Here is a 55,726-nt window from a genome sequence, read left to right as displayed (position 1 = left end):
TCGCCTATCTCCAGATGCTCGGCACGCTGGTCGACTTCTCGATCTACGACTCCAAGGCAGACCTGAGGTGAGGAGGCTGGCATGAACGAGACCTATACGTCCCTGGCCGCCTTCGCCCAGACCTGGGGGCTGCTCTACTTCGTGATCCTGTTTGGCATCGTGCTCGCCTACGCCCTGTGGCCGAAGAACCGCAAGCGTTTCGAGGATGCCGCGAACATCCCGTTCCGGGAGGATTGATCCATGACCGATACTCACAACAAGGAAGTCGATGCGCTGTCAGGCGTGGAGACGACCGGCCACGAATGGGATGGCCTGAAGGAACTGAACAACCCGCTGCCGAAGTGGTGGCTCTACGTCTTCTATGCCACCATCGTGTGGGCCATCGGCTACTGGATCGTCTATCCGTCCTGGCCACTGCTGACCACCTACACGGCCGGTGTCCTCGGTAACAGCCAGCGCGCCGACGCGCTGGCCGCGCTGGAGGCCGGCATGGCGGAACGCGCGCAGATCGGCTCGGCGCTCGTCGATGCCTCGCTGGACGACATCCGCTCGACCCAGGGCATGCTGGACTTCGCCATGGCCAACGGTCGGGCGGCCTTCGGCGACAACTGCGCGCCCTGCCACGGCTCCGGCGCGACCGGCTCGCTCGGCTACCCGAACCTGCAGGACGACGCCTGGATCTGGGGCGGCACGCTGGACGACATCCACACCACGCTGAAATACGGCATCCGTTCGGGGCACGATGAAGCCCGCATCGGCGACATGCCGGCCTTCGGCCGCGACGGTCTGCTCGACAAGGACGAGATCGATCAGGTCGCGAGCTATGTCGCCGCCCAGGCCGGCCTGGAGCCGGAGGCGGGCGTCGATCTGGCCGCTGGCGAGACGGTCTACCTCGACAACTGTGCATCCTGCCACGGCGAGGACCTTAAGGGCATGCGCGAGGTCGGTGCGCCCGACCTGACCGCGGCGAACTACCTGTATGGAAAGTCCGTGGCCGCGATCAAGGCGCAGGTCAACGCGCCGCGCAACGGCGTCATGCCGGCCTGGGAAGGCCGTCTTGACCCGGCGACGATCAAGTCGCTGGCCGTCTATGTCCACGCCTTCGGCGGCGGCGAGTGATCGCTGCGGGACAGGATGTCGCGGGTTGATCCGTCGCAAGGCCGAAGCCTTCGAGCAGGGCTAGACTTGCAACCATACTGAAAAAAGGGCCGGCCGAGCGCCGGCCCTGATCATCACGAAGATCCGTAGGGGCCGGATCGCGCTTTGAGAAGGACGGAATCGATGCGCGTCGAGCCAGATGCCGCAGTGGGCAGCGGCCAGCCGGACGAATGGTTCGCCTCTGCCAAGAAGATCTATCCCATGGCCACCCATGGGACGTTCCGAAGGATCAAGTGGGCCCTTCTGTTCATCACCCTCGGCATCTACTACCTGTTGCCCTTCGTGCGCTGGGACCGGGGGCCGGAGGCGCCCGACCAGGCGGTCCTGATCGACCTCGCCGGCCGCCGCGCCTATTTCTTCTTCATCGAGATCTGGCCGCAGGAGGTCTACTACCTCACCGGCCTGCTGATCGTTGCGGCGATGGCCCTGTTCCTGATGAACGCTGTCGCCGGCCGCATCTGGTGCGGCTACCTCTGTCCGCAGACCGTGTGGACCGACCTGTTCCTGTGGGTCGAGCGCAAGGTCGAGGGCGACCGGCGCGAGCGCATCGCGTTCGACAAGGCGCCGTGGACCGCCAAGAAGGTCGCCAGGCGCGCGACCAAGCATTTCCTGTGGCTGATGATCGCCTGGTGGACCGGCGGCGCATGGGTTCTGTATTTCGCCGACGCGCCGACCATCGTCTACGAACTCGCCACCTTCCAGGCGCCGGTGAGTGCCTATGTCTGGATCGGCATCCTGACCGCCACGACCTATCTTCTGGCCGGCTTCATGCGAGAGCAGGTGTGCATCTACATGTGCCCCTGGCCGCGCATCCAGGCTGCGCTGACCGACGAGAAGGCGCTCAACGTTACCTATCGCTGGGACCGCGGCGAGCCGCGCGGGTCGCTCAAACACAACAGGGAACTGGAAGCCAAGGGCCTGCCGGCCGGCGACTGCATCGACTGCAACCAGTGCTATTTCGTCTGTCCGACCGGCGTCGACATCCGCAAGGGGATGCAGCTCGACTGCATCCAGTGCGGCCTGTGCATCGACGCCTGCGACAACATCATGACCAAGATCGGCAAGCCGACGGGTCTGATCGGCTACGACACCGACGAGAATATTGAGCGCCGCGTCGCCGGCAAGGAACCGGTCTACGAGATCGTCCGCCCGCGTACGGTGATCTACGCGGCGATCATCGCCCTGGTCGGTGCCCTTATGCTCTATGCGTTGCTCAGCCGCGATTTCGCCGGCATCAGCGTGCTGCATGACCGCAATCCGATCTTCGTCACCCAGAGCGACGGCAGCGTCCGCAACGGCTATACCGTGCGCCTGATGAACAAGCGCAACCATGCCCGCAGCTTCGTGTTGAACGTTGAGGGAATGCCGGGCGGGTCGCGGATCGAGGCGGTCGGCATCGATCAGTATGTCGACGGCCGCCCGTTCATCGAGGTTGGGCCCGACCAGACCCGGGAGTTGCGCGTTCTCGTCCATTCGCCGGCGGGTACGAAGATGCCGCCGTCGACGCCGGTGACCTTCCGGCTGACGGAATCGGTCATGGGCGAGGTCGTCACCACAAAAGACTACTTCAAGGCACCATAGGAGGGACCATGTCGACGATCGGAAATGCCGGCCCGATTCGGGACGCGGACAGCAGCGGCGGCAAGCCGATGACCGGACGCACGGTGCTGCTGTGGCTGGTCGGCTTCTTCGGGGTCATCTTCGCCGCCAACGCGGTGTTCCTGTGGGTCGCGCTCGGGTCGTTCCCGGGCGTCGTGGTCGAGAGTTCCTACACGGCGGGACAGCTCTACAACCAGGAAATCGCGGCCGCACGGGAACAGGCGGCGCGGGGCTGGGCGGTCGAGGCCGGTCTCGACCGGTCGGCCGGCGGCACGGCGCGCATCGTCGTGCGTGCCCGCGACGGCGCGGGGCTGCCGGTTACCGGCGTTGCCTTCACCGCCCGTCTCAACCATCCGACCCGCCAGGGCGCCGACCATCTCATCCTGCTCCAGGAGGAGGAGACCGGCCGCTTCGTCGGTCACACGGAGGCGTCGCTTGACGCCGGCAACTGGAATCTCATCCTCGAGGCGGAGGGCGGCGAGGGCAGGGTGTTCCGGTCGGAGAACAGGTTGTTCCTGAAAGAATAGGAGTTGCGCGCATGACGGTTCACATGCGCGACTGGGAATCCTTCGTGACGCCGGCCGAGGACGGGTCGGTCCGTATGGATCTTGCGGTCGAGGGGATCACCTGCGCGGCGTGCATGAGCGAGATCGAGCGCGGCCTGGCCAGGCTTCCCGGCATCGCCCATGCCCGGGTAAACCTGACCAGCCAGCGGCTTGCGGTCGCCTGGCGGGCCGAGGAAACCGGAGCAGAGGACATCGTCGCGGCGCTGGACCGCATGGGTTACCGCGCCCATCCCTTCGATCCAGCCGCCCAGAAGGAGCGTCAGGACCGGGACGGCCGCGAGTTGTTGCGCGCCATGGCGGTGGCAGGCTTTGCCGGCATGAACATCATGCTGCTGTCGATTTCGGTCTGGTCCGGCAACGTCACCGACATCACTCCCGAAACGCGCGACCTGTTCCACTGGGTGTCGGCGATCATTGCCTTGCCCACGGTCGCCTATTCCGGGCGGCCGTTCCTGCGCAGCGCGCTTGCAGCCCTCGGCGCCGGGCGGCTGAACATGGACGTGCCGATCGTCATCGGCGTCACCCTCGCCGTCGGTCTGTCCTTCGTGCAGACCATGCAGAGCCAGCATCACGCCTATTTCGAATCGGCGGTGATGTTGCTGTTCTTCCTCCTGGTCGGGCGCTATCTCGACCACAACATGCGACGCAGGACGCGGTCGCTGGCCGAGAACATCGCCGCCCTGAAGGCGGAGGTCGCGGCCCGCATCGGGGCGGACGGAGCGGTGCGCGAGGTGCCCCTGTCGAAGATCGAGCCCGGCGACCTGGTGCTCGTCACCGCCGGCGAGCGCATCCCGGTCGACGGCATCGTCGAATTCGGCCGCTCGGAGATCGACCAGAGTCTGGTCACCGGAGAAACCGCCCTGCAGCCCGTCGGCGCCGGCGAGCGCGTCTATGCCGGCACGCTCAACGCCGACGGCGTCCTGAAGGTGCGCGTGTCCGCGGCGTCGGGTGCCACCCTGCTCGACGAGGTCAACCGGCTGCTCGAGGCGGCCGCGCAGGCCAAGTCGACCTACGTCCGCCTCGCCGACAAGGCGGCAGCCCAGTATTCGCCGCTGGTCCATGGTGCTGCGGCTCTGACCTTCCTCGGCTGGATCCTGGCCGGGCTCGACTGGCAGCCCGCCCTGGTGATCGCCATCTCCGTGCTGATCATCACCTGTCCCTGCGCCCTCGGTCTCGCCATTCCGGCCGTCCAGGTCGTCGCCTCTGGCCAGCTGTTCCGCTCCAGCGTGCTGATCAACTCCGGCGATGCCATCGAGCGGCTCGCCGCTGCCGATACGATCGTCTTTGACAAGACCGGCACGCTGACCCTTGCCGAGCCGCAATTGATCGAACCGGCCGTGCCGATGGACGCGGTGCTTGATCTGGCCGGCCGTCTTGCGCTGTCGAGCAAGCATCCGCTGGCTCTCGCTCTGGCCCGTGCGGTTGGGGCCGACCGCCCGCTCGACGGTGTCGTCGAGACGACCGGCGCCGGCGTCGAGGCTGTCCACGAGGGCTTGCTCGTGCGCCTTGGCAGTCCCGCCTTCTGCGGCGTCGACGAGGCCGCCGTCGCGGAGGCCCTCGCACGCCATCCCGATGCCTCGCTGCTCGCGCTCAGGATCGGCGAGGCGGCGCCGCGGCTGCTGCCGATGCGCCAGTCGCTGCGGCCCGACGCGGCGGCGACCGTCGCGGCGTTGCGCGCCCGCGGCTACCGGATCGAGATCCTGTCCGGTGACCGGGCCGGCGCCGTCGACACGGCCGCGCGCGCGCTCGGCATCGCCGACTGGCGCGCCGGCCTGACGCCGGCCGACAAGATCGCGCGGCTGGAGGAGCTCAAGGCCGATGGCCGCTGCGTGCTGATGGTCGGCGACGGCCTCAACGACGCTCCGGCGCTTGCCGGCGCCCATGTCTCGCTGTCGCCGGTGACCGCCGTCCATCTCAGCCAGGCCGCGGCCGACGCCGTCTTTCTCGGCGACCGGCTTGCACCCGTGGCAGAGGCGCTCGCCATCGCGCGCAAGGCAAAGACCGCCATGATGCAGAACCTGTGGATCTCGGTGATCTACAATTTCATCGCCGTTCCGATCGCCGTTGCCGGCTACGTCACGCCGCTGATTGCGGCGCTGGCCATGTCGGGGTCGTCGATTATCGTCACGGCCAACGCGCTGCGGCTGCGGCTCGGCGCCGGGAAATAGGAGCCGTCGCCGTGGATGTCCTGCTGTACCTGATCCCGATCGCGCTGTTTCTCGGCCTGCTCGGCCTAGTCGCCTTCCTGTGGTCGCTGAAGAGCGGCCAGTACGACGACCTGGAGGGCGCCAAGTGGCGCATCCTGCAGGACGACGACCTTCCCGACCAGCCCGACCGCGGTTCCGGCAGGGAGGAGGAGGACGGCGAGGAGCGCCGCTGACAGGCCGGCGGAGCGTCGGCGGCGGTCGTCAGCCGACCACGGTGGTGAGGATCATGCTGCCGGCAACGACCAGCAGCGCCAGGCCCGAGACGAGCAGGACGTTCTCGCGCAGCGGGGCGCCGGCGATCTCGGACGCAGCTGCCCTGAGCGCGCCGTGCGCGTCCCCGGCCTTGCCGTCGTCGGCTTCTCGCTCCGCCCGCATCGTCCCCTCCGATCCCTGAATGTCCTGCGCGGCCGGCTGTGTGCCGTCCGCTTGTGCTGTTTGCGACAGATAGGCGCCAAGTTTGAAGGGCCCGTTAAGGCGTTGTCCCGCAAACCGTTAATCGGCTGCAACCTTGCCGGAGGGTGACAAGTAGGCTCGTGCATTTAGCTCAAATCCGACTTGCGCGGTTCCCGGCCACTAACGCTCTTTTCAGATTTTCCGGGTTAGGCTGTGCGTCACGAACGGAGGTCGCCGGTGAGCCTGGATCTTGCCTCGCTGACATTTCTGCTGGTTGAGGACAGCGCCTACATGCGGACCATCCTGCGCACCATGCTGCAGGGCTTCGGCGCGCGCCGGATCGTGGAGGCAGAGGACGGCGCCTCCGGCCTGGAGGCGATGGACCGCGCCAATCCGGACATCTTGATCCTCGACTGGGTGATGCCGATCCTCGACGGCGCCGACATGGTGCGCATGATCCGCACGCCGAACAACCCGTTCGCCTACATTCCGATCATCATGGTCACCGGCCACACCGAACGCAGCCGCATCATCGAGGCGCGCCGGCTCGGCGTGCACGAACTGCTGTCGAAGCCGATCTCCGCCAAGGCGCTCTACCAGCGTGTCTCCAGCGTGATCCTGCACCCGCGCGATTTCGTCAAGACCTCAAGCTATTTCGGTCCCGCGCCGCGCGAGATCCGCAACCGCCAGAAGATCTGGCAGGGCGGAGCGACCCGCCCGCCGGAGCGCGAGGAGGCGGCTGAGCAAGGCCAGACGCTGTCGATCGGCTGAGGGCCCCTCCGCCGCTTGCACCGTCCGCTCAGGCGGCGACCGCTGCCGGGGTCGCGGCCGTGCGGTGTTCCAGCATTCGGGCGAACTCGCCGAGCAGGTCGAGATCCACGACGAAATGGTCGAGCAGGACCTGTACCAGCTGGTCGACGGGCAGGTCCGTGTAGCCCTCCACCGCGTCGAAGAAGTCGTCGAGCCTGTCCAGGCGCCGCCGGAGATCGGTCATCGCTGAACTCCTGTTCTGCCGATGCGTCATGCTCGGCCGAACAGGGTTAATTTTCCCTAAAACCGCGCGCTCAGCGGACGGCCTTGACGCCTTCGAGGACGAGGGTTGCGGCGATGTCGGCGTAGTCCTCGCGCGAGATGGGTCCGTCGGGCCGGAACCACATGTAGACCCAGTTGAGCATGCCGAGCAGGCTCATGGTGACCGGGCGCAGCAGCGGGCGGTCGCGGTTGAGGTCGGGGTTGACGGCGAGGAGGGCGTCGGAATAGCGGCGCACGATGCGCCGCTCGATGGCCTTGATCGCCTCTGCCTTGTCGGCGGGCAGGGCGGGCACGCCGGCGAGCTGGACCTTGTGCTTGTCGTTGGCGTCGCGATAGGCCTCGAGCGTTCGGCGCACCAGGGCGCGCAGGCGCTGGTCGGGGGCGAGGTCGGGCGCGTCGGCCTCTGCGATCGCCTCGTCGAGCTCCGACAGGTGGGCGTGGATGATGTCGAAGACCAGGGCTTCCTTGCTGGCGTAATAGTGGTAGAGCAGCGCCTTGGACACGCCGCAGGCGCGCGCGACCTCCGACATGGCGGCGCGGTCGATGCCCTTTGCGGCGAACAGCGCCGCCGAGCGGTTGAGGATGGCGTTGCGTTTGTCGTCGTAGTCGGCAGCGCGGGTGCGGGCCATGGCGAGCCTTCGTCCTTGGGGCGGGTGGCGGTCCCGTCGGGGCCGGGCGGAGAGGATCCCCCCGCCGGCCCGGGCATCGGCGTCGGCCCCGCTGCGATCCGGGGGGCGGGCCGGGCATGGCCTTGGGGAACGCCCGCGAATCGGGCGGATGAACGGCAAGTATAGGCGGCGCGCGCGCTCAGACCACTCGCGCGGCAGGCCACTCGCGCGGCAGACCACTCGCGCGGCAGGCCAGGCGCGCGCCAGCTGGCGCTCAGTCGCCGAGCGCGGCCAGGCTGGCGCGCACGCCGTCGCGGCGCAGGCTGAGGTAGGCCGCCTCGACGGGGCTGCGGAACGCCGCATCTCCGGCGATGTCCGGCGCGAAGACGCTGTCGAGCTTCAGCATCGCCGCGACATGGGCGCTGCCGTCCGCCGTCGTCGCGGCGATGGCGCGGATCGGCTCGGCGAGCGGGTCGCTTAGCGGCAGCTCTGCGCCGGTCTCGTCGTGGCCGCGGCAATAGGCCATCCAGGCGGCGATGCCGAGGGCGAGTCGCGGCCAGGGCGTGCCCTGGCGCAGGTGGTGGCGCACCGAGGCGAGCATGCGCTGGGGCAGCTTCTGGCTGCCGTCGGTGGCGATCTGGCGCGTGCGGTGCTTCAGTCGGCTGTTGGCGAAGCGCTTCAGCAGGGCGGCGGCATAGGCCTCCAGATCGATGCCGTCCGGCATCGACAGGGTCGGCGCCTGCTCCTTCAGCATCAGGCCTCGCGCGGCGGCGCGGAAGGCCGGGTCGGCGACGCAGTCGGCGATCGTCTCGACGCCGGCGAGCGCGCCGAGATAGGCGAGGAACGAGTGGCTGCCGTTGAGCATCCTGAGCTTCATGTCCTCGAAAGGGCGCACGTCGGCGACGAACTCGGCGCCGGCCAGCGCGAAGTCCGGCCGTCCGGCGACGAAATGATCCTCGATCACCCATTGCCGGAACGGCTCGCAGACGATGCCGGTCGCGTCGTCGGCGCCGATGGCGCGCAGCAGCGCTTGCGCGTCGGCATCGAGCGCCGGCACGATCCGGTCGACCATGGTGCAGGGGAAGGTGACGTGGGCGTCGATCCACTCGGCCAGGGCGGGATCGCGGCGCCGTGCGTAGTCCGTGACGACGGCCCGGCAGACAGTGCCGTTGTCCGGCAGGTTGTCGCACGAAAGCACGGTCACGCCACCGAGCCCGGCCGCCCGGCGTCGGCGCAGGCCCTCGACCAGCACGCCGATCGTCGTCGCCGGGACCTCCGGCGTCGCGAGGTCCTGGCGGATGCCGGCGTGCTCGGCGTCGAGCCGGCCGGCACGCGAGCAGTAGCCCTTCTCGGTGACCGTCAGCGAGACGATGGCCAGCGCCGGATGCTCGAAATGGCCGAGCAGCGCGTCGATGCCGTCGCGCGCCGGGTGGCGGGTGCCGACCAGGGCCTGGATCATGCGCGCCTCGATGCCCTCGTCGTCCGCGGCCGCGACCGTATAGACGCGGCCGGCGGCGTCGAGCGCGTCGAGGTCGTCGGCGCCCGACTGCAGGCGCACGGCGACCATGCCCCAGTCGCCGCCTGCGGCGTCCAGCGTCTCGTCCAGGTAGGCGGCGAGAAAGGCGCGCGCGAAGGCGCCGAAGCCGATGTGCAGGACGCGCGGCTGCAGCGCCGAGCGGTCGTAGCCGGGCGTGGTCGTGGTCAGCGGGGGAAGGTCGGGTCGGGCCATGCGCGGTCTCAGGCGGGTCGGTACGCAACGGTTGCGCCGGAAGCCGCCGGCCGGCCGTTGACGGTCAGCGGGCGGCGCTCGCCGGCGGGCAGCGTCACGACGACGCTGTCAAAGCAAGGTCGGTAGCAGCCTTCCAGCCGCCAGTCCAGCGCCAGCGCATCCGCATCGCTTCGAAGCGAGAAACGGGTCAGGCAGTGGCGGCTTTCGAGTGCGTCGGCGCTGATGCCGTCGTCGGCGTATTCGAGCGCGTCGACCTCGGCCCGGCCGGATGCGGGATAGACGGCGAGCGTGCGTCGGCTGTCGCGGGCCGCATCGGCGCGGCTCAGTCCGTCGGCCAGCGGCAACACCGTCCCGGCGCGCACGAACAGCGGCATGGAGGCGAGCGTCACCGGCACCGTCATGTCCTGCCCGCCGGCGTGCCAGGTCCCAGTCCAGAAGTCCCACCAGCCGGTGGCGTTGTCGGGCAGGTAGACGCGCCGCACCCTCGCCCCCGGCTCGACCACGCTGGCGACCAGCAGGTCGCGGCCGATGAGAAAATCGTCGGTTTCGGCGAAGCAGCGCGGGTCGTGCTCGTGGTCGAGGAAGGTCGGCCGCAGCATCGGCTCCGCCTCGGCCACGGCCCGGTACAGCGTCGTGTAGAGATAGGGCAGCAGCCGGTAGCGCAGCGTGATCGCCGCGCGCACCAGCGGGGTTGCCTCGGGATACATCCACGGCTCGTTGACCGTGCCGTCGTCGTTCCAGGAATGGATCGTGAAGCGGGGATGAAAGATGCCGTTCTGCACCCAGCGCACGAACAGTTCCGGATCGGGTCGCGGCCCGGCGAAACCGCCGACGTCGTGGCCGATGTTGTAGAGGCCCGACAGCGACATGCCGAGGCCCATGCGGATGTTGTAGCGTAGGGTCTCCCAGGAAGTGCGGTTGTCGCCCGACCAGGTCTGCGCGTAGCGCTGCAGGCCCGGCGCGCCGGAGCGCGAGATCAGGTAGGGGCGCCTGTCCGGCGCGTGCGCGACCTGCGCCTCGTGGCTGGCGCGCGTCATCAGCACCGGCATCAGCGGCCGGATCAGGCCGATCTCGGTTTCCTCGCCGAAGCCGTGGCAGCGCGCGCTGCCGTCCCAGACCTCGAACTCGTTGTTGTCGTTCCAGGTCGAGCCGATGCCGTGCGCGAGCAGCTTGCCGGCGATGTTGTCCTGCCACCAGCGGATCGTGTCCGGATTGGTGAAGTCGAGGTTGGACCCCTCATCGTCCCAGAACGGCGAGCGGGCCGGCGCCGCCTCCTCGCTATCGCGGACGAACAGGCCGCGCTCGGCCGCTTCGCCGTACATCGGATGGTCCTGCAGCAGGCAGGGCTTGATGTTGGCGGCCAGATGGATGCCGGCCTCGGCGAAGATCCGCGCCATGGCCGATGGGTCCGGCACCTTGTCGCGGTTCCAGGTGAACACGTAGCGCTTGGCGCCGATGGACGAATAGCCGGAGGACAGCTGGAAGCTGTCGCAGGGAATGTCGTGCTCGGCGACGAGGCGCACGAAGCCCTCCAGCTGCGCCTGCGCGTCGGGCGCGTCCGTGTAGTGCATGGTCGAGCCGGAATAGCCGAGGCTCCACAGTGGCGGAAAGGCGGTGCCGCCGGTCAGCCGGACATGGCTCCTGACCACGTCGCGCAGCGACGGCGCCCAGCTCATGTAATAGTCGAGATCGCCGTCTTGCGCCCGGTAGGCGCGGTAGGGTTTGTGGTAGTTGTCGAGTTCGTTGCCGAGGTCGAACCAGCAGCCGGCGAGGTTGTCGTAGAACAGCCCGTAGCTGCCGGCGTCCGCGGTCCGCGTTGCCGTGAACGGGATGTGCTTGTAGAGCGGGTCGGTGCTGCGCGCGTCGTAGCCCATGGCGTCGAGGTTGCGCATTTCGAACCGTCGGCCCGAGCGCTCCAGCTCGCCGGCCTTCTCGCCGAGGCCATAGACGCGCTCGCCCGGCTGGCGCAGCAGGAAATGCGCATGCGCGTGATCCTTGACCCCGAGCATGTAGGCGCCGGTCGGACGGTCCTGCGCGAAGGCGCGCCAGCTGCCGTCCTCCTGCCGCGCCTGCCAGGTCAGCGTCAGCGGCGTTGTGACGGTCAGGCGCAGGCAGGCGGTGGTCAGCACCAGGCCGTCGCCGGTCTCCTCGACGGCGAAGGGCGGGCAGGCAAAGCCGGCGAGATCGAGCCGGCTGCGCCCCTGCCAGGGCACGTCCGTCGGCGCGCTGCCGCTCTGCGGCGCGACCGTCCAGGTGCGGTCGAGACGGAAGGCACCGTCCTTGCGCAGCAGCACCCGGATCAGGGCGTCGTCGAGGACGAACAGGGTCAGCAGGTGGCGGCCGTCGACACGCAGGTCGAGACCGGTCTCGAAGCGGTGTTCGAGGCGAAGGCTTTTCAGGGGTTTCATCGCAGTGTCCCGTTGCGGGTCGGTCAGTAGCCGAGGACGAGGCGCGGCAGCGTCAGGCTGAGCGCCGGGATGTAGGTGACGGCGAGGAGCAGCACGACCAGGACCGCGTAGAAGGGCAACAGCGGCCTGAGCACGTTGCCGATCGACACCTTGGCCACCGAGCAGCCGACAAACAGCGCCGAGCCGACCGGTGGTGTGCAGATGCCGATGGAGAGGTTGAAGGTCATCATCACGCCGAAGTGGACCGGATCCATGCCGAGGTCCTGCACGACGGGCAGGAAGATCGGCGTGAAGATCAGCAGCGCCGGCGTCATGTCCATGAAGGTGCCGACGACCAGCAGCGCGATGTTGATCACCAGGAACAGCACCAGCGGATTGTCCGAGACCGCCAGCAGCGCGTCGGAGATGGTGTAGGGGATGTCGGCGAAGGCCATGACCTTGGACATGGCGATGGAGCAGCCGATCATCAGCAGCACGATCGAGGTCGTCACCGCCGATTCCAGGATGATCGCCGGCAGGTCCTTCAGACCGATCTCGCGGTACCACACCAGCGCCAGGAACAGCGTGTAGACGACCGCCACCGCCGAGGCCTCGGTCGCGGTGAACACGCCGCCGATGATGCCGCCCATGACGACGACGATCAGGCCGAGCGGCAGCAGCGCGTCGGCGGTCTTGTGCACGACCTCGCGCCACGACGGCCGCGGCGACACCGGATAGCCGCGCTTCCTGGCGATGACCCCCGCGATGGCCATGATGCCGAGGCCCATCAGAAGGCCGGGGATGTAGCCGGCGACGAACAGGGCCGCGATCGACGTGCCGTTGGTGATCAGCGAATAGACGATGAAGGTGGTCGAGGGCGGGATGAGCAGCCCGGTCGGGCAGGAGGAGATGTTGACGGCGGCCGAATAGGCCGGGTCGTAGCCTTCCTTCTTCTGCATCGGCGCCATGACGCCGCCGACCGCGGCCGCGGAGGCGACCGCCGACCCCGAGATCGAGCCGAACATCATGTTGGCGAGCACGTTGCAGTGGGCGAGCGAGCCGGGCAGGCGGCCGCCGAGCACCTTGGCGAACTCGATCAGGCGCAGCGCGATGCCGCCGCGGTTCATGATGTTGCCGGCCAGGATGAAGAACGGGATGGCGAGCAGCGTGAAGCTGTCCAGTCCCGACGCCATCTGCTGCGCGGTGATGTAGACCGACTGGTCGAAGGTCATGAACAGCATGAAGGTCAGCACGGCGGCAATGCCGATGGCGAAGGCGATCGGCACGCCGATCACCATCAGCAGGCCGAAGACGCCGAACAGCGTGAGCGCGCTTTGCAGTTCCATGGTCGCGCTCCTCAGTCCTGTCTCGCGCCGGCCGGCGCCGGGGCGTCGGGGTCGGCGTTCGGATCCTCGCCCCTGGCAAGGAGGGCGATGTCGTGCAGGCAGTAGTAGAGGATCATGGCGCCGGAGAAGGGGATGGCGCCGTAGATGTATCCCATCGGCAGGCGCAGGGCCGGCGACACTTGGCCGGTCGCCAGCGTCTTGAGCACCAGCTGGCCGCCGCCGTAGACCATCACCACCGCGCCGAAGCCGGCGATCAGCACCAGCGTCGCCGCCGATAGCATCCGGGCGGTCGTGCCGCTGACCATCAGCGGCAGCACGTCGATGGCCAGGTGCCGGCGCTGGCCGAGGGTGTAGGCGGCGCCGATCAGGCCGACCCACATGAATAGGAAGCGCGCCATCTCGTCCGTCACCGTGCTCGGCGTGCCGAGGATGTAGCGCGACACCACCTGCCAGACGACGCAGGCGACCAGGACCGCGAAGGCGAGGGCGATGACCGCTCCCAGCAGCCGGTCGATACGGGCTTTCAGTCCATGCATGGCCTGGTCCTCCCTGCGGCTATGCCTGCCGGCGTTCGGGGCCGGTCATTGTGTCATCCGCAGCCGGAAACGTCTCCGTCCGCGGTGCGTCGGGTCTGCCCGCGCCGCCTCCGGCCCGCGTCCCTTTCTAGCACTTTCCCCGCACCAGTCCGGCAGCGCCCCGGCAGGAAGGTCGGATGCAGTCCGGACGGACTCCGGACTGACTCCGGTCATGGGTAGGACGGAAGTCGCAGGCGTTCAGCTTCCTCACATTGCCGATTTCCGCAAATTGGTCAACCAATTTTCAAAACTGGTTGACATATTGGCGGGATTGGCCAAGTCTTTCTCCTGGTTCCGACTGAAATTGATCGGCCAATCTGCCGTTCCGGCGCTTCGCAGCCGCTACGCGGCAGCAACCAGACGATCCGGCCGCCGGATCGATCATCCCAGGGAGGTATTCGAAATGCGCATGTCCACTCGCGCTGCCGCCATCGCCGGTGCTGCTCTGCTCGCCTTCGCGGCGTCAGCCGAAGCCAAGACGCTGAAGCTGAACCACAACAATCCGGAGGATCACCCGCTCCATAAGTCCATGGAATTCATGGCGGATCGGGTCAGGGAGCTGACCGGCGGCGACCTCAAGATCCGCGTCTACGCCAATGCGCAGCTCGGCTCCCAGCGCGAATCCATGGAGCTGATGCAGAACGGCTCGCTCGACATGGCCCGCTCCAACGCCAGCGAACTGGAGGCCTTCGAGGAGTCCTATTCGGCCCTCAACCTGCCGTTCATCTTCGCCAACGACGATCACTACTACCAGGTGCTCAGCGGCGAGATCGGCGACGACATCCTCAACGCCTCCCGCGACAAGGGCTTCCTCGGTCTCGCTTATTATGTCGAAGGTGCGCGCTCGTTCTACGCCAACAAGGAAATCCACTCCCCCGCGGATCTGAAGGGCATGAAAATCCGTGTCCAGCCAAGCCCTTCGGCGATCCGCATGGTCGAGCTCCTGGGCGCCAACCCGACGCCGATCGCCTGGGGCGAGCTCTACAGCGCGCTGCAGCAGGGCGTCGTGGACGGGGCGGAAAACAACCCGCTGGCACTGACCACCGCCCGCCATGGCGAGGTCTCAAAAGTCTATTCCAACAACGAGCACACCATGATCCCGTCGGTCGTGATGATCTCGACCCAGACCTGGGACGGTCTGCCGGAAGTCCAACAGAAGGCGCTCAAGCAGGCCGCCCGCGAATCGATGGATTTCCACCGCGACAACTGGAACCAGCAGGTCGCCGAAGGCATCGAACTGGCCAAGAAGGAACTCGGCGTCAAGTTCATTGAGGTCGAGAAGGGGCCCTTCGTCGAGGCAGTTCTGCCGATGCACGAGGAAGCTGCCGCCAAGTCCGAGCGCGTCGCCGATCTGATCAATCGGATCAAGGCTTTGGCCCAGTAATCCGTGTCGCGGTCCGGGATGTTCCGCCCCGGACCGCGACCCGACCGCAGCCGATCCCCGGAGATCCGTCTTGCTCGAACGTTCGACCCTCGCGGAGAATGCGCTCCAGGCCCTGCATGACGAGGACTACGACGTCCCCTTCAACACGCAGAGCCTCAACCATTCGACCATGATCTTCACCGGCGGTCGTCCCGCACGTAGCCTGGCCGGAGAGTGGAACTTCTGCGTCGACCTCCTCGACACGGGCCTGCGCCAGAAATGGTTCGCGATGCGGCCCGAGCCGGCCGAGGAACGGGTCGAGCCGTGGGACTACGACCCCTATCAGGGCGAAACCGTGCCGGTGCCGTCGTGCTGGCAGATGCTGAAGGAGAAATGGTATTTCTTCGAAGGCAGCGCCTGGTATACCCGTGCCCTCGACATGGAGGAAATCGCTGCCGATCGGCGCTATTTCCTGCGCGTCGGCGCCGCACAGTACGACTGCAAGGTGTTTCTCAACGGCGTCTTTCTCGGCAATCACTACGGCGGTTCGACGCCGTTCTGTGCGGAGCTGACCGGTCACCTCGAGCCGGGCCGCAACTGGCTGATGCTGGTCGTGAACAACACCCGCACCCTCGACCGGGTGCCGATGCGCAACACCGACTGGTTCAATTACGGCGGCATCTACCGCGAGGTCGAGCTGTTCGAGACGCCGGCGACGGTGATCCGCGACCTGTTCGTGCACCTGGTGCCGGACGGCAGCTATGCCCGTATCCGCGCCGAGGTGGCGGTCGACGGCGACGCCCGGGACGCCGTCCTGCGCCTGCCGGCTCTCGGCGTCGAGGCTGTCGTGCCGCTCGATGCCGACGGCCGTGGCGAGATCGTCATCGACGCGCAGCCCGACTTGTGGTCGCCGGAAACGCCCGTTCTCCATGACGTCGAACTGACGGCGGGCGGCGATCGCGTTGCCGATCGGGTCGGCTTCCGCCAGATAGAGCGGGTCGGCGACGAGATCCGCCTCAACGGCCGACCGCTGTTCCTGCGCGGCATTTCTGTTCATGAGGACGACCGCAAGGCCGGCAAGGTGACCGACGAGGCGGACCTTCGCCGGCGGTTTGCCCACGCGCGCGACCTGAACTGCAACTATCTGCGCCTTGCGCACTATCCTCACCACGAACTGGCCGCGAAACTCGCCGACGAACTTGGCTTTCTGCTGTGGGAGGAGATCCCGGTCTACTGGGCAATCGCCTTTGACAACCCGGCCACCTACCGGGATGCAGAGAACCAGCTGTGCGAGCTGATAAAGCGCGACCGCAACCGCGCCAGCGTCATCATCTGGTCGGTTGGCAACGAGAACCCGGATACGGACGCGCGGCTGTCGTTCATGCGCCGCCTGGTGGAGACGGCCAAGCGCCTCGACCCGACGCGGCTGACCTCGGCGGCGTGCCTCATCAACCACGCGCGCAACCGGATCGAAGATCGGCTGGCCGAGCATATCGACGTCATCGGCATCAACGAATATTACGGCTGGTACGAGGAGAATTTCGAGGATCTGGCCGAGATCGGCCGCAACTCGGATCCGGGCAAGCCGGTGGTGATCTCGGAAACCGGCGCCGACGGGGCGATCGGCGACGGCGGGCCGCGCCGAGGCCTGTTCAGCGAGGACTACATGACCAAGGTTTACGAGCGCCAGATCGAAACGCTGCGGCCGTTATCCTATGTCAAAGGCATGTCGCCGTGGATTCTCTACGATTTCCGGGTCGAGCGCCGCCAGAACGTGTTTCAGGGCGGCTTCAACCGAAAGGGGCTGATCGCCGCCGACAAGGCAACGAAAAAGACCGCCTTCGCTGTGCTGGCCAACTACTATGCCGAACGGCGGGACAGCGAAGGCGGCGGAGGGACCCAGACATGATCGAGGCAGGCGGCAAGCGCCGCTACGAGGAGGTTGCCGAAGCCCTCAAGCGGGATATGGTCGAGCACGGCTACCGCGTCGGCGACAGGCTGAAGACCGAACGGCAGATCTCGGAGGAGATGGGCGTCAGCCGCTCGCTCGTGCGCGAGGCCGTGATCATGCTCGAGATCGAAGGTTACGTCGACGTGCGCAAGGGCTCGGGCATCTATGTCTCCCGCTTGCCGTCCGGCGAGACTGCCGCACCGCGCGGCGATATCGGTCCGTTCGAACTGCTTCAGGCCCGCCAGTTGCTGGAAAGCAGCATCGCGGCGTTTGCTGCGACCATGGTCACCAAGTCCGACATCCTGCGTATGCGCGAGGCGCTGGAGATGGAGCGCAAGGCGATCGAGGAGGGGTCGGACGACTATTCCGGCGACGAACTGTTTCATCACCTGATCGCCGAGGCGACGCAGAACAGCGTGCTGGTCGACATGACCGACGAACTGTGGCGCAAGCGCGAGGAGAGCCCGATGTGGGCCCGCCTGCACAGCCGCATCTTCGATGCCGGTTATCGCGGCAAATGGCTCGACGATCACAAGGTCATCCTCAACGCCCTGCAATGCCGAGATCCTCGGGCCGCCCGCCAGGCCATGTGGCAGCACCTGGAAAACGTGCGGCAGACGCTGCTCGAACTCTCCGACGTGGATGATCCGGCCTTCGACGGCTACCTGTTCGACAGCGGTCCGGTCGCCGCCGTGGGAAGCTGAGCGCCAGCGGATCCACACGCATTTCCTCAACGAGGCAGGACAAGACATGCAGCAGACATGGCGCTGGTTCGGGCCGGCCGATCCGGTTTCGCTCGCCGACATCCGACAGGCCGGAGCGACCGGGGTCGTCACCGCCTTGCACGACCTCCCCAACGGAACCGTCTGGCCGATGGAGGCCATCGCGGCGCGCAAGGTCGAAATCGAAGCGGCCGGCCTGACCTGGTCGGTGGTCGAGAGCATCCCGGTGCACGAGGATATCAAGACCGGCGCGCCGGGGTGGGAACGCCATGCTCGGGCCTGGGCGGAGACGGTGCGCAACCTCGCCGCCTGCGGCATCACCCGCGTCTGCTACAATTTCATGCCGGTGATCGATTGGACCCGGACGGAGCTTGCCTACGAGCTTGCGGACGGCGCGCGGTGCCTGCGCTTCGATCATGTCCGCTACGCGGCCTTCGACCTGTTTGTCCTCGGCCGCGCCGGAGCCGGGGCCGACCATTCGCCGGAGACGGTCGCCGCCGCGCGGGTCGCATTCGAGGCGATGACGCCGACCGACATCGAAGCGCTGACGAAGACCATCATCGCGGGGCTGCCGGGCTCGGAGGAAAGCTATTCACTGGAGGGCTTCCGCCAGCGCCTTTCCGCCTATGAAGACCTTGATGCGCAGGCCCTGCGCCGCAACCTTGCAGCGTTCCTGACCATCGTCGTGCCGGTGGCGGAGGCTGCGGGAGCGCTTCTCGCGATCCATCCCGACGATCCGCCGCGGTCCCTGTTCGGCCTACCGCGCATCGTTTCGACGATCGACGACATGGCAGCGATCGCGGCGATGGTCGACAGTCCGGCCAACGGCTTCACCCTATGCACGGGGTCCTACGGCGTGCGTGCCGACAACGACATCGTTGCCATGATCGAGCGGTTCGGCGACCGGATCCACTTCCTGCATCTGCGGACGACGAAGCGGGAGGCCGACGGATTGAGCTTCCATGAGGCGGCCCATCTCGATGGCGATGTCGACATGGTCGCGGTGATCCGGGCGATCCATGCGCTGGAACGCCGACGCGGCTGCCTGCTGCCGATGCGTCCGGACCACGGTCACCAGATCCTCGACGACCTGCGCAAGTCTTCGACGCCCGGCTATCCGGCGATCGGCCGTCTGCGCGGACTCGCCGAATTGCGCGGGGTCGAACGGGCGGTGCAGGCTCTGACCTGACGCTGGACCGGCAAGCCGGGATCCGACCAGCATTCCCCCTCGCGTGACCTGACCGGCGCAGCCTGCCGGCAGCTTGCCTTGCCCTGCCTGAGGCCTGACGCCTGCATGCCGTGGGGTCGATCTCTGCTGGCCGCCTGGGCGCGACCTTTCCCCGTGTTTTTGTGATCGACCAAAAAGACCGACTTCGGTCCCGGTCTGTCATCGCCCTGTAAAACGGTGCCGCTACATCTGCGCCGGTCATTGCACAGCTGTGCAAAAACGAGTGGAATGGACGGACCAGTGTTTTTGAGCCTGACCGGGATCGACGTCGGCTATGGCCGCACCAGCGTTCTAAAGGGGATCGATCTGGCGATCGACAAGGGCGAGTTCGTCGCCCTCCTCGGCTCGTCCGGCTGCGGCAAGACGACCCTGCTGCGCACCATCGCCGGATTCGTCCGTCCGACCTGCGGCATGGTCGCCGTGGCCGGGCGCGACGTCACGCACGCCGCGCCCGACAAGCGCGGCATGGCCCTGGTGTTCCAGTCCTATGCGCTCTGGCCGCACATGACCGTTGAGCGCAACATCGGCTATGGCTTGAAGCTCAAGGGCTTGCCGCGGACCGAGGTCGTCCGCCGGGTGCGCGAGATGGAAGACCTGCTGGGATTGTCCGGCCTGTCGCAGCGCAAGCCGGACAACCTGTCCGGCGGCCAGCGCCAGCGCGTCGCCCTCGGTCGAGCGCTTGCCGTCAATCCGGAGATTCTGCTGCTCGACGAGCCTCTGTCGAATCTCGATGCCCGGATCCGCCTGAGCGTGCGCCACGAGATCCGTGCGCTGCAACAACGCCTCGGGATCACGGCCGTGCACGTCACCCATGACCGCGAGGAGGCCATGGTCATGGCCGACCGCATCGTCATTCTGGACGGTGGCCGGATCGTGCAGCAGGGCGCTCCCCAGGAGATTTTCAATCGGCCTGCGACGGCCTTCGTCGCCGCCTTCATGGGCGCGGAGAACGAGGTCCGCCTGACCGGTCGGATCGAGGGCGACGACTGGATCTGCGAGTCGGCCGCCCATTGCGGTGCGGCGCGCATGCGGCTGGGTGGTCGCCGGATCGGCGGCGGAACCGTCGCGGCGCGGTTTCGCGCCGAGGCGGCGCAACTTCTTGCTGCCGCCGATGCCCCGGAACCTGCCGACGACACGCTCGACCTGATCGGAACGGTCGCCAGCGTCAGCTATCCGGGCGGACACTGGCGTCATGCGGTGTGCGTCGCGGACGGCGAGGTCCAGGTCGACGCGCCGATCGCCCTTGCGCCCGGAACGCCTGTGCGCGTGCGCGTGCCTGGTCCCGCGGCCTTCCTGTTCGATACGGCGCCCGGCGGTCCCGCCGTGTCGCCCCGGAATTTCGGTCCGGCCACGCAGGCCGGTCCGAAAGCGTCAGGAGACTGACACCCCTCTGCTCCAACCGAGGATCAGACCCAGCGTCCGGAAACTCGGGCCAACCCCTGGAGACTATGATGAAAAAGACTGCCTTTGCCGCATTCGCGCTCGCCCTGGCCTCGGTGCCGGCGACCGCAGCCGAGCTGACGGTCATCACGGCCGGCGATCAGAACATGGTCGACTACGTCAACGAGTATCTCGGCCCGCTGTTCGAGGAACTGCATCCGGGAACTAAGGTCCGGGCTGTGGGCACCGGCCCGGGCGATGCCGGCTCGCAGAAGATCCTCGAGCGCTTCGAGGCGCAGGCCAAGGCCGGCGTCCAGACCTGGGACACCGACGTCGCCGTCGTGCACGAGAAGTTCGCCGGCCCGATGGTCAAGGAGGGCTACCTCGCCAACTATCGCGGCAGCATCGAGACCGGCGCCCTGGTCACCCGCGCCAACGCCAGGATGGCGCTCGGCACCGAGGTCGATGGCTACGTCATGCCGATGTTCAACTCGCAGACGGCGATCGCCTACAATCCGGCGCTCGTCCCCAACCCGCCCAGGAGCTACGAGGACCTGCGTGCCTGGGCGGCCGCCAATCCCAAACAGTTCGGCTACAACGGCATCAAGGGCGGCGCGTCCGGCGTCAGCTTCGTCATGGGCTGGATCTACGCCTTTGGCGACGGCGATGCCGACAAGCTGATGAACGGCCCGTTCGAGGAAGCGGAGACCAAGAAGTGGGACGCCGCCCTCGCCAGCCTGAAGGACTTCACCGCCAACGCCACGCTGACTCCGGGCAACGCCGGCACGCTCGACATGCTCGCCCGCGGCGAGATCGCCATGGGTCCGGTCTGGGTCGACATGTTCTACAGCTGGAAAGCGAACGGCCAGCTGCCGCCGGAACTGAAGCTGATACTGCCGGCCCCCGGCATGCCCGGACAGCCGATGCACTACGTCATCCCCGCCAAGGCGCCCAACAAGGAGCTGGCGGAGGCGTTCGTCGCTCTGGCAACGAGCCCGAAGGTCCAGGCCAAGGGCATCGTCGAGAAGTTCAACTGGTATCCGGGCATCGATGCCGCGCATGTCCAGGCCGAACTCGACCCGGCGACCTGGGACAAGCTGTTCGTCGAGATCACCCCGGAGGATCTGGCCACCAAGGGCAAGCCGTTCCCGGTCGCGCCCTACAACAGCGCCATCCTGGAAGCCTATGAGCGCACGGTGAACTGAGTCGCCGCATCCACGCCGCCGGCCCCGCCCCGATCCGGGACGGGGCCGGCTCGTCCGTCTCCCGCCAGTGCAGTCGCCCGTCATGACCCAGCGTCTGTTTGCCCTTGCCCTCGTCCTGCCGGCCCTTGCCGTGATCGTGATGCTGTTCATCCTGCCGCTGATGGCTTCGGTGGTCGGCGCCTTCGAGACCACTCAGGGCCATTCGCTGGCAAATTTCGGCAAGGCCTTCGAACTCTATTGGGGCGACGCGCTCTACACGGTCTTCATCGTCTCCCTGTCGACCGTCCTGATCGGCCTCGCCGCCATCGCCGTTGCCGGCTATCTGACCCTCGGCGAGAACCCGCGTGCAGTCGCGATCCTGCGCTGGCTCTACCGCTGGCCGCTGTTCGTGCCGTTCATCGTCGTCGGCCAGATCATGCGGACCTTCCTCGCCAAGAACGGCCTGATGAACAACGCCCTGGCCGCCGCGGGCGTGCTCGACCCGCTGCATGCCGTTAGCTTCCTCGACTGGCGCGGCATCGTCATTTCCTTCGTCTGGAAGCAGACGCCCTTCGTCGCTCTGCTCCTGGCTGGCGCCATGGCGTCGGTCGACCGGGGCACGCTCGAGGCCGCGCGTAACCTCGGCGCCTCGCGCCTGCGCATCCTGGCCGAGATCCTGGTTCCGCAGGTCGGCAAGACGCTGATGGTCGCCCTGGTGCTCAGCTTCGTGACCATGATGTCGGTGCTCTCCGTACCGCTGATGGTCAGCGCCCAGTCGCCGACCATGCTCACGGCCGACATCGCCTTCCGCATCAACGCCTATCGCGACTACGGCGTCGCCAACGCACTCGGCCTCATCTCGCTGGCGATCACTTCTTGCGTCGCCTGGCTCTACCTGCGCCACAGCCTGAAGGAGCACGCCTGATGGACAAGGTCCTGCCGTTGCCGCGCCTTTCGCCGCATGTTGCGGATAAGCTTTGGTGGCTGCCGCGCGGCATCCTGCTCGGCCTGCTCGCGTTTGCAATCTTCGGTCCGCTGACCAACCTGCTGCTTTGGACCGTGGCAGAGAAGTGGTACTTCCCCCACACCCTGCCGCTCGAATACGGCTTCGGTTCCTGGCAGCGGGTGTTCTCGCCGCGCGGCAACGCGGTGGACTCGCTGACCAACTCGGTCGTCATCGCCGCGCTCACCGTCTGCGTCGCCCTGGCATTGGCGATTCCGGCCGGCTATGCGCTCGCCCGTCTCAGGCTGCCGCTGCGCGGGCTGATCCTGCTCGCCTTCCTGATTCCGCAGGCGTTTCCAAACCTGCCGGTCTACGTCAACGTTGCCCGCGCCTTCTACGAACTGGGCCTCAACGGAACGGTGCCCGGCGTCGTCCTGGTGCATGTCACCCACGGACTGGTCTATGCCGTGTGGATCGCGACGGCCGCCTTCTCGGCAGTCGACGCCGAACTCGAACAGGCGGCCCGCTCCATGGGCGCCGGGCCGTTCCGGGCCTTCTTCGACATTACGCTGCCGCTGGCCATGCCCGGACTGATGGCCAGTGCCATCTTCGTCTTCCTGGAAAGTCTCGACGAGTTCACGGCGAGCTATTTCGTCGGCGCGCCCGACGTCAATCTGCTGCCGTTGCTGCTCTACACCGCCGGTGCGGGCGGCAACTATCAGGTCGCCTCGATCACCGCGCTGTTGCTGCTCATACCCTCCATCGGGTTTATGCTTGTGGTCGAGCGATTCCTGAAAGCCGACGTGCTCGCCCGTGTCGGCCATTGAGATGCAGATGGACCGCCGGCGCCGCACAGCATGACCAAGCATTCCAAGCCCGGATTTGTCAGCGCCCTGCAGGTTGCCGAGCGGGCAGGGGTCTCCCGTTCGGCCGTGTCGCGCACCTTTACCCCCGGCGCGAGCGTTTCGGCAGAAACCCGCCGCAAGGTCCTGCGCGCGGCCGAGGAACTCGGTTACGAGGTCAATGACCTGGCGCGCGGGCTGCTCGCCAACCAGAGCCGCCTGGTTGGTCTGGTGGTGACCAACCCCGAGGAGGGTTTCCGTGCCTTCCTCGTCGCAGCGCTTGCCCGGGCCTTGATCGCCCGCGGCAGTGTGCCGGTGCTCATCAACACCGGTCGAACGCCCGAAGACTTGCTTGCGGCGCAGAAGGTGCTGCTGCGCCACCGTGCCGAGGCGACCGTCATCCTGTCGGGCACGCCGCCGACCGAATTCGCCCAGCTTGCCCGGCGCAATGGCCAGCCCCTGGTCGTTATCGGCCGCTCCGAGCCCGACGCCGACCATGTCCGCGCCGGTAACTCGGAGGCGTCCCGGCGCATCGCGCGGCTGTTAGTCGAAAGCGGCCGGACTGTGCTCGGCATGGTCGGGTCGCGCAGCGGCACGCCAAGCGTCGTCGAGCGCGAGGCCTCGTTCACGGAGGAGGCCGAGCGCCTTGGCGCGACCGTCATCACCGCGCGCGGCTGCGATTCCGTCTACGAGGGAGGCCGGGAGGCCGCCCGCACGCTTCTGCGGAGCCAGCGGCGTCCGGAAGCGGTCTTCTGCGTCAACGACCCGATGGCCTTCGGCGTTCTCGACGTGCTGCGCCACGAGGCCGGCCTGCGTGTGCCCGAGGATGTTGCCGTGGTCGGCTTCGACAACGTGCCCGAGGCCGGCTGGGCTTCCTTCGACCTGACCACCTTCTGGCAGGATCCGGAGGCGATCGCTGCCGCGGCGGTCAGCCTGATCGAAGCGCGCCAGCACGATCCGCAGCGTCCGCTTCAGCGCCTGCGCGTCGTCCCCGAACTTGTCATCCGCGGCAGCTTCGTCCCGCGGGGCGCGCCGCGTTGATCCCCTCCAGCCGAAAGCCCGACATGCCTCTTGATCTTGACAGCAATGCCCGCCATGCCCTTGCACAGACTGTGATCCGCCAGGCGGGCGATCTTGCCGTCGGCTATTTTGCCCACCTCGACACGCTTGTGTGCGAGACCAAGCAGAACGGCCAGGATGTTGCCTCCGAGGCCGACCGGGCGGTCGAGGACCTGGTCCGCCAGGCGGTGTGTGCTGCGTTTCCGAATGACGGGTTTCTCGGCGAGGAGAAAGGCTTTGCGACAGGGACGAGCGGCTATGTGTGGATCGTCGACCCGATCGACGGAACGAGTTGCTTCCTGCATGGACTGAGGGACTGGTGCATCTCCCTCGCCCTCGTCAAGGACGGCTCCTGCGAATTGGGGATGGTCTGTCAGCCGTCGACCGGGGAGTTCTTTGCCGCCGTCGCAGGGCAGGGCGCCTTTCTCAATGGTGCGCCGATCGGCGTCGATAGGGCCGCGCGCATCGATGCGGCGCTTCTGGGGATGGGAGCGAATTTCCGCATTCCCGTCGTCCAGGTGACGGCTTTCGTGGCGGAACTCCTCGGTGCCGGCGGCATGTTCATCCGCAGCGGATCGGGCGCGCTTATGCTCGCCCATGTCGCCTGCGGCCGACTTGCCGGCTATTACGAGCCGCATATCAACGTCTGGGACTGCATGGCCGGCCTGCTGTTGATCCGCGAGGCAGGCGGCTGGACCGCGGACTACCCGGGCGAGGAGGGCTGGCTCGACGGCGGCCCGGTGATCGCCTGCGCGCCGCAGTTGCGCGATGCGCTGACCCGCCTGGTCGAGCGCAGCCTCGAACGCGCGAAAACGCTTGGATCCGACCAGGGGCAAGCGAGGGGAGACATCGACACTTACCAGGGCACAGGGGCGCCAGCGTAGTCGTAGAAGCCTCCCGAACACTCCGGCATGAGTCCGGAGACGGTCCTAAGAAGGTCCGACGCCGCCTCGGTCGGCGGCCGGACGACAAGACCGCTCTTGGTAAAGGGAGCGGACAGCGAGCTTTCGACCGTGCCGGGATGCAGCGCGACGCAGATGGCCTGCGGACGCGTCCGCCGAAGTTCGATCGCGCAGGTGCGGACGATCTGGTTGAGCGCGGCCTTGGACGCGCGATAGCCGTGCCATCCGCCCAGGCGGTTGTCGGCGATGCTGCCGACGCGCGCGGACAGGGTCGCGAAGACGGACTTGCCGGTCGCCGGCAGGAGCGGCAGGAAATGCTTCATGAGCAGGGCCGGCCCGATCGCGTTGATGGCGAAGGTATGGGCCATGTGAACGGGGTCGATCTGACGCCAGCTCTTTTCCGGCAGGAAGGCCTCGTCGTGCAGGAAGCCGGTGGCGTCGACGACGAGGCGCAGCGGCAGGCCGAGATCGGCGACATGGCGGACCGCCGCAGCGATGGTGTCCTCGCGGATCAGGTCGAGGGGCGGATCGCTGCGGCGCGACAGGCCGACGACCTGGGCGAAGCATGCGTCCTGGTTCAGTTGGTCCGCCAGCGCGCCACCCAGGGCTCCGGAGGCGCCGACGACTACCGCCACCCCGCCCGGATCGAAGGACGCCGGTTCGGGGCAATCCGCTGCCGCTGTCATGTCCCGGCCTCCTCCTCGGAATTGGTCGCAGTCTCCTACGAGCGTCGAGGAATTCCGGTTCAGCGGCGTCAGCGGATCGGCGGCTGCGGCAGCGTGGCGACACCGGGTTCCATGACCAGCGTATGGTCCAGCGAATACCAAGGGCAAACGATCGCAGGGTCATCGGGATGCGGCTCGTCGTGGCGCGCGAAATGGCTGGTCGTTGCCCGGGTCACGCCGAATTGGACGTCGCTCTCGAGCCGCGGGTCGTCGTCAGCATAGATCTGGGTGATGAGGGTCTTGAACCCCTGCTTGAAGGCGAGACAGTGCACGTGCGCAGGCCGATAGGGATGCCGGTCCTGGGCGGCGAGGAGGCGGCCGACGACCCCGTCGGTCGGGATCGGATAGCCCGCCGGGCGAACCGAGCGGAACCGGATCCGTCCGTCGGGATCGGTGATGAACTTGCCGCGCAGGTTCATGTCGGCCTGCTCCGGATCCTGGTTTTCGTAAAGCCCCGTCGGGGACGAGTGCCAGATGTCGACCTCGGCACCGGCGACCGGCTGGCCAGCCCTGTCGACCAGGGTGAAGGTGACGAACATCGGATCGCCGGGCGTGCCGCTGCGCAGGATCGAGCCGCCGTCCTCGACGCGCGGCGAATTCAGGCGCCAGAACGGGCCGAGCAGGTTCTGGGTGGTTTCCGTGGTGCCGTCGTTGCCGTTGTTGAGCAGGCAGACGAGCGAGGAGACGCCGAGGGAACCGGCCATCAGCACGGCCTCGTTGTGCGTGTCGCTGGTCAGCTTGCCGATCTCATTGAGGATGGCGGTCGCCTTGCGGAATTCCTCTTCCGTCAGGCGGGCCTCGCGGATGAAGCTGTGCAGGTGCGTGACCAGCGACACCATGATTTCACGCAGGCGCGGGTCGCGGGTTTGGCGCATCACCTCCAGCACCGCTTCGGTGACCTGTTCCTGGCGCTCGATGATCATGGGTCGTTCTCCGGTTTGTCTGGTCCTGACCGGATGGCGCGGTCAATCGCCCCTCCGGCAGCAAGGTGGGGCGCGGCGTTGGCCTCCCCGGTGGGCGACGGCTTTCCGGGACGCGAACGGCTGACGGACCATTTCGCCTTAAATCCGAGTTTGAGATAGAATTTCCTATGAATGAGCGTTTGTCCTATATCTTTGGGATGTGTCAAGAAGCCGATACGCGGGAGATGAAATGATCGATGCAACGCACGGGGAGACGGTCGGCGACAATGCCTACCGCGCCATTCGCAACGATATCATTTTCGGGCGCCTCAAGCCCAGCGAACGCCTTCGGCTGGAGCCGCTACGCAAGCGCTACAACGTCAGCGTGACGACCCTGCGCGAGATCCTCAACCGCCTGACGTCGGACGGCTTCGTAATCGCCGAGGGACAGAAGGGCTTCGAGGTGGCGCCGGTCTCGGACGACGATCTCAAGGAGATCGCGGACCTCAGGATCCTGATCGAAAGCCATGCCCTGCGCCGGTCGTTCGAACAGGGCGATCTCGACTGGGAGGCACAGGTGGTTGCCGCTTATCACAAGCTGCATGTCCTCGAACGGCGGATGATGGCCGGCGAGACGGAGGCCCGGGAGGACTGGAAACGCTGCGACTGGGAGTTCCACCGCGCCCTGATCAGCGGCTGCGGATCGCGGTTCCTGCTCGACACCCACGGCGCCGTCTTCGACAAGTACCTGAGATATCAGATGCTGACCCTGACATTCCGCGGCGAAAAGGCGGCCCGGGAACACAAGCTGCTGCTCGACGCCGCCCTCACCCACGATGCGGAGACTGCGGCCGACGTGCTGCGCGAGCATATCCTCGGCGGCGTGGAGCACAGCCTGAAATATCGCGGCCGGGAGGCAATCTGACCATCAGTTGCGAGGTGGAACATAATATAAAATCAAAAATGTATGTTGAAATGGAAAGGGGGTTGTGCGACTAGAATGGTCAAGGTCCGGACTGCGGGAGGCGCCGGATCGTTGTCTGGGAGGAAGAACATGAACAAGCACGTCACGCGTCGCGGCCTTCTGGCCGCAGCCACAGCCCTTGCCGTCTCGATGGCCGCGCTCGGTTCCGGCGAGGCGCTCGCCGCCGACAAGGTCAAGCTCCGCCTGTCCTCGGTGAATTCGGAGACGGATCAGCGCGCCGTTGCGCTTCTGGAGAAGTTCGGCCCCGCCATTGCCGAGTTCGCCGAGTTCGAGCCGCACTGGAACGGCGCCCTGTTCAAGCAGGGCACGGAACTTGAGGCCATTGCCCGCGGCAATCTCGAGATGTCGATCGCCTCGGCGCAGGAGCTCGCGGTGTTCTTCCCCGAGTTCTCTATCTTCACGGCCGGTTATGTCCATCGCGACGCCGCGCACCAGGTGGCGGTGTTTAACAACGAGCTGATGGAGCCGTTCAAGAAGAAGGTCGAGGACGAACTCGGCGTGAAGCTGCTGACGGTCATGTATCTGGGTCGCCGCCAGGTGAACCTGCGCACCGACCAGGAGGTGAAGACGCCCGAGGACCTGGCCGGCGTGAAGCTGCGCATGCCCGGGACCGATGCCTGGCAGTTCCTCGGCAAGGCGCTCGGCGCGAGCCCGGTGCCGATGGCCTTCACCGAGGTCTACACCGCGCTGCAGACCGGCGCCGTCGATGGCCAGGACAACCCGTTGCCGACCGTGGTCGACGCCAAGTTCTACGAGGTCACCAAGCAGATCGTGCTGACCAGCCACCTGGTCGACCTCAACTATCTGGCGCTGTCCAAGAAGGTCTGGGAGTCGCTCACCCCCGATCAGCAGGCGACCCTGCAGAAGGCAGCCGACGAGGCAGCGGAATTCGGCCGCCAGAACCAGCTCAAGAAGGAAGAGGAACTCGTCAGCTTCCTGAAGGAGAAGGGCCTGCGGATCTACGAACCGGACCTCGGCGCCTTCCGCAGCCGCGTGCAGAAGATGTACCAGGACTCCGACTTCGCCAAGGATTGGCCGGCCGGACTGATCGACAAGATCAACGCTCTCTAGGACGGTTTCGGACGCGGGAGACGTGCGCATGCAGGCCGCTCTGCGCTGGCTGAATGCGAGGGCCGAGAATGTGGCGGCGGCGCTGCTCGCCGCCATGTTCCTCACCTTCCTGCTTCAGATCTTTGCCCGCTACGTCCTGTCCGAGCCATACGGCTGGACCCTGGAACTGTGTCTGACCCTGTGGGTCTGGATCGTCTTCTGGGGCGCGGCCTTCGTGGTTCGGGAACGGGACCATGTCACCTTCGATCTGTTCTATCTGATGATGCCATCGAAGGTGCAGCGGGTGTTTGCGATGCTGTCGGCTGCCGCGATTGTGGTTGGTTTCTCCGTCTCGCTGCTGCCGACCTGGGATTACATCGATTTCCTGAAGATCAAGAAGAGCGCGACCCTCAAGATCCCGTTGCGCACCGTCTTCAGCATCTACGCCCTGTTCATTGTTGCCGTGATCGTCGCCTACGCGCTGCGGTTCGTGCGCGTGTTCCGCCATGGCGCCCCGACCGGACATCACCATCTCGAGGTGACGGACGAATGAGCCTGGAACTCGCCCTTTGTCTGGTCGCGCTGTTTGGTCTGGCCGCGATCGGCACGCCGATCGCCTATTCGATCATTCTTGCCGCGATCGTCTACCTTGCGGCCGCCGGTCAGGACATCGCCCTCGCCGGCGAGCAGATCCTCCAGGGGCTTTACGAAAGCTTCGTGCTTCTCGCAGTGCCGCTGTTCATCGTCGCCGCGAACATCATGAATGCCGGCTCGATCTCCGAACGCCTGCTCAGGTTCTGCGTCGCGGCCGTGGGTCGCTTTCGGGGCGGGCTCGGCCATGTCAATGTCGTGGCATCGCTGATCTTTTCCGGCATGTCCGGCTCGGCCGTCGCCGACGCCGCCGGCATCGGCAAGATCGTCATCGGAATGATGACCCGTAGCGGCCAGTATTCGCACGGCTATGCGGCCGCCATCACCGCCGCATCCGCCACCATCGGTCCGATCATCCCGCCGTCCATTCCGATGGTGCTCTATGCCCTCGTATCGAACAGTTCCATCGGCTACCTGTTCCTCGGTGGCATCGTTCCGGGCCTAATCATGGGGGGCGTCCTCATGGTCATGAACGCCTATCTGTCGGCGCGACGCGGCTTTGCCCTGGAACAGCCGGTGCCGCTGCGCGACCTGCCGGGCCACACCGTCAATGCCTTCCCGGCTCTCCTAATGCCGGCGATCCTGCTCTACGGCATCTACGGCGGGGTGACGACGCCGACGGAGGCGGCCGCCGTGGCCGCCGCCTATGCCCTCCTCCTGGCCGGAGCGTTCTACCGCGCTCTCACCTTCGCGACGCTGTATCAGATCATGGTCGACAGCGCACGCTCCTCGGCCGCCGTCGGCCTGGTTATCGGCGGGGCCCTGATCCTCAACTATATCGTCGCCTCGGAAAACATCCCGAACACACTAGCCGGTACGCTGGTCGGCCTCGACGTTTCGCCGCTGACCTTCCTGCTTGCCGTCAATCTGGTCCTGCTGGTGCTCGGATGCGTGCTCGACGCGACGACGATCATCCTGGTGATCATTCCGTTGTTCCTGCCGACGTGCCGAGAACTGGGCATCGACATGGTCCATTTCGGCGTCGTCGCCATCGTCAACTGCATGATCGGGCTGATCACGCCGCCCTACGGCATCCTGCTCTTCGTCATCAATGCCGTGACGCAGATCCCGCTGCGCGAGATCATCGGCGAGATCTGGGCGTTCCTCGGGGTGCTCGTGCTGGCGCTGCTCGTGCTGATCCTGTTTCCCGGCGTCGTTCTTTGGCTTCCCCGCATGTTTGGATATCCCGGATGACGGATGGCTTCCAGCCGATCGGCACGCCTGCGACCATCCTCGCCGGCCTCGTCGGCAGGGGCATCCGCCTGTCCAGGACCCCTGCCATGCACGAGGCGGAAGGTGCAGCCTCGGGCTTGCGCTACGTCTATCGCCTGTTCGACACGGACAGCATGGGCCCGAATCCGCCGTCCCTTCAAGAAATCCTGCGCGCGGCGGAACTGTGCGGTTTCGCCGGCCTGAACATCACCTTTCCCTACAAGATCGAGGTGATGGAGTTCCTTGACGGCCTGTCCGACAACGCGCGAGCGGTTGGGGCGGTCAATACGGTTGTCTTCAAGGGTGGCCGGCGCATGGGCCACAACACGGATCTGTGGGGGTTCGGCGAGAGCTTCCGCCGGTCGATGGCCGGCACGGCGCGGCGCCGTGTCCTGCTGATCGGTGCGGGCGGCGCGGGCCTTGCGGTCGCCTTCGCCTTGCTGGAACAGGGGGTCGAGCACCTCCTGGTCCATGACCGTCAGCCGGAGCGCGTCGACGCCTTGCTGGAGGCGGTCCAGGCGCGCCACGGTGCAGCCTGCGCAGAGGCTGTCGGCACATTTCACGACGCCGTTGCAGGCGGCATCGACGGGATCGTCAATGCGACACCGGTCGGCATGGCCAAGATGCCGGGTTCGCCGTTTCCGCTCGACCTGCTCGAGCCAACCATGTGGGTGGCGGACGTCGTCTATTTTCCGCTCGAGACGGAACTCGTCCGTGCCGCGAAGGCCATGGGCTGCCACGCCATGGGCGGGGCGGGAATGGCGGTGTTCCAGGCTGTGCGGACCTTTGAACTCTTCACAGGTCTGGCGGCCGATGCCGAACGGGTGCACGCGGCTTTCGCCGCTCTCGACGATCCGGCCGGCGCATAGATCTGCACGACTGCTGCTAAAGGGCGTCCCGATCCGGACGGGCCAGGGCGCGCGTCGCCAACACCTGTTTTGTTGCATTGCGGCATAAGTTGGGCTATTAGCGGAGCCACCAACCTGGACCCGGTGCGAATCCGGGTGGCTCTTCCGGCCGCCGATCCGCCGGACAATCCCAGACAGACTTTCAGCCTGCCGCACCGGACCCTGTCCGTCTGCACGGCCATGCCATTTCCAACGGGATTCCTGATGCTTTCACTTTCCGCCTACCGTGCCCAGTGGTTCGGCAACATCCGCGCCGACCTGCTGTCCGGTCTTGTGGTCGCCCTGGCGCTCATTCCGGAAGCCATTGCGTTTTCCATCATTGCCGGCGTTGATCCGAAGGTCGGCCTCTACGCATCCTTTTCCATCGCTGTGCTCATCGCCTTCGTCGGGGGCCGCCCGGGCATGATATCGGCCGCGACTGCGGCGACGGCCGTGTTGATGGTGACGCTGGTCAAGGACCACGGCCTGCAGTACCTGCTGGCCGCAACCGTTCTCGCCGGCGTCCTTCAGGTCGGGGCGGGCCTTCTGAAGCTCGGTTATCTGATGCGGTTCGTCTCGCGCTCGGTCATGACCGGGTTCGTCAACGCGCTCGCCATCCTGATCTTCATGGCGCAGATCCCGGAGCTGGTCGGGGTGCCCTCGCTGACCTACGTCATGGTCGCAGCGGGCCTTGCCATCTGTCAACGGCGGAGCAAAAGTCGTCCATTGGGCGGCGTAAAAGTAGGCCACCTGACGCCGCACGCGGGGAACGTCGGGAGGGCGTAGCCCGACCAGAGTTTCCCGCGTGCGGCGTTGGCGACTTTTTGAGGGGCTTCAGCCTGCCCTTCGGGCGCGGCTTTGAGCGAGACGATAGCTGTCGCCGTTCATCTCGAGGATGTTGACGTGGTGGGTCAGCCGGTCGAGCAGTGCGCCGGTCAGCCGTTCCGATCCCAGCGTCTCGGTCCATTCGTCGAATGGCAGATTGCTGGTGATCAGGGTGGCACCGCGTTCGTAGCGTTGCGCGATCAGCTCGAACAGCAATTCCGCCCCGGTCTTTGACAATGGCACGAAGCCCAGTTCGTCGATGATCAGGAGCTTGTAGGCTGCCATCTGCTTCTGGAAACGCAGCAGACGTCGCTCGTCGCGCGCCTCCATCATCTCGCTGACCAGGGCAGCGGCGGTCGTGAAGCCGACGGACAAGCCCTTCTGGCAGGCGGCCAGACCGAGACCGAGCGCCACATGGGTCTTGCCCGTGCCGCTGGGGCCAAGCGCGATGACGTTCTCGCGCCGCTCGACCCATTCGCAGCGGGCCAGCTCCAGCACCTGCATCTTGTTGAGCTTCGGGATAGCGGCGAAGTCGAAGCTGTCGAGGCTTTTGACGACCGGGAACCTCGCCGCCTTGATGCGGCGTTCGACCTTGCGGCGATCCCGTTCGATCATCTCCTGCTCAGCAAGCCGAGTGAGGTATCCGACATGGTCCACGCCCTGTGTGGCGCAGAGCCGGGCCAGCTTCTGATACTCGCGCTGGAAGGTCGGCAGCTTGAGGGTCTTGAGCGTGTGGGAGAGCAGGATCGCAGGGGGATTGTCTGACGCTTGGGTGCTCATGCGGCATCTCCCGCATGCGTCGACAGAAGCCGCATATAGGCCTTTGCCGATGTCTTCTCGACGGTGGCTCTTGGCAGGTACGGGTAGATGGACAGGTCCAGTCTCGGCGGCCGCCGCTCCACCTGGCACAGGAGAAGATGCTTGACGGCATCGAAGCCGATGGCCCCGATCTGGAGGGCCTGCTTCACCGCCACATGCAGATCGGCAAGCTCGAAGCTTTCCAGCAGCCGCAGCACCTGCACATACTCGCGCCGGCCATGCTTTGCCATGCGCGCTTCCATCAGGCGGCGCAGCGTGGCGAACGCCTCGGGCAGATCCCAGCCCTGAAGAGGAGCGGCCTGATCCAGCGCGTTGATCTTCTGTTCGATCAGCGGCAGGTAATGCAGCGGGTCGAACACAACGTCTTCCCGTTCCCAGCTTCGAGGATGACGAGCGATGATCTCGCCACGGCAGCCGATCACCACCTCGTCGACATAGCCCCGGATCCATACATCCTGATGGCCGAAGGCGACCGGGACGGAGTAGTCGTTGGTCCTGTAGCGCACCAGCGCCTGGGAAGAGACCCGACCGCTGGCCTGATCGCAGGCCTCAAAAGGCGAAGCTGGCAGCGGCCGCATCGCCGCAAGATCGCGCTGCAGCCGTTCTGCGATCGTCTCGCTCTCGCCGCGCAGCCTGTCGCGCTGGCGCTTGCGGCATTGCTCTTCCAGCCAGGCGTTGAACTCATCCCACGTCGCAAAGCGCGGGATCGGCACCATGAAGTTGCGACGGGCATAGCCGACGAGGCCTTCGACGCTTCCCTTGTCATTACCCTTGCCGGGGCGGCCATAGCGATCCCGGATCAGGTAGTGGGACAGGAAGCCGCTGAACAGCACTGTCCGCTTGCGCGTGCCATCGGCCAGGATCTTCGACACCAGGCAGCGGTCGTTGTCATAGACGATCGATTGTGGCACCGCCCCGAAGAAGGCGAACGCATGGACGTGGCCATCAATCCAGGCCTCTGACACCGCCGCCGGATAGGCCCGCACATAGCAGGCGTCGCTGTGCGGCAGGTCGAGCACAAAGAAGTGCGCCTTCTGCTCCACGCCGCCGATGACAACCACAGCCTCGCCAAAGTCAGCCTGCGCGTGGCCCGGCGGATGCGATAACGGCACGAACACTTCCTGCCGGCGCTGCTCCCGCTCGCGCATGTAGTCCTTGATGATCGTATAGCCGCCGGTGAACCCGCACTCAGCCCGCAACCGGTCGAACACACGCTTGGCCGTGTGGCGCTGCTTGCGCGGTACCTTCAGGTCTTCGTCCAGCCAATGATCAATGGTCGAAACAAAGGCGTCCAGCTTCGGCCGACGCACCGGGGCCTGACGGCGATAGCCCGGAGGCGTCGAATACGACAGCATCTTGGAAACGCTGTCGCGTGAGATATTGAAATGCTTCGCTGCCTGACGTCGGCTCATCCCCTCCGAGACCGCCAGACGCACCTTCAGATATAAGTCCACGGTGTAGATCCCCTGACCCTCCTGCACATGTTGCAGAAGGAAAATAGGTGGACGACTTTTACGCCGCCCGCGGCAGGACTATCCCGCCGCTACCGTGGCCGAATTTTGCACCGCCGCTCTCAAGCAGGGTGGCTATCGCGAGATCGTGCATTCCGATCTTGTCTATTGTGGTCAGGGCGCGCAGAACGCGCCATTGCTGTTCGGTCAGGGACAGCATGCGCAGGCCGGGGCGGAAATGGGTCATCACAGCTTCGCGCGCCTTCAGGAGAGACATCGGCAGCGAGCGCGAGAAATTCCGCAGCCTGATGCGCGTTGCTGCCGGACTGTTGCGTCGGACTACCCCAGTATCCGATTGTGCGCTGTTCTGTGTCACGTTTGGTGTTATCCTTTAAAGCCGCATCGTAAATCGTATCATTCTTAACGGGTTTCGTAACCGGATGCAGAGTTTTCCTTAACCTCCGGTCGGTGGCCGCCCGCAAGAACCGATTTGCAGAAGGCCTTGAAGACCTCGGCCTTCTTGCTCAGGCGCACGGTGTCTGACCATGCGATGACGATGGCGAAGGCGCCGGTGTCGCTGGAGATCGGTCGCCGGACGACTGAACTGCCGTCATGAGCGACGTCCGCAGAGGGTTGCTGGAGAAGCAGGGAATATCCGAATCCGCCACCGACGAGGGATCGGACGAGCTCGAAATTCTCGGTCCGGTAGGAGATCCGTGGCGTCAGGCCGAGCCGGGCGAACATGCCGAGCGTGTTGGCTGCGGCAGGCGGCACGTCGTACAGGATCAGCGGTTCGTCGACGACGTCTTCAAGTGCGATCTCGGTGCGGCTGGCGAGCGGGTGGACGGCCGGCAGGATCAGGTGAGGGCGGACCCAATAGAGTCGCTCTCGGCAGATGTCGTCATCCAGGCCGATCTCGTAGGTCAGGCCGAGTTCGCATCGGCCCTGTCGGAGATCGGCGGCCATTCTTTCTGCTGAACTGTCCCGGAAGTCGATGCGAACCATCGGATGTTCCTCGCGAAAGCGCCCCAGAAGCCGCGCCGCGAGGAACGGCGAGAGCGTCGAATAGCAGCTCACGCCAAGCCGGCCTGCAAGCTCGTGCTCCCAGTTCTGAGCCGCTGCCTCGAAGTCGCCGGCGGCATCGAGAACCGCCCGAGCTCGGCCGAGCAGCATCGTTCCGGCCGAGGTAAGGTTTGCCCCGATCGCGCGCCGGCGATGCAGCAGCGTCGTCCCGATCTCCCGCTCCAGCTCGCTCAGGGCCTGAGACAGGGCCGTCTGGGAAACGTTCAGCAGGCTCGAGGCATCCCGGATCGAACCGAGTTCGGCGACCGTCACGAAATAGTGGAGCTGTCGAAGGGAGAAGCGTGGGGCAGGCATCGACAAAGCTCCATAAAACCAAATTTTTTATGAGAATAAATCCATTATGCCGATACTTATACCTCATGCAAGCATCCGGTCCGGCTGGGTTTGGGGGCGGGGCGGCATGGCTTGGCCGTTCCGAGGACGGTGGCGGGTGTCGCCGAAACTGTGCAAGTAATTGACAAAAATGGATATTTAAAGGGCGCGGGTGAAGTGAATGGCAGTCGAAGATCGTGTCGTGATCGCCGGGGCGGGGCATGCGGGCTTTCAGACGGCGGCGTGCCTCAGGCAGTCTGGATATGCCGGCGAGATCGTCCTGATCGGCGACGAGCCAGGGCTGCCCTACAACCGACCGCCACTGTCCAAGGGATATCTGGCCAACGGTGTGGAGGAAGGCAGCCTGTGTTTCCGGCCGCCGGCGTTCTTCGAGCAGAACCGGATCGATCTGGTGGCGTCGGACAGGGTCGTCGAAATCGACCGCTCCGCAAGGGCTGTGCGGTTGGCATCCGGCCGGCGGCTCACGTACGGCCATCTGGTGCTGGCCACCGGCGCGCGGAACCGGAGTCTCGATGTTCCGGGGACAGATCTCGACGGCGTCTGCCACCTGCGCACCGTTGCGGAGGCGCGGGCGATCCGCTCGCAACTGGGCGGCGCCGGCCGCGTGGTCGTCGTCGGCGCCGGCTTCATTGGTCTCGAATTCGCCGCAACGGCGGCTCTGGCGGGGGCGAAAGTAACCGTCATCGACATCGCGCCGCGGGCGTTGTCCCGCGCCGTTTCCGCGGAATGCGCGGGATTGATCGAGGCCTATCACCGCTCCTTGGGAATCGAATTCGTCTTCGGCGCCGGGGTCTCGCGGCTGAATGGTACCGCCGGGCGGGTGACCGATGTGGACCTGCCGGAAACCCTCCGGATACCCGCCGACCTTGTGCTAATCGGTGTCGGAGTCGTGCCGAACTCTGAGTTGGCGACCGCAGCCGGCCTTGAAGCCGACAACGGCATCGTCGTCGACGCCTTGCTGCGGACTGGCGATCCGGCGATCTCGGCGGTCGGCGACTGCGCGGCCGCACCCAATCCGTTCGCACCCGGTCCCCGGATCCGCCTGGAGTCGGTCCAGAACGCCAACGACCAGGCGCGCCTGGTCGCCGCCCGCCTTGCGGGCAAGCCCCACGGGCCCTATGCGGCGCTGCCGTGGTTCTGGAGCGACCAGGGCAAGGTCAAGCTGCAGATCGCCGGGCTGGGCCAGGACGACGACGAGCGGATCGTCATTGGCGATCCCGACAGGCTGACCTTCTCGGTGCTGCGCTACCGCGAAGGCCGGCTCGCCTGCGTGGAGTCGGTCGGACGGGCCGGCGACCACATGGCCGCGCGCAGGCTCATCGCGCAGGGCGCGGGACCGCGGCCGGACCAAGCGCGCAACGGCCTTGCGAGTCTCAAGGATTGGCTGGACGCGGCTTGAACGAGGAGGGCGCCTCGCCGGCGCCAGGGAGGGAACAGTCACATGCCGAAGATCATCTTTATGGAACCTGACGGCAGCCGCCGTGACCTGGAAGTGCCGGTTGGCACCTCGCTGATGCAGGCGGCGGTGCAGAACGGCGTCGAGGGCATCGTCGGGGAATGCGGGGGATCCTGCATGTGCGCCACCTGCCACGTGCTCGTCGACGAGGCCGGCCTCGCCCGCCTGCCGCCGAAATCCGATAGCGAGGACGAAATGCTCGAATTCTCGGTCGGCGAGCGGCATCCCGGCAGCCGGCTCGGATGCCAGATCACCGTCACGGCCGAGCTCGACGGACTGACCGTGCGCGTCCCCGGCTGAGGGGGCCGACTTCCTGACAAGCGAAACCGATCGGCAGGTCGGAATAGCGTCGCCACGATCGGCGCGATCCCGATCAGGGCCTGGTTGAAATCAGTAAATTAACATGTTAATGAAATCGCCGGATCTGCTCATCCGGCAGTATCGGGAGGAATACGATGAGTGAGGAATTTGACCGAGGTCTCGAACTGCGGCGCGCCATGTTCGGCCCCGAAGGCGCCGAGAAGCAGCTCGAGGCGGCAACCGACTTCACGCGTCCGATGCAGGAATGGGTGACCAAGCAGTGCTTCGGCGAGGCCTGGCAGCGCCCGGTGTTCGACCGCAAGACGCGCAGCCTCCTGACGCTCGCCATGCTGGTTGCCATGGGCCGCAGCCACGAGGTGAAGATCCACACCCGCGGCGCCATCGCCAACGGCGTCTCCAAGGAGGAGATCCGTGAACTCCTGATGCACTCGATCATCTATTGCGGCATCCCGATGGCCGTGGACGGCTTCCGCTCCGCCTCGGAGGTGCTCAAGGATCTGGGGCTGGAGGCATGAGCGGGACGATGGAAACGATCGGCTTCATCGGCATCGGCAACATGGGTTCGCCGATGGCGCTCAACCTGTCCAAGGCCGGTTTTCCGGTCGTCGTCTATGACGTCAACACGGCGAAGGCGGTAAAATTCGCAGCAGACAACGGCGTTTCCGCGGCCTCCGGCCTTGCCGACCTCGGTGCCCGCTGCAGCATCGTTGTCACCATGCTTCCCGACGGCCACGTCGTGCGCAAGGTCATGCTGGGCGCGGCCGACGACGGTCTTGCTGCGCATCTGAAGCCGGGCGCGCTGGTGATCGACATGAGCTCGGCCGATCCGATCGGCACGCGCGAACTCGGTGGCATGCTGAAGGGCAAGTCGATCGATCTGATTGATGCCCCGGTCTCGGGCGGTGTCGCGCGCGCCCATGACGGAACCTTGACGATCATGGTCGGCGGCGACGAGCCGGCAGCCATCGAGCGGGCCAAGCCGGTGCTGGCCGGCATGGGCAAGCAGATCTTCGAAACCGGACCGCTCGGCTCCGGCCATGCCATGAAGGCCCTCAACAACTACGTCGCCGCCGCGGGCTTCGCGGCGGCCTCCGAGGCGCTGATCGTCGGCGAGCGCTTCGGCCTCGACCAGGGAATCATGGTCGACATCATGCGCACCTCGACAGGGCGCAACTTCGCCACCGACGTGACGCTGAAGCCGCATGTCGTCGAGGGCGCCTTCGCCTCCGGCTTCGCGCTCGCGCTGCTGGCCAAGGACGTCAAGATCGCGGCCGATCTTGCCGAGGGACTGAGCCTCGACATGCCGCTCGCGCGTACCACGAGCAAGATGTGGCTGACGGCGCGCGACGACCTGGAACAGGGCGTCGACAACACGGCCGCCTACAAGGCCTGGAAGGCGCGCGCCTCGCGCTGAAAAAACCGCCTGGCGCCCGCATACCGGGGGCGCCGGCAGTCAAGACACTCTGGGAGGACATCATGCTGAACGTGCCATCTGACCTGCATCCTGCTACCCACAGCTTCCTCGCCCGCGAGCACGGCCACTTCATCGACGGCAAGAGCCAGCGCGGTGAGGGCGCGTCCATCGACGTGTTCGATCCGGCGACCGGGCTGGTGATCGCCAAGGTGCCGGATGCGACGGAGCAGGAGGTCGACCGCGCCGTGAAGGCCGCGCGCGCCGCGCTCGGCGGCGAATGGTCGAAGATGCGTCCCGCCGACCGCGAGAAGGTGCTCGTGCGCCTGGCTGATCTGATCGAGGCCAACGGCGAGGAACTTGCCCAGATCGAGACGATGAACCAGGGCAAGTCGATCATGATCTCGCGCATGCTCGAGGCGGGCCATTCGTCGGAGTTCACCCGCTACATGGCCGGATGGGCGACCAAGATCGAGGGCTCGACCCTGGACGTCTCGATCGGCTTTCCCCCGGGCGTCCAGTATCGCGCCATGACGCTGCGCGAACCGGTCGGTGTCGTCGGCGCGATCGTGCCCTGGAACTTCCCGCTCGTCATGGCGGTCTGGAAGATCGCACCGGCGCTCGCCTGCGGCTGCACGGTTGTGCTGAAGCCGGCCGAGGAGACCCCGCTGACCGCCCTGCGGCTGGCCGAGTTGTGCCTGGAAGCGGGCGTGCCCGCCGGGGTCGTCAACGTGATCACGGGCTATGGCCATACCGCGGGTGCAAGCCTCGTCGCCCATCCCGGCGTCGATAAGGTCGCCTTCACCGGCTCCACCGAGGTCGGCCGCAAGATCGGCGAGGCGGCGCTCAAGAACATGACCCGCTTCTCGCTCGAACTGGGCGGCAAGTCGCCGATGATCGTGCTCGACGACTTCGACCCCGCCATGGCGGCCCAGGGCGCGGCCGCCGGCATCTTCTTCAACAACGGCCAGGTCTGCACGGCGTCATCGCGGCTTTACGTCCACAAGAAGATTTTCGACAACGTCGTCTCCGACCTGGCCGGCGCGGCGGCCCAGATGAAGGTCGGGCCGGGCATGGATCCGGCCAATCAGATCAACCCGCTCGTCTCGCGCCGGCAGCAGGAGCGGGTCAAGGGCTACATCGCCCAGGGTCTTGCCGACGGTGCTAGGGCCGCGACCGGCGGCCCGGACTCCGACGGCGACGGTTTCTTCGTGCGTCCGACCATTCTCGTCGACACCAACCACGCCATGTCGGTGGTGCGCGAGGAGATCTTCGGGCCGGTCATGGTGGCGATGCCGTTCGACGACCTCGACGAGGCGCTGGCCAAGGCCAACGACACCGTCTACGGGCTCGGCGCCAGCGTGTGGTCGAACGACTACTCCAAGATCATGCGGGCGGTCGGCGCGATCAAGGCCGGCACAGTGTGGGTGAACACCCACAACGCGGTCGACGCCAACATGCCCTTCGGTGGCTTCAAGCATTCCGGCATGGGCAGGGAGATGGGCCGGGCGGCGATCGACCTCTACACCGAAACCAAGTCCGTCTGTTTCGCCTACTAGACGCGTAGCCTGAGGAGGGGCGACCATGAAAGTAGTCGAGGAAGTCGAGCTTGCGGCGACGCCGGAGGTGGTCTGGCAGGTCATCGGCGATTTCCATGCGATGGCTGCCTGGCATCCGGGCGTCGTCGAGAGCCGGGCGGAAAGCGGCGGCAAGGTCCGGCGCCTCGTCGTGCCGGACGGTGCCGAGGTCGTCGAAGAGCAGCTGGACTGCGTCGATGCCATGGCCTGCCGCTACACGATCCTGGACAGCCCGATGCCGCTCCTTCGCCACGAGGGCCTGCTACGCGTCGAGGCGAACGGCGCTGGCAGCCGTGTGGTGTGGAGTTGCGATTTCGACGCGCCGGAGGACGCGCTCGATGCCGTGGCCCAGGGCATGTCCTTCGTCTTCAGGTCCGGCCTTGCCAGCCTGAAGGCGACGCTCGCCGGCTGAGCCGGCAGCGGATCCCGGAACGCTGCGGACCTTTCCCAGCAGTCCGGGCCTCAATCAGCTTGCGGGCCTGTCGTCGGGCCCGATGGAGATCCGTCGATCTCGAGCCGTCTCGCGGTGAGACGATTCTTAGGGAGGAGAGCATGAAAGTGTTTAAGAGTATTGGCCTGGCATCCGTCGCCTTGGCCGCCCTCGCATACCAGTCGGTTGCCGAAGCGCAGACGGTGCTTCGCATGAACAACTGGCTGCCGCCCCAGCACAGCCAGGTTGTCGGCACCATGAAGCCGTGGGCGGATGCCATCCGCGAGGCGTCCGGCGGTCGCGTCGACATCCAGATGACCGATGCCTCGCTCGGCGCTCCGCCGCGCCAGTACGACCTCGCCGTCGCCGGCATCGCCGACATCACTTTCGGCGTCGCCGGCTACACGCCGGGGCGGTTCGACCTGGTCGGCGCGGCGGAACTGCCGTTCGTCGGCCAGAGCGGCGAGGCGCGCTCGGTCGCGCTGTGGCGCACCTTCGAGAAGCATTTCGCGCAGGTCAACGAGTTCGAGGGCGTCAAGCTGCTGGCGATCTTCGCCCACGGCGCGGGCCGCATCATGACGTCCAAGGAGCCGATCGACAGCATCGACGACATGAACGGCAAGAAGTTCCGTGTCGGCGGCGGCCTGATCCAGGACATCAACCCGGCGCTGGGCGGCGTCAATGTCGCGGCTCCGGCCAACGAGGTCTACGAGATCCTGTCCGCCGGCATCGTCGACGGCACGCTGCTGCCCTCGGAAGCCTACGACAGCTTCAACCTCGGCGGCGTGATCAACTACGAGACGACGGTGCCGGACGGGCTATATTCGTCGGTCTGGTTCGCGGTGATGAACCAGGACGCCTTCGACGCCCTGTCGCCGGAGGACCAGAAGGTCGTGATGGACCATTCCGGTGAATATCTCGCCCGGCTCGGCGGCCGCACCTTCGACAAGACGGACGAAGCGGCCATCGCCACGATGGAAAAGAACGGCGTCAAGCGCATCGTTGCCGACGAGGCGTTCACCACCGCGATCCGCGAGCGCACCGCGCCGATCACCCAGGCCTGGATCGAGAAGGCCAATGCCAAGGGCGTCGACGGCAAGGCAGCGCTTGACATGCTGATCGCCGAGGCCAAGGCCTACAAGCCCGAGTGATCTCTTCCCGCGCCCTCCGGACTTCCGGTCCGGGGGGCGCTCCGCCGTCTCCAAAGGGCCTGCCATGGCTGATACCGAAACCGATCCCGCTTCTGACCGCCCGTCGAGGCTCCTGTCGCTGCCGGTCGACATCGTCGAGACCGTCCTGGGCGCCGCCGGAAGCCTGCTTCTACTGGCCCTGATGTTTTCCACGGCCGTCGACGTGGTCGGCCGCTACTTCTTCAACGCGCCGCTCGGCTGGGCCTACGAGATGACCCAGCTCGCCATGGCGGCGATCGTCTTCGTCGCTCTGCCCTCGGTGACGCTGCGCCGCGAGCACGTGACGGTCGGCCTGTTCGAGGACGCCTTCGGCGGCCGCATGGCGCACCTGCGCGATCTGGTCGTGGCGACCGCCATGGTCGCCGGCACCGGGTTCCTCGCCCTGCGCATGTGGGAGATGGCGGCGCGCTTCGCCCGCTTCGGCGACACCACCGCGACCCTCAAGTTCCCCATCGCGCCGGTCGTCATGCTCGGTGCTGCCGGGCTCGGCCTTGCCGCCGCCGCCGCCGCAATCCTTGCCGTCAAGGCGCTCATCGGACTGTTTCGAAAGGGCAGCGGATCATGACCATCGCGCTGATCGGCTTCGTCGTACTCTTCCTGCTGCTGTTCTTCGGCTTTCCGCTGGCGCTGGCGCTCGGCTTCGTCGGCTATTTCGGCTTCGGCTACCTGATCGCCTTTAAGCCTGCCGGCGCGATGGTCGCGCAGATCACCTGGGACACGCTGTCGAGCTATTCGCTCTCCGTGCTGCCGCTGTTCCTGCTGATGGGCAACCTGGTCAACCACGCCGGCCTGTCGCGCGAGCTTTATGCCGCCTCCAACGCCTTCGTGGGTCACCGGCGCGGCGGCCTTGCCATCGCGACCATCATCGCCTGCGGCGGCTTTGCGGCCGTCTGCGGCTCAAGCCTGGCCACCGCCGCGACCATGTCGGCGATCGCGCTGCCCTCGATGAAGCGCTACGGCTATTCCGATTCCCTGTCGGCCGGCTCGGTCGCCGCCGGCGGCACGCTCGGCATCCTGATCCCGCCCTCCGTGATCATGGTGATCTACGGCAGCATCACCGAGACCAGCATCGGCCAGCTGTTCATCGCCGGCATCGTGCCGGGCGTGATGGGCATCCTGCTGTACATCCTGGCGGTCATCGCGGTGGTCACGCTGCGGCCGGAGGCCGGCCCGCGCGGGCCGCGCCTGGCCTGGCGCGAGCGCTTCGCGGCGCTCGGCACGGTCTGGACGACGCTGGTGCTGTTCATCGTGGTCATCGGCGGCATCTATCTCGGCGTCTTCACGGCGACGGAGGCTGCCGGCGTCGGCGCTACCGGCGCGTTTTTCATCGCCCTGCTGCGTCGCACGCTGACGGTCCGCTCGCTGCTCAAGCTGCTGCTGGAGACGGCGCGCACCACGGCCATGCTGATGGCCGTGCTGGTAGGCGCGCTGATCTTCTCCAACTTCGTCAACGTCGCCGGCGTGCCGAGCGCGGTGGTACAATTCATCAACGGCTTCGGTCTGTCGCCGATGGGCGTGATCCTGCTCCTGATCGTGTTTTACCTGGTGCTCGGGGCGGTGTTCGATTCGCTGGCGATGATCCTGCTGACAGTGCCGGTGTTCTTCCCGCTGGTCGTCGGCCTCGGCTTCGACCCGATCTGGTTCGGCATCCTCGTCGTCGTGGTGGTCGAGATCAGCCTGATCACGCCGCCGATCGGCATGAACATCTTTGTCATCCGCACGGTGCTGCACAACGTCAAGACGACGGAGATCTACAAGGGTATCCTGCCGTTCATCGCCGCCGACTTCATTCGCCTCGCGCTGATCGTGCTGCTGCCCTGGCTGGTGCTCTACCTGCCGCAGCAGATGGCACAATGACCTCCCGGCCGGGCGACGGCCGGCCGCTGGTCGGCCTGATCGTGCCGCCTGCGACAGGCCTGGTGCCGCCCGAGCCGCCGGCGCTCTACGGCGATGCGCTGCGCTTTGCCGCCAGGGGCCTGGCGCTGGCGACGATGACCCGCGACGGCTACGACGACGTCATCGACAGGGTCGAGGCGGCCGCCCGCGCGCTGGCCGCAGAAGGCGCGGCGGCAGTCGCGCTGATGGGCACATCGCTGAGCTTCTACCGCGGCGCGGCGTTCAACGACGCGCTGGTCGAGCGCATGGCGTCGGCGACCGGTCTTCCCGTCACCACGATGAGCTGCGCGGTCGTCGAGGCGCTGCGCGCCGTCGGGGCGCGGCGTCTTGCGGTGGCGACCGCCTATGTCGACGAGGTCAACGACCGGCTGACGGCGTTTCTGCTGCATCACGGCTTCGAGGTACTCGGCCTCGACAGCCTGCAGATCAGCGCCGTCGGCGACGTGCTGGCGATCGGCGACGACGACCTGATCGGTCTTGGCACGCGGGCCTTTGTCGCGGCGCCGGAGGCCGACGCCCTGCTGGTCTCCTGCGGAGGGCTGCAGACGCTGTCGGTGACCCTGCCGCTTGAGGACAGGCTCGGCGTGCCGGTGATCTCCAGCGCGGTCGCCGGGGCCTGGGCCGCCGCGCGGCTGATCGGTCACGGTGGCGAAGCGCCCGGCTACGGACGGCTGCTGGAGACGGCGCCAAAGTCCGAATAGGCGAGGCCGGCGTCGAGGTCCTGGGTGCGCGTGACGCCGAGCTGGGCCATGACGCTGCGGATCTCGGCCTCGAACAGGCGGACGAGGTCGCGTACCCCGGCCTCGCCGGCGGCGGCGACCGCATACATGGCGGCACGGCCGATCAGCACGAAATCGGCGCCGGCGACGAGCGCCTTGACCACGTCGGCGCCCGAGCGCACGCCGCTGTCGAGCAGCAGCGGGAAGTCGGGACCGACGGCACGGCGGATCTCCGGCAGCATGGTCAGTGAGGCGACGCTGGCCTCCAGTTGCCGGCCGCCGTGGTTGGAGACGACGACCGCGTCGGCGCCGGCGTCGCGGGCGCGGCAGACATCCTCCGGCGCCAGCAGGCCCTTGACGACCAGTCGGCCAAGCCAGCGCCCGCGCAGCCAGTCGAGATAGGCCCAGTCGACACGCCCGGAACTCTGGCTGGCCATGAAGGCGGCGAGCGCCTGGGCGTTGGTCGCTCCCGGCGCATAGCGCTCGATGTTGGCGAAGCGCGGCTGGCCCGCCCGCAGCATGGCGGCGGTCCAGCGGGGATGGCAGGCGATGTCGGCGGCCATGCGCAGCGACGGCTTCAGCGGCAGGCTGAGACCGTTGGCGATGTCGCGCGGGCGGCGCGCCGGCGCCGGCACGTCGACGGTCACGAACAGCACCTCGCAGCCTTCCGCGCGCGCGATCAGGTCCTCGGCGATGGTCTGCTCGCGCGCGACGTAGAGCTGGAACCAGGACGTCTCCGGAGCCAGTCCGCGGATGGTCTCGATCGCGGTCGTGCCGGCGGTCGACAGCGTGTAGGGAAGGCCGGCGTCGCGCGCGGCGCGACACACCATGGCGTCTGCGCCCGGCCAGACGAGATTGCCGAGCCCGATCGGCGCGATGCCGAAGGGCAGCGCCCAGCGGCGGCCGAACAGGGTCGCCGAGGGATCGACGGCATCGACGTTGCGCAGCGCGCGCGGCAGGAAACGAAGCCGGTCGAAGGCGGCGCGGTTCTCGCGCACGCCGGCCTCGTCTCCGGCGCCGCCGTCGAGATAGTCGAAGGCGACGCGGGGAATGCGGCGCCTGGCGCGACGGCGCATGTGCTCGAGGGACAACAGCATGGCGGACGGCCTTTCAGGCTGGATCGGACCGGGTGGCGGAGCTTTCGCACGGATCCGCCGGCCGGAAAAGCCCGGTCGGCAGGGCGAGGTCCGGCCGGCTGCGGCGGTTCAGAGGGTCGGCTCTTCGTCGCGCGGCCAGTCGACGTTGCCGGAATGAGTCACGGCGCCGCGCCAAGCCGGACCCACGCAAGCGGCGTATTTCTCGAGCAGGCCGCCCTTCGGCGCGCTCCAGGTTGACGGGGAGGCGGCGGCGCGGGCGCGAAGTTCCTCGTCGGTCAGTTCGACCTGTATGGTCGCGTGGCCGGGACGCGCGTCGATGGCGACGATGTCGCCGTCCTTCAGAAGGGCGAGCGGGCCGCCGGCGGCGGCCTCCGGTCCGGCATAGCCGATGCACAGGCCCCGGGTCGCGCCGGAGAAGCGGCCGTCGGTCAGCAAGGCGACCTTCTCGCCCATGCCCTGGCCGTAGAGCAGGGCGGTGATGCCGAGCATCTCGCGCATGCCGGGACCGCCCTTCGGTCCCTCGTTGCGGATGACGATCACGTCGCCTTCCTCGTAGCGGCGGTTCTGCACCGCGGTCTGGCAGGCCTCCTCGCCGTCGAAGACGCGCGCCTTGCCCCGATGCACCAGGGTCTTGAGGCCGGCGACCTTGAGCACGGCGCCGTCGGGACACAGGTTGCCGCGCAGCACGATCAGGCCGCCGGTCGGCGAGATCGGGTCGCTGCAGGGTCTGACGATCTCGCCATCGGGGGCAGGTGCGCCGGCTGTCTCCTCGGCCAGGCTGCGGCCGGTGTAGGTGAGCGCATCGCCGTCTATGAATCCGCCGGCGATCAGTTCGCGGATGATGATGCCCGTGCCGCCGATGGCGTCGAGGTCACGTGCCAGATAGCGGCCGCCGGGCTGCAGGTTGGCGATCAGAGGCGTGCGAGCGAAGATCGTCTCGATCTCCGGCAGGCCGAAGGCGATGCCGGCCTCGTTGGCGATCGCCGGCAGATGCAGGGCGGCGTTGGTCGAGCCGCCGGTGGCGGCGACCAGGGCGCAGGCGTTTTCGAGCGCTGTCAGGGTGACGATGTCGCGCGCGCGCGGCCAGTCGCGTTCGATCGCCGCGACCAGAGCCTTGCCGGCGCGGCGCGCGACGGCCGCCCGCTGCGAGTAGACGGCGGGCATCATGGCGCTGCCGATCGGGGCGAGGCCGAGCGCCTCGGCGACCATGCCCATGGTATTGGCGGTGAACTGGCCGGGGCACGAGCCGGCGGTCGGCAGACAGGCGTGGCTGAGCGCGTCGAGTTCGGCGCGCTCGACCGTGCCGGCAAGCACGCCGCCGATGGCCTCGTAGGTGTCGACGACGTTCCTGTCCTTGCCGTCGAGCCGACCGGGAATGGTGGCACCGCCGTGCATGACCACGGCCGGCACGTTGCAGCGCACCGCCCCCATCATCAGGCCCGGGAGGTTCTTGTCGCAGCCGCCGATGCCGAAGATGCCGTCGAACTGGTGGCCGCGCACCGTCGCCTCGACGCTGTCGGCGATGAGTTCGCGCGAGATCAGCGAGAAGCGCATGCCGGAATGGGCCATGGACAGGCCGTCGGAAACCGACACGACCGGGCATTCGTGCGGCGCACCTCCGCCGGCATAGACGCCGGTCTTGGCGTGTTGCGCCTGGACGGCCAGGTTGAGGTTGCACGGGCTCATCTCGCCGCCGGTGTGCACGACGGCGACATGCGGGCGTTCGATCTCCTCGTCGTCGAAGCCGATGCCATAGAGGAAGCTGCGCGTCGTGGCGCGGATGGTGCCGGTGTAGATGGTCCTGGAGCGCAGGCGCGGCGGCATACCCTCGGGCGGCGTGCGGCGCGGCGTGAAGCGTTCGGTCATGGCGTTTCCTCGAAAAGGGCCGCGTTGGTCGCGGCGTATGTGTCAGTCGGCGTTCAGATGAAGGCCGCAGTCGAGCGTGACGATCTCGCCGGTGACGAGCGGCGCGCCGGTGGCCAGCCAGAAGATGGTCTCGGCGACGTCGTCCGGCCGGCCGATGCGGGCGAGCGGAGCGCGCTCGACCTGTCCCCTCTTACGCTCCTCGAAAGCCCGGGGATCGAGGCGCTGGACGAAGCCGTCGGCAACGAGGGCGGGCGCCACGGCATTGACCCGCACCTGCGGCGCCAGTACGCGGGCGAGGGACAGGGTCACGGTCTCCAATGCCGCCTTGGAGGCCGCATAGGCGATGGATGAGCCCCCGCCCGTGCGCGCGGCGAGCGACGAGACGTTGACGATGGCGCCCTGCGCCTTGCGCAGGTGCGGAGCGGCCGCGCGGGCAGTCAGGAAGGCGCCGACCGTGTTGACCGCATAGATGGCGTGGAACATCTCCGGCGTCAGGGTGGCGAGGTCGGCGAGGGGTACCATGCGCGTGATGCCGGCGGCATTCACCAGCGCGTCGACCGAGGCGAACTGTCTGGCGGCCTCCTCGATCAGCCGTTCCGCATCGACCTCCTTCGAGATGTCGGCAATGACGGTATGGCAGGAGCCGCCGGAGGCTTCGGCAAAGCCGTGGACCGCTTTCGTCCCGGTCTCCTGAGACGCGTCATACAGTCCCGCGACGACGTTCCAGCCGGCCTGCGCGAAACGCAGTGCCGTTGCCTGACCGATGCCCGAGCCGGCGCCCGTGACCACGACTGTCGGCATACCCTTCTCTCCCGATTCCCGAAGCGTTTGCTGTGCGGTTATCAGAGGCCGTCCGGCCTGGGCGGATGGATGAAGGCCCAGGGGCTGGTCTCCGAGCCGCGTTCGACCGCGACCTCGATCAGCGCCGGCCGGTCGGCCGCGATCGTCCGCTTCAGTTCCCGGCGGAAGGAGTCCGGCGTGTCGACGCGCACGCCGTCGACGCCGAAAGACTGGGCAAAGCGGACGAAGTCCGGATTGTCCAGATCGGCGCCGACGATCCGACCCTCGAAACCCTGCACCTGGTCGCGCCGGACGTTGCCGTAGGAGCGGTTGTTGAACACCAGGGTGACGACGCCGATGCCGAACTGGGCGGCGGTCGCCAGTTCCTGGGCAGCGAACATGAAGCCGCCGTCGCCGCAGATGGCGACCACGGCGCGATCCGGGCAGGCGATCTTGGCGCCGAGCGCGGTCGGAAAGCCGGAGCCGAGCGTGCCCTGGTATCCGGACGAGAGGAAGGTGCGCGGCCGATGGATCGGCAGGCCGTACCAGGAAGCGAAGCCGACCTGTGACAGTTCGTCAGTAACAATGCCGTCCCTGGGCAGGATCTCGCGCAGCACCGACAGATAGGACATCTGCGGCTGCACCGCCTGGATCGCCTCGGCAGCGGCGGCCTTGGCTGCGGCGATGGCCTGCCGGCGGGAGGCGTCGGGGCCGGCGTTGCGACCGAGCGCGTCGGCGAGCGCGGCCGCACCGGCCGCCGCGTCGGCAACTACGGCGACATCGGGGCGGAAGCGGCGCATTTCGGCCGGATCGATGTCGATGCGGATCGACTTCTGTCCTGCCGGACGGTACGGCCAGCGCCAGGTCGGCAGTTCGAGACGCGTGCCGATGCCGATCATCAGGTCGGTGTCCGGCCACAGGCGATAGGCTGCGGCCATGGTGAGGCCGAGGTCGTGGTCGTCGTCGACGATGCCACGGCCGCTGCGGAATGCCACGACGGGAGCGTCGAGCAGCTCCGCAAGGCGCAGCACCTCGGCCTCGGTGCCGATCGCGCCCGAGCCGACGAAGATCATCGGCGCGCGGGCCGATGCGCACAGGCGGGCCGCGTCCTCGATCGCGCGGTCATCGACCGGCGGCGGATCGAGGGGGGCGAGCGGCGAGGGCGGCAGGGTGACGGCGGCCTGGGTGAACACGTCCCAGGGCATTTCCAGTGCGGCTGGTCCCTTGCGTCCGCCGGTCATGATCTGGAAGGCGCGCGCGACGGCAGTGCCGGCCTGGGCCGGATGGTCGACGCGCTCGGCATGCTTGACGAAGGTGCGCAGGGTGGCGAGCTGGTCGGGCATTTCATGCAGGTGACCGCGGCCCTGGCCGAGGAAGCCGGTCGGCACCTGGCCGGTCAGGCACAGCACCGGAGCATTGCAGCCGAAGGCGGTCAGCATCGCCGCGCCGGCGTTGAGGATGCCCGGTCCCGGAACGACGGAAAAGACGGCCGGCTTGCCTGTTGCTAGGGCGGCGCCGAACGCCATGTAGCCGCAGGTCTGCTCGTGTCGCGGGGCGATCACCTTCAGCGGCGGCGTCGCCGTGGCGAAGGCGTCGAACAGGCCGTAGATCTGCGCGCCCGGAATGCCGAACACGGTATCGATGCCGTGCGCCGCCAGGGCGTCGACAAGGGCCTCGCCGCCGGTCCTGCGACGCATAGAATTGTGCTCCGGCATGCCTGTTGCTCCTCCCGCTTCCGCTCGGCCGATGCGGGCCATCTTAGCCGAGCGAATGCGAGATGCAATATACTTAACATGATAAATAATTTACAGCGCGATAACGGTGACGGATCGGCGGCGGAGCGACCCGCGATGCGCCTCCGCCGCCGTTCGGTCATAAGGCGCCTATCAGGCGCTCCAGCGCGCCGGCAGGGTAAGCAGGCCGCGGAAGGCCCAGCCGCCACAGCGCGCCGGTTCGCCGCTGTCGTCGAGTTCGAGGTTCTTCAGCCGCTCGAACAGCATCGGTACGGCGATGTCGGCGACCTGGGCGCGCGCGACCCAGGCGCCGGCGCAGAAATGCGGTCCAGACCCGAAGGCAAGGTGCCGGCTCTCCTCGCGGTGGAGGTCGAAGCGGTCGGGGTCGCGGAACTGCGCCTCGTCGCGGTTGGCCGAGCCGACCAGCAGGAACAGCCGGTCGCCCGGCTTGAGCGGCACGCCCGCAAGTTCCGTCTCCTGGCCGACCGTACGCGGATACATACCGATCGGCGACACCCAGCGCACGTATTCCTCGAAGCCGCGCAGCCACAGCGACGGGTCGGCCTTGACCGCCGAAAGCTGGTCGGGATTGGACAGCAGCGCCCAGATCAGGCCCGAATTGGCGTCGCGCGGTTCGTTCTGGCCGCCGCCGATGATCACCTTCAGGTTGGCGCGGATCGAGTCGAGCGGCATGTCGCCGGCGAGCATCATCGACAGGATGCTGCGGTCGGGATTGGCGCGCCGCACCGGGATCATGGCGTCGATGGCAGCGTCGATGCCGTCGGACGCCTCCTGGCCGAGACGAGCGAGTTCGGGATCGCGGGCATAGTTCTGCACTGCATCCATCAAGGCCTGCGACCAGCGGGCGATGTCCTGCCAGGCGATGTTGGTGAGGCCGGTCACCGTACACAGGCTGCGCGCGGCCATCGGCGTCGCGAAGTCGGCTACGAGGTCGGCGGAACCCCTGTCCTGCAGGTCGTCGAGCAGGTCGGCCGCGATCTCCCGGAACGTGTCGGACCAGACCTTTTTCGCCGCCGCCGGACTGAAGCTCGGAGCGACGATCTTGCGCTCCACCATGTGCTCCTCGTCGTCCTTGCGCATGAAGCTGTGGCCCATCACCCGGTTAACCAGGGAGCGCGGCTCGGAGGCGCGGAAGATCGCGGGATGGCGCTCGATATGCGCGATGTCGTCGAAGCGGGTGATGAAATAGTGGTCTGCCTGCGGCACGAAGGCGACCGGATTGGTCGCCCGCAGCCGGGCGAAGGTCGGATAGGGGTCGCGCCAGAGCTGGTCGAAGTCGACCGTCTCCGCGTTGATCCTGCGGTTGGGTGCCGTCACGGCGTTCACTCCCTCGAATGGTTCTGCGGGGAAGCTTGCGGATGGCAATTGCATTTATCAATCAGATCGGCTGAATGGTCGTCATGCAGAAATTCGATCTTACCGACCTCGACTTCCGCGCCCTGAAGACCCTCAGGCTGGTCTACGACCTCGGTTCGTTCACCCGCGCGGCGGAACTGCTCGGCCAGAACCAGTCGACGGTGAGCTATACGATCGAGCGGCTGCGCGGTGTATTCGGCGACGTGCTGTTCGTCCGTCAGGGCCGCGGTGTCGCGCCGACGGCGCGCTGCGACGAGATCGTCGCCGGGGTCAGGGCGATCCTCGACCAGGTGACCGCGCTGGCCGAGCCGCCCGATTTCGATCCGCTGCGCACCGAGGCGGACGTCATCCTGTCCTGCAATCACTACGAGCGCGCGGTGATCTTGCCTGCGGTGCTGCGCCACCTGCGCCGCGAGGCGCCGGGCATCCGGCTGAAGATCCTGCAGTCGCGCACCGACGGCCACCAGCAACTGAGGCGCGGCGAATGCGACCTCCTGCTGTCGCCGGTCCACGGCGCGGGCAAGCAGGCCTTCCGCCGGCTGGTGCTGGAGGACGGCTACGTCTGCATCGCCGATCCGGACAATCCGGTTTGCGGCGGCACCCTGACGGCGGACGCCTACGCCGCCGCCCGGCACGTGCTGATTTCCTACGAAGGAGCCTGGAAGCCGGGCTATCTGGAACTGGCCGAGGCCCAGGGCGTGACGGCCGAGGTGATCGTCGACCTGCCGAGCTCGGGCGAACTCGGCCGGCTGATCGCAGGCACGGATCTCGTTGCCACCGTGCCGCGGCTGCTTGCGGCGACGCTCGGGGACGCCGTCGCCCGCCTGCCGGCACCCTTCGACAGCCGGCTGAAGGTCTATCAGTACTGGACCACGCGCACCAACCTGTCGCCGATCCACCGCTGGTTCCGCGATCTGGTGTCGGAGGAGGCGCGCAAGATCGCCCGCGCCGGCAGGTAGCGACATCGGCACGACGATCTTTCACCCCGTCGGCACCGCCCGTATGGGCCTTGACGACGATCCCCTGGCGGTGGTTGATGAACGCCTTCGCGTTCACGGCCTTGTCGGACTTCGTGTCGCCGACGCCTCCGTCATGCCGACCATCACCTCGGGCAACACCAATTCGCCGACGATCGTGATCGCCGAGAAAGCATCCGCAATGATCCTCGACGACAAGCGCTGAGACCGGGGTTCATTGGCCAAAGCAGTGAGGACCATCGCAATGACAGACCAAGGCGGCGCAGGACGGGTTCACGTCGAGCGTCGATCACATGGAGCCGCCGGAACCATCGCGGTCGTGACCATCGATTTTCCGCCGGTCAACGCGGGGTCCAAGGCCATGCGCGAGGCCGTCAAGGCCGCTTTCGTGGAGATCGGCGTCGACGGGACGCTGGCCGGCGCCGTTCTGACCGGCGCGGGCGGAAATTTCGTCGGCGGTGCGGACATCCGCGAATTCGACGCGCCGGCCCAACCGCCGCATCTGCCCGAGGTGATCGCCGCGATCGAGGCCTGTCCGTTCCCCGTGGTCGCCGCGATCGACGGCGCCGCGCTCGGCGGCGGCTACGAACTGGCGCTCGGCTGCGACGCACGCGTGGCGACGCCGAAGGCGGTCGTCGGCCTGCCGGAGGTCACGCTCGGCCTCATTCCCGGCGCCGGCGGCACGCTGCGGCTGTCACGCCTCGTCGACGAGGCGCGCGCCATCGAGTTGGTCACCTCGGGGCGCAGGGTGAAGGCCGCCGAGGCACTGGACCTCGGGTTGGTCGACGCGGTGGCCAACGGCGACCTGATCGAGGCGGCGGTGACCCATCTGGCGACCCTGGGCGGACAGAAACGCCGCCTGCGCGACCAGCCGGTCGTCTCTTGCGCGCCAGCTGCGGTCGAAAGAGCAGCGACCGAGGCGACCAAGAAGGGACGCGGCGCAGAGGCCGTCGCGGCCGCGATCACCGCGATCCGCGATTCCGTCACGCTGCCCGTGGATGAAGCCCTCGCGCGCGAGCGCGAGACCTCGCTGCGGCTGCGCCGCGAACCCCAGTCGCAAGCGCTCCGGCATCTTTTCTTCGCCGAAAAGGCGGCAATGAAACTGCCGGAAGGGGCGACGCCTCTTTCCGTGCGCACCGTCGGTGTCGTCGGCGCCGGGCGAATGGGGCAGGGGATCGTGCTCGCCTTCGCCCGTCGCGGCTTCACCGTGCACCTTGCCGAACGCGACCCGTCCGTGCTCGCGGCGGGCCTCTCGGCAATCGGCGAAACAGCGGCTAGCCTGGAGGCCGAGGGGCGCATTCCATCGGCTGCGGCGCTGATGGAGACGGTGCTGGGCGGTGACGTTCCGGCGATGGCCGACTGCGATCTTGTCGTCGAGGCGATCTTCGAGGACATGGATGCCAAGAAGGCGCTGTTTGGCGAACTCGACAAGCTGCTGCCCGAGACCGCGATCCTCGCCACCAACACCTCGTATCTGGACATAAACGAGATCGCAGCCGCGACGGCGCGACCGGAGCGGGTCGGCGGTCTGCATTTCTTCAATCCGGCTCATGTCATGCGCCTGATCGAGGTCGTGCGGGCGGACAGGACCAGCCTGGAGACCCTGTCGACGCTGCTGGACGTCGGCAGGCGGATCGGCAAGCTGCCGGTGGTGGCGCGCGTCGGCGAGGGCTTCATCGGCAACCGCATCTTCGCCGCCTACCGTGAGCAGTGCGAGTTTCTGATCGAGGAGGGCGCCTATCCGCAGGACGTCGATCGTGCCATGCGTGCCTTCGGCATGGCCATGGGGCCGTTCGCTGTGTTCGATCTTGCCGGCCTCGACATCTCCTGGGCGCGGCGCAAGCGGCTCGCGCCGCTGCGCGATCCGAAGAACCGCTACGTCGAGATTGCCGACCGCCTATGCGAGGCCGGCCGCTTCGGGCGCAAGACCGGCATGGGCTGGTATCTGTATCCGCCCGGCTCGCGCGGCGATGTCGATCCGCAGGTGACGGCCGTGATCGAGGCCTGCGCGGCGTCCAAGGGCATCGTCCGGCGGACCATTCCGGATGACGAGATTCGCGCGCGGCTGCTCGCCTCGATGGTCAACGAAGCCGCGCTCCTGCTCGGCGAAGGCATCGCCGAGCGGGCTTCCGACGTGGACCTCGTCCTGGTCAACGGCTACGGCTTTCCGGCGCTGAAGGGCGGGCCGCTGCACTGGGCCGCACGCCAGCCGCGCACCGAGTTCCTGACCAGCGTTGATGCCATGGTAGCCGCCAGCGGCCCCGGCGTGAAACGCGCCGGCAACCTGGAAGCCGTGCTGACGGAGGCCGAGCGTCTCTGAGGCGGACAGGGACCGGCCGATGGAGCCGCGTCCGGATCCGCCGCCGACCTTCACCCCGCTACGGGACGGACATCTCCGGGCGCTCCCAGCAGCGGGCGGATGAAGCGGCTGGCCAGCAGTCTGTCCGTGTCGATGCGGTGATGGGCGACGAAGCCGCGGGGGCCGATTGTGCCGGCCTGCAGCATCGACAGGAGCGTCGCGGCATAGCCGGCCGCAACCGACGTCAGGGCGTTGAATGGCGAGCAGGCCGCATTCGGCGAGAAGCGATGACAGATGGTCCGTTCCGTCGGCTGGCGTCCGCGGCAGCCGCGTGCCGTCACCACGAGCAGAAGGACGTCGTCTTCGATGACCGGCAGGCCGTTGTAAAGCAGCGACTTCAGCATGTCGCGGCGGTGACGCAGGCCGAGATCGTCGAGCAGGAAGCGCATGTAGTCGAGGTGGCCCGGATAGCGCAGGGTCTTGACGGTCACGTTCTTGGG

General features: G+C 67.1%; 54 protein-coding genes, 2 pseudogenes and 1 other annotated feature (2 of these 57 only partly in view). Of the genes and pseudogenes, 37 read left to right on the top strand and 19 right to left on the bottom strand.

Going from position 1 to position 55,726, the window contains the following annotated elements; genetic code table 11:
- The 7 genes from ccoO to ccoS all read left to right on the top strand — a co-directional run.
- Window positions 1-71 carry the end of a cytochrome-c oxidase, cbb3-type subunit II gene (gene ccoO, locus SL003B_RS16210; RefSeq protein ID WP_013653942.1) on the top strand. It extends 664 nt beyond the left edge of the window, so only the last 71 of its 735 coding nucleotides appear in the window; its start codon lies beyond the left edge, outside the window; its stop codon occupies window positions 69-71.
- Between the two features lie 10 nt (window positions 72-81).
- Complete coding sequence (locus SL003B_RS16205; RefSeq protein ID WP_013653941.1) at window positions 82-237, top strand: cbb3-type cytochrome c oxidase subunit 3; 156 nt, start codon at window positions 82-84, stop codon at window positions 235-237.
- A gap of 3 nt (window positions 238-240) precedes the next feature.
- Window positions 241-1,119, top strand: coding sequence for a cytochrome-c oxidase, cbb3-type subunit III (ccoP, locus tag SL003B_RS16200; RefSeq protein WP_013653940.1), 879 nt, complete (start codon window positions 241-243; stop codon window positions 1,117-1,119).
- A gap of 162 nt (window positions 1,120-1,281) precedes the next feature.
- Window positions 1,282-2,739 carry a cytochrome c oxidase accessory protein CcoG gene (ccoG, locus tag SL003B_RS16195; protein ID WP_013653939.1) on the top strand — a complete coding sequence of 486 codons (1,458 nt, stop codon included), beginning with the start codon at window positions 1,282-1,284 and terminating at the stop codon, window positions 2,737-2,739.
- 8 nt (window positions 2,740-2,747) lie between these two features.
- The gene (locus SL003B_RS16190) at window positions 2,748-3,284 is read left to right on the top strand and encodes a FixH family protein (RefSeq protein WP_013653938.1); all 537 of its coding nucleotides are present in this window, start codon (window positions 2,748-2,750) and stop codon (window positions 3,282-3,284) included.
- 11 nt (window positions 3,285-3,295) lie between these two features.
- Complete coding sequence (locus SL003B_RS16185) at window positions 3,296-5,491, top strand: heavy metal translocating P-type ATPase (protein ID WP_013653937.1); 2,196 nt, start codon at window positions 3,296-3,298, stop codon at window positions 5,489-5,491.
- Between the two features lie 11 nt (window positions 5,492-5,502).
- Complete coding sequence (gene ccoS / locus SL003B_RS16180; RefSeq protein WP_041375593.1) at window positions 5,503-5,703, top strand: cbb3-type cytochrome oxidase assembly protein CcoS; 201 nt, start codon at window positions 5,503-5,505, stop codon at window positions 5,701-5,703.
- A 28-nt stretch (window positions 5,704-5,731) separates the two neighbouring features.
- On the opposite strand, the gene SL003B_RS23570 is transcribed toward ccoS, so the two are convergent.
- Complete coding sequence (locus SL003B_RS23570; protein WP_158306641.1) at window positions 5,732-5,905, bottom strand: hypothetical protein; 174 nt, start codon at window positions 5,903-5,905, stop codon at window positions 5,732-5,734.
- A 255-nt stretch (window positions 5,906-6,160) separates the two neighbouring features.
- On the opposite strand from SL003B_RS23570, the gene SL003B_RS16175 reads away from it, so the two are divergent.
- Complete coding sequence (locus SL003B_RS16175) at window positions 6,161-6,694, top strand: response regulator (RefSeq protein ID WP_013653936.1); 534 nt, start codon at window positions 6,161-6,163, stop codon at window positions 6,692-6,694.
- Window positions 6,695-6,722: 28 nt separating this feature from the next.
- Here the strand turns inward: SL003B_RS16175 and SL003B_RS16170 are convergent, their stop codons facing one another.
- The 6 genes from SL003B_RS16170 to SL003B_RS16145 all read right to left on the bottom strand — a co-directional run bounded on the left by SL003B_RS16170 (window position 6,723) and on the right by SL003B_RS16145 (window position 13,561).
- Window positions 6,723-6,917, bottom strand: a complete 195-nt coding sequence (locus SL003B_RS16170; protein WP_041375592.1) for a hypothetical protein — start codon at window positions 6,915-6,917, stop codon at window positions 6,723-6,725.
- Window positions 6,918-6,987: 70 nt separating this feature from the next.
- Window positions 6,988-7,584 (bottom strand): TetR/AcrR family transcriptional regulator, encoded by a 597-nt coding sequence (locus SL003B_RS16165; protein WP_013653935.1) that lies wholly within the window; start codon window positions 7,582-7,584, stop codon window positions 6,988-6,990.
- Window positions 7,585-7,837: 253 nt separating this feature from the next.
- On the bottom strand, window positions 7,838-9,292 hold the full coding sequence (locus SL003B_RS16160; protein WP_013653934.1) for a mannitol dehydrogenase family protein: 1,455 nt from the start codon (window positions 9,290-9,292) through the stop codon (window positions 7,838-7,840).
- A gap of 8 nt (window positions 9,293-9,300) precedes the next feature.
- The gene (locus SL003B_RS16155) at window positions 9,301-11,700 is read right to left on the bottom strand and encodes a glycoside hydrolase family 31 protein (protein ID WP_013653933.1); all 2,400 of its coding nucleotides are present in this window, start codon (window positions 11,698-11,700) and stop codon (window positions 9,301-9,303) included.
- 23 nt (window positions 11,701-11,723) lie between these two features.
- Entirely contained in the window at window positions 11,724-13,025 is a 1,302-nt protein-coding gene (locus tag SL003B_RS16150) for a TRAP transporter large permease (RefSeq protein ID WP_013653932.1), read from the bottom strand.
- 11 nt (window positions 13,026-13,036) lie between these two features.
- A complete protein-coding gene (locus SL003B_RS16145; RefSeq protein WP_013653931.1) occupies window positions 13,037-13,561 on the bottom strand; it encodes a TRAP transporter small permease in 525 nt (174 codons plus the stop codon).
- 442 nt (window positions 13,562-14,003) lie between these two features.
- On the opposite strand from SL003B_RS16145, the gene SL003B_RS16140 reads away from it, so the two are divergent.
- The 10 genes from SL003B_RS16140 to SL003B_RS16095 all read left to right on the top strand — a co-directional run bounded on the left by SL003B_RS16140 (window position 14,004) and on the right by SL003B_RS16095 (window position 25,156).
- Window positions 14,004-14,984, top strand: coding sequence for a TRAP transporter substrate-binding protein (locus SL003B_RS16140; protein ID WP_242390260.1), 981 nt, complete (start codon window positions 14,004-14,006; stop codon window positions 14,982-14,984).
- Between the two features lie 70 nt (window positions 14,985-15,054).
- Complete coding sequence (locus SL003B_RS16135; protein WP_013653929.1) at window positions 15,055-16,872, top strand: glycoside hydrolase family 2 protein; 1,818 nt, start codon at window positions 15,055-15,057, stop codon at window positions 16,870-16,872.
- On the top strand, window positions 16,869-17,618 hold the full coding sequence (locus SL003B_RS16130; protein ID WP_013653928.1) for an FCD domain-containing protein: 750 nt from the start codon (window positions 16,869-16,871) through the stop codon (window positions 17,616-17,618). Before SL003B_RS16135 ends, SL003B_RS16130 begins: the two co-directional genes overlap by 4 nt.
- Window positions 17,619-17,664: 46 nt before the next feature.
- Window positions 17,665-18,825 (top strand): mannonate dehydratase, encoded by a 1,161-nt coding sequence (gene uxuA / locus SL003B_RS16125; protein WP_013653927.1) that lies wholly within the window; start codon window positions 17,665-17,667, stop codon window positions 18,823-18,825.
- 267 nt (window positions 18,826-19,092) lie between these two features.
- Entirely contained in the window at window positions 19,093-20,247 is a 1,155-nt protein-coding gene (locus tag SL003B_RS16120) for an ABC transporter ATP-binding protein (protein WP_041375591.1), read from the top strand.
- Window positions 20,248-20,312: 65 nt separating this feature from the next.
- Window positions 20,313-21,449 carry an ABC transporter substrate-binding protein gene (locus tag SL003B_RS16115; RefSeq protein ID WP_206771937.1) on the top strand — a complete coding sequence of 379 codons (1,137 nt, stop codon included), beginning with the start codon at window positions 20,313-20,315 and terminating at the stop codon, window positions 21,447-21,449.
- A gap of 82 nt (window positions 21,450-21,531) precedes the next feature.
- Complete coding sequence (locus tag SL003B_RS16110) at window positions 21,532-22,353, top strand: ABC transporter permease (RefSeq protein WP_013653924.1); 822 nt, start codon at window positions 21,532-21,534, stop codon at window positions 22,351-22,353.
- On the top strand, window positions 22,353-23,198 hold the full coding sequence (locus tag SL003B_RS16105) for an ABC transporter permease (protein WP_013653923.1): 846 nt from the start codon (window positions 22,353-22,355) through the stop codon (window positions 23,196-23,198). Before SL003B_RS16110 ends, SL003B_RS16105 begins: the two co-directional genes overlap by 1 nt.
- Before the next feature lie 30 nt (window positions 23,199-23,228).
- Window positions 23,229-24,254, top strand: a complete 1,026-nt coding sequence (locus SL003B_RS16100) for a LacI family DNA-binding transcriptional regulator (protein ID WP_013653922.1) — start codon at window positions 23,229-23,231, stop codon at window positions 24,252-24,254.
- Between the two features lie 23 nt (window positions 24,255-24,277).
- Entirely contained in the window at window positions 24,278-25,156 is an 879-nt protein-coding gene (locus SL003B_RS16095) for an inositol monophosphatase family protein (protein WP_013653921.1), read from the top strand.
- On the opposite strand, the gene SL003B_RS16090 is transcribed toward SL003B_RS16095, so the two are convergent.
- Together SL003B_RS16090 and SL003B_RS16085 are read right to left on the bottom strand one after the other, a co-directional pair.
- A complete protein-coding gene (locus SL003B_RS16090; RefSeq protein WP_013653920.1) occupies window positions 25,129-25,860 on the bottom strand; it encodes an SDR family NAD(P)-dependent oxidoreductase in 732 nt (243 codons plus the stop codon). The two genes, SL003B_RS16095 and SL003B_RS16090, sit on opposite strands and share 28 nt — an antisense overlap.
- Window positions 25,861-25,928: 68 nt before the next feature.
- On the bottom strand, window positions 25,929-26,822 hold the full coding sequence (locus SL003B_RS16085; protein ID WP_013653919.1) for a dioxygenase family protein: 894 nt from the start codon (window positions 26,820-26,822) through the stop codon (window positions 25,929-25,931).
- A 229-nt stretch (window positions 26,823-27,051) separates the two neighbouring features.
- Here SL003B_RS16085 and SL003B_RS16080 point away from each other — a divergent pair, with 229 nt between their 5' ends.
- The 6 genes and pseudogenes from SL003B_RS16080 to SL003B_RS16055 all read left to right on the top strand — a co-directional run.
- Window positions 27,052-27,726 (top strand): GntR family transcriptional regulator, encoded by a 675-nt coding sequence (locus SL003B_RS16080; protein ID WP_013653918.1) that lies wholly within the window; start codon window positions 27,052-27,054, stop codon window positions 27,724-27,726.
- A gap of 129 nt (window positions 27,727-27,855) precedes the next feature.
- Complete coding sequence (locus SL003B_RS16075) at window positions 27,856-28,857, top strand: sialic acid TRAP transporter substrate-binding protein SiaP (protein WP_013653917.1); 1,002 nt, start codon at window positions 27,856-27,858, stop codon at window positions 28,855-28,857.
- A 28-nt stretch (window positions 28,858-28,885) separates the two neighbouring features.
- Window positions 28,886-29,389 carry a TRAP transporter small permease gene (locus tag SL003B_RS16070; protein ID WP_013653916.1) on the top strand — a complete coding sequence of 168 codons (504 nt, stop codon included), beginning with the start codon at window positions 28,886-28,888 and terminating at the stop codon, window positions 29,387-29,389.
- Complete coding sequence (locus tag SL003B_RS16065) at window positions 29,386-30,681, top strand: TRAP transporter large permease (RefSeq protein WP_013653915.1); 1,296 nt, start codon at window positions 29,386-29,388, stop codon at window positions 30,679-30,681. The genes SL003B_RS16070 and SL003B_RS16065 overlap by 4 nt, the downstream gene beginning before the upstream one ends.
- Window positions 30,678-31,568: a shikimate dehydrogenase gene (locus tag SL003B_RS16060; protein WP_013653914.1), complete on the top strand. Its 891-nt coding sequence runs from the start codon at window positions 30,678-30,680 to the stop codon at window positions 31,566-31,568. Before SL003B_RS16065 ends, SL003B_RS16060 begins: the two co-directional genes overlap by 4 nt.
- Before the next feature lie 113 nt (window positions 31,569-31,681).
- Window positions 31,682-31,737, top strand: a sequence feature (sul1 is cis-regulatory element that is thought to sense ions involved in sulfur or methionine metabolism; They are found in Alphaproteobacteria).
- A gap of 74 nt (window positions 31,738-31,811) precedes the next feature.
- Window positions 31,812-32,285, top strand: a pseudogene (locus SL003B_RS16055) (SulP family inorganic anion transporter); the annotation flags it as partial.
- A gap of 135 nt (window positions 32,286-32,420) precedes the next feature.
- Here SL003B_RS16055 and istB read toward each other — a convergent pair.
- From istB to SL003B_RS16035, 4 genes are read right to left on the bottom strand one after another with little or no spacing between them, the layout of a single operon-like run.
- Window positions 32,421-33,191 carry an IS21-like element helper ATPase IstB gene (gene istB / locus SL003B_RS16050; protein WP_013650723.1) on the bottom strand — a complete coding sequence of 257 codons (771 nt, stop codon included), beginning with the start codon at window positions 33,189-33,191 and terminating at the stop codon, window positions 32,421-32,423.
- Complete coding sequence (gene istA / locus SL003B_RS16045; protein ID WP_013650724.1) at window positions 33,188-34,684, bottom strand: IS21 family transposase; 1,497 nt, start codon at window positions 34,682-34,684, stop codon at window positions 33,188-33,190. Before istA ends, istB begins: the two co-directional genes overlap by 4 nt.
- Before the next feature lie 58 nt (window positions 34,685-34,742).
- Window positions 34,743-35,057 (bottom strand): helix-turn-helix domain-containing protein, encoded by a 315-nt coding sequence (locus SL003B_RS22435; protein ID WP_148259331.1) that lies wholly within the window; start codon window positions 35,055-35,057, stop codon window positions 34,743-34,745.
- A 44-nt stretch (window positions 35,058-35,101) separates the two neighbouring features.
- The gene (locus tag SL003B_RS16035; RefSeq protein ID WP_013653912.1) at window positions 35,102-36,058 is read right to left on the bottom strand and encodes a LysR family transcriptional regulator; all 957 of its coding nucleotides are present in this window, start codon (window positions 36,056-36,058) and stop codon (window positions 35,102-35,104) included.
- A 199-nt stretch (window positions 36,059-36,257) separates the two neighbouring features.
- Between SL003B_RS16035 and SL003B_RS16030 the strand changes: the two genes are divergently transcribed.
- From SL003B_RS16030 to SL003B_RS15985, 10 genes are all read left to right on the top strand, one after another.
- Window positions 36,258-37,496, top strand: coding sequence for an NAD(P)/FAD-dependent oxidoreductase (locus SL003B_RS16030; protein WP_013653911.1), 1,239 nt, complete (start codon window positions 36,258-36,260; stop codon window positions 37,494-37,496).
- Window positions 37,497-37,538: 42 nt separating this feature from the next.
- Window positions 37,539-37,853 (top strand): 2Fe-2S iron-sulfur cluster-binding protein, encoded by a 315-nt coding sequence (locus tag SL003B_RS16025; RefSeq protein ID WP_013653910.1) that lies wholly within the window; start codon window positions 37,539-37,541, stop codon window positions 37,851-37,853.
- A gap of 155 nt (window positions 37,854-38,008) precedes the next feature.
- Window positions 38,009-38,389: a carboxymuconolactone decarboxylase family protein gene (locus SL003B_RS16020; RefSeq protein ID WP_013653909.1), complete on the top strand. Its 381-nt coding sequence runs from the start codon at window positions 38,009-38,011 to the stop codon at window positions 38,387-38,389.
- Complete coding sequence (locus tag SL003B_RS16015) at window positions 38,386-39,288, top strand: NAD(P)-dependent oxidoreductase (RefSeq protein ID WP_041375590.1); 903 nt, start codon at window positions 38,386-38,388, stop codon at window positions 39,286-39,288. The genes SL003B_RS16020 and SL003B_RS16015 overlap by 4 nt, the downstream gene beginning before the upstream one ends.
- A gap of 62 nt (window positions 39,289-39,350) precedes the next feature.
- Window positions 39,351-40,844: an aldehyde dehydrogenase family protein gene (locus SL003B_RS16010; protein ID WP_013653907.1), complete on the top strand. Its 1,494-nt coding sequence runs from the start codon at window positions 39,351-39,353 to the stop codon at window positions 40,842-40,844.
- 25 nt (window positions 40,845-40,869) lie between these two features.
- Window positions 40,870-41,274: an SRPBCC family protein gene (locus SL003B_RS16005; RefSeq protein WP_013653906.1), complete on the top strand. Its 405-nt coding sequence runs from the start codon at window positions 40,870-40,872 to the stop codon at window positions 41,272-41,274.
- Window positions 41,275-41,414: 140 nt separating this feature from the next.
- On the top strand, window positions 41,415-42,443 hold the full coding sequence (locus SL003B_RS16000) for a TRAP transporter substrate-binding protein (RefSeq protein ID WP_013653905.1): 1,029 nt from the start codon (window positions 41,415-41,417) through the stop codon (window positions 42,441-42,443).
- Between the two features lie 64 nt (window positions 42,444-42,507).
- A complete protein-coding gene (locus SL003B_RS15995) occupies window positions 42,508-43,047 on the top strand; it encodes a TRAP transporter small permease (RefSeq protein ID WP_013653904.1) in 540 nt (179 codons plus the stop codon).
- Window positions 43,044-44,339: a TRAP transporter large permease gene (locus tag SL003B_RS15990; protein WP_013653903.1), complete on the top strand. Its 1,296-nt coding sequence runs from the start codon at window positions 43,044-43,046 to the stop codon at window positions 44,337-44,339. The genes SL003B_RS15995 and SL003B_RS15990 overlap by 4 nt, the downstream gene beginning before the upstream one ends.
- A complete protein-coding gene (locus tag SL003B_RS15985; RefSeq protein WP_013653902.1) occupies window positions 44,336-45,079 on the top strand; it encodes an arylmalonate decarboxylase in 744 nt (247 codons plus the stop codon). The genes SL003B_RS15990 and SL003B_RS15985 overlap by 4 nt, the downstream gene beginning before the upstream one ends.
- On the opposite strand, the gene SL003B_RS15980 is transcribed toward SL003B_RS15985, so the two are convergent.
- The 5 genes from SL003B_RS15980 to SL003B_RS15960 all read right to left on the bottom strand — a co-directional run bounded on the left by SL003B_RS15980 (window position 45,040) and on the right by SL003B_RS15960 (window position 51,911).
- The gene (locus SL003B_RS15980; RefSeq protein ID WP_013653901.1) at window positions 45,040-46,194 is read right to left on the bottom strand and encodes an alpha-hydroxy acid oxidase; all 1,155 of its coding nucleotides are present in this window, start codon (window positions 46,192-46,194) and stop codon (window positions 45,040-45,042) included. The genes SL003B_RS15985 and SL003B_RS15980 overlap by 40 nt on opposite strands.
- Window positions 46,195-46,302: 108 nt before the next feature.
- Complete coding sequence (gene ilvD, locus SL003B_RS15975; protein ID WP_013653900.1) at window positions 46,303-48,060, bottom strand: dihydroxy-acid dehydratase; 1,758 nt, start codon at window positions 48,058-48,060, stop codon at window positions 46,303-46,305.
- A 42-nt stretch (window positions 48,061-48,102) separates the two neighbouring features.
- Window positions 48,103-48,861: an SDR family NAD(P)-dependent oxidoreductase gene (locus SL003B_RS15970; RefSeq protein WP_013653899.1), complete on the bottom strand. Its 759-nt coding sequence runs from the start codon at window positions 48,859-48,861 to the stop codon at window positions 48,103-48,105.
- A 41-nt stretch (window positions 48,862-48,902) separates the two neighbouring features.
- Entirely contained in the window at window positions 48,903-50,537 is a 1,635-nt protein-coding gene (locus SL003B_RS15965) for a thiamine pyrophosphate-dependent enzyme (RefSeq protein ID WP_013653898.1), read from the bottom strand.
- A gap of 189 nt (window positions 50,538-50,726) precedes the next feature.
- Window positions 50,727-51,911 (bottom strand): cytochrome P450, encoded by a 1,185-nt coding sequence (locus SL003B_RS15960; RefSeq protein WP_013653897.1) that lies wholly within the window; start codon window positions 51,909-51,911, stop codon window positions 50,727-50,729.
- Between the two features lie 74 nt (window positions 51,912-51,985).
- Between SL003B_RS15960 and SL003B_RS15955 the strand changes: the two genes are divergently transcribed.
- The 3 genes and pseudogenes from SL003B_RS15955 (at window position 51,986) to SL003B_RS15945 (ending at window position 55,247) form a co-directional block, all read left to right on the top strand.
- The gene (locus SL003B_RS15955; RefSeq protein WP_013653896.1) at window positions 51,986-52,909 is read left to right on the top strand and encodes a LysR family transcriptional regulator; all 924 of its coding nucleotides are present in this window, start codon (window positions 51,986-51,988) and stop codon (window positions 52,907-52,909) included.
- Window positions 52,902-53,132: pseudogene (locus SL003B_RS15950) on the top strand (GMC oxidoreductase); the annotation flags it as partial. The gene SL003B_RS15955 and the pseudogene SL003B_RS15950, both read left to right, overlap by 8 nt.
- Window positions 53,133-53,171: 39 nt before the next feature.
- On the top strand, window positions 53,172-55,247 hold the full coding sequence (locus tag SL003B_RS15945) for a 3-hydroxyacyl-CoA dehydrogenase NAD-binding domain-containing protein (protein WP_013653894.1): 2,076 nt from the start codon (window positions 53,172-53,174) through the stop codon (window positions 55,245-55,247).
- Window positions 55,248-55,297: 50 nt separating this feature from the next.
- Here the strand turns inward: SL003B_RS15945 and SL003B_RS15940 are convergent, their stop codons facing one another.
- A protein-coding gene (locus tag SL003B_RS15940) for a saccharopine dehydrogenase family protein (RefSeq protein WP_013653893.1) crosses the window boundary here: on the bottom strand, window positions 55,298-55,726 show its 3' end. 675 nt of this gene lie beyond the right edge of the window; 429 of the gene's 1,104 nt are visible here — the last part of the coding sequence; the start codon falls outside the window, past its right edge; it ends in the stop codon at window positions 55,298-55,300.

The organism is Polymorphum gilvum SL003B-26A1, from assembly GCF_000192745.1.
GTDB lineage: Bacteria > Pseudomonadota > Alphaproteobacteria > Rhizobiales > Stappiaceae > Polymorphum > Polymorphum gilvum.
The sequence above is the reverse complement of the archived record's forward strand: the minus strand, read 5'-3'. Positions and strand labels throughout refer to the sequence as shown.

Bases quoted from the DNA above. Each gene is read 5' to 3' on its own strand.
- SL003B_RS15970 (WP_013653899.1), bottom strand. From the start codon at position 48,861: ATGCCGACAGTCGTGGTCACGGGCGCCGGCTCGGGCATCGGTCAGGCA.
- SL003B_RS16000 (WP_013653905.1), top strand. From the start codon at position 41,415: ATGAAAGTGTTTAAGAGTATTGGCCTGGCATCCGTCGCCTTGGCCGCC.
- SL003B_RS16065 (WP_013653915.1), top strand. From the start codon at position 29,386: ATGAGCCTGGAACTCGCCCTTTGTCTGGTCGCGCTGTTTGGTCTGGCC.
- SL003B_RS15990 (WP_013653903.1), top strand. From the start codon at position 43,044: ATGACCATCGCGCTGATCGGCTTCGTCGTACTCTTCCTGCTGCTGTTC.
- SL003B_RS16030 (WP_013653911.1), top strand. From the start codon at position 36,258: ATGGCAGTCGAAGATCGTGTCGTGATCGCCGGGGCGGGGCATGCGGGC.
- SL003B_RS16130 (WP_013653928.1), top strand. From the start codon at position 16,869: ATGATCGAGGCAGGCGGCAAGCGCCGCTACGAGGAGGTTGCCGAAGCC.
- SL003B_RS15985 (WP_013653902.1), top strand. From the start codon at position 44,336: ATGACCTCCCGGCCGGGCGACGGCCGGCCGCTGGTCGGCCTGATCGTG.
- SL003B_RS16070 (WP_013653916.1), top strand. From the start codon at position 28,886: ATGCAGGCCGCTCTGCGCTGGCTGAATGCGAGGGCCGAGAATGTGGCG.
- SL003B_RS16060 (WP_013653914.1), top strand. From the start codon at position 30,678: ATGACGGATGGCTTCCAGCCGATCGGCACGCCTGCGACCATCCTCGCC.
- SL003B_RS16100 (WP_013653922.1), top strand. From the start codon at position 23,229: ATGACCAAGCATTCCAAGCCCGGATTTGTCAGCGCCCTGCAGGTTGCC.
- SL003B_RS16090 (WP_013653920.1), bottom strand. From the start codon at position 25,860: ATGACAGCGGCAGCGGATTGCCCCGAACCGGCGTCCTTCGATCCGGGC.
- SL003B_RS15980 (WP_013653901.1), bottom strand. From the start codon at position 46,194: ATGCTGTTGTCCCTCGAGCACATGCGCCGTCGCGCCAGGCGCCGCATT.
- SL003B_RS16120 (WP_041375591.1), top strand. From the start codon at position 19,093: ATGGACGGACCAGTGTTTTTGAGCCTGACCGGGATCGACGTCGGCTAT.
- SL003B_RS15955 (WP_013653896.1), top strand. From the start codon at position 51,986: ATGGTCGTCATGCAGAAATTCGATCTTACCGACCTCGACTTCCGCGCC.
- SL003B_RS16145 (WP_013653931.1), bottom strand. From the start codon at position 13,561: ATGCATGGACTGAAAGCCCGTATCGACCGGCTGCTGGGAGCGGTCATC.
- SL003B_RS16075 (WP_013653917.1), top strand. From the start codon at position 27,856: ATGAACAAGCACGTCACGCGTCGCGGCCTTCTGGCCGCAGCCACAGCC.
- SL003B_RS16005 (WP_013653906.1), top strand. From the start codon at position 40,870: ATGAAAGTAGTCGAGGAAGTCGAGCTTGCGGCGACGCCGGAGGTGGTC.
- SL003B_RS16105 (WP_013653923.1), top strand. From the start codon at position 22,353: ATGGACAAGGTCCTGCCGTTGCCGCGCCTTTCGCCGCATGTTGCGGAT.
- SL003B_RS16205 (WP_013653941.1), top strand. From the start codon at position 82: ATGAACGAGACCTATACGTCCCTGGCCGCCTTCGCCCAGACCTGGGGG.
- SL003B_RS16110 (WP_013653924.1), top strand. From the start codon at position 21,532: ATGACCCAGCGTCTGTTTGCCCTTGCCCTCGTCCTGCCGGCCCTTGCC.
- SL003B_RS16160 (WP_013653934.1), bottom strand. From the start codon at position 9,292: ATGGCCCGACCCGACCTTCCCCCGCTGACCACGACCACGCCCGGCTAC.
- SL003B_RS16020 (WP_013653909.1), top strand. From the start codon at position 38,009: ATGAGTGAGGAATTTGACCGAGGTCTCGAACTGCGGCGCGCCATGTTC.
- SL003B_RS16095 (WP_013653921.1), top strand. From the start codon at position 24,278: ATGCCTCTTGATCTTGACAGCAATGCCCGCCATGCCCTTGCACAGACT.
- SL003B_RS15945 (WP_013653894.1), top strand. From the start codon at position 53,172: ATGACAGACCAAGGCGGCGCAGGACGGGTTCACGTCGAGCGTCGATCA.
- SL003B_RS16080 (WP_013653918.1), top strand. From the start codon at position 27,052: ATGATCGATGCAACGCACGGGGAGACGGTCGGCGACAATGCCTACCGC.
- SL003B_RS16165 (WP_013653935.1), bottom strand. From the start codon at position 7,584: ATGGCCCGCACCCGCGCTGCCGACTACGACGACAAACGCAACGCCATC.
- SL003B_RS16155 (WP_013653933.1), bottom strand. From the start codon at position 11,700: ATGAAACCCCTGAAAAGCCTTCGCCTCGAACACCGCTTCGAGACCGGT.
- SL003B_RS16025 (WP_013653910.1), top strand. From the start codon at position 37,539: ATGCCGAAGATCATCTTTATGGAACCTGACGGCAGCCGCCGTGACCTG.
- istB (WP_013650723.1), bottom strand. From the start codon at position 33,191: ATGAGCACCCAAGCGTCAGACAATCCCCCTGCGATCCTGCTCTCCCAC.
- SL003B_RS15965 (WP_013653898.1), bottom strand. From the start codon at position 50,537: ATGCGTCGCAGGACCGGCGGCGAGGCCCTTGTCGACGCCCTGGCGGCG.
- SL003B_RS16150 (WP_013653932.1), bottom strand. From the start codon at position 13,025: ATGGAACTGCAAAGCGCGCTCACGCTGTTCGGCGTCTTCGGCCTGCTG.
- ccoP (WP_013653940.1), top strand. From the start codon at position 241: ATGACCGATACTCACAACAAGGAAGTCGATGCGCTGTCAGGCGTGGAG.
- SL003B_RS16115 (WP_206771937.1), top strand. From the start codon at position 20,313: ATGATGAAAAAGACTGCCTTTGCCGCATTCGCGCTCGCCCTGGCCTCG.
- SL003B_RS16190 (WP_013653938.1), top strand. From the start codon at position 2,748: ATGTCGACGATCGGAAATGCCGGCCCGATTCGGGACGCGGACAGCAGC.
- ilvD (WP_013653900.1), bottom strand. From the start codon at position 48,060: ATGACCGAACGCTTCACGCCGCGCCGCACGCCGCCCGAGGGTATGCCG.
- SL003B_RS16140 (WP_242390260.1), top strand. From the start codon at position 14,004: ATGCGCATGTCCACTCGCGCTGCCGCCATCGCCGGTGCTGCTCTGCTC.
- SL003B_RS15995 (WP_013653904.1), top strand. From the start codon at position 42,508: ATGGCTGATACCGAAACCGATCCCGCTTCTGACCGCCCGTCGAGGCTC.
- SL003B_RS16170 (WP_041375592.1), bottom strand. From the start codon at position 6,917: ATGACCGATCTCCGGCGGCGCCTGGACAGGCTCGACGACTTCTTCGAC.
- ccoG (WP_013653939.1), top strand. From the start codon at position 1,282: ATGCGCGTCGAGCCAGATGCCGCAGTGGGCAGCGGCCAGCCGGACGAA.
- uxuA (WP_013653927.1), top strand. From the start codon at position 17,665: ATGCAGCAGACATGGCGCTGGTTCGGGCCGGCCGATCCGGTTTCGCTC.
- SL003B_RS16185 (WP_013653937.1), top strand. From the start codon at position 3,296: ATGACGGTTCACATGCGCGACTGGGAATCCTTCGTGACGCCGGCCGAG.
- SL003B_RS16085 (WP_013653919.1), bottom strand. From the start codon at position 26,822: ATGATCATCGAGCGCCAGGAACAGGTCACCGAAGCGGTGCTGGAGGTG.
- SL003B_RS16015 (WP_041375590.1), top strand. From the start codon at position 38,386: ATGAGCGGGACGATGGAAACGATCGGCTTCATCGGCATCGGCAACATG.
- SL003B_RS23570 (WP_158306641.1), bottom strand. From the start codon at position 5,905: ATGCGGGCGGAGCGAGAAGCCGACGACGGCAAGGCCGGGGACGCGCAC.
- SL003B_RS16035 (WP_013653912.1), bottom strand. From the start codon at position 36,058: ATGCCTGCCCCACGCTTCTCCCTTCGACAGCTCCACTATTTCGTGACG.
- SL003B_RS16010 (WP_013653907.1), top strand. From the start codon at position 39,351: ATGCTGAACGTGCCATCTGACCTGCATCCTGCTACCCACAGCTTCCTC.